This is a genomic window from Mycobacterium tuberculosis complex sp. N0072 (assembly GCF_030323725.1).
Lineage (GTDB): Bacteria > Actinomycetota > Actinomycetes > Mycobacteriales > Mycobacteriaceae > Mycobacterium > Mycobacterium tuberculosis.
Genome location: NZ_CP040689.1, coordinates 1,149,767 through 1,207,215, shown reverse-complemented (window position 1 = coordinate 1,207,215; position 57,449 = coordinate 1,149,767). Strand labels below are relative to the sequence as shown.

Sequence of the window (57,449 nt, the reverse complement as noted above, 5' to 3'; positions counted from 1 at the left end):
TCAGGCCGCGCATGGTCAGGTAGGCGTCGAATGGTCCGGGCACCGCGCCGGCGCCGTTCTGCAAGAAAGCGAACTCCTCGTCCAGCTCTTCGTCGTTGGTGACCAGCGCACCTCCCACCACGTCGGAATGGCCGCCGATGTACTTGGTAGTCGAGTGCAACACCACATCGGCGCCCAGCCGCAACGGCTGCTGCAACGCGGGTGAGGCAAAGGTATTGTCCACCAATACTTTTGCCGATCTGTCTGTGCCCAGCTCGGCAATGGCCGTGATATCGGCGATCGACAGTAGCGGATTGGTGGGCGTCTCCACCCAAATCAGCCGGGTGCGCGGAGTAATCGCGGCACCCACCGCATCCAGATCGGCAAGCCGCACCGGCGTGTACTGGACATCCCACCGGGTGAACACCTTGTCTATCAACCGGAATGTGCCGCCGTAGGCGTCATCGGGAATGACGACGTGGTCTCCGGGCCGTAACATCGCCCGCAGGGCGCAGTCGGTCGCGGCCATCCCGGAACTGAATGCCCGCGCGAAAGCACCCTCCTCGACTGCCGCCAGCGAGGCCTCCAATGCGGCCCGGGTGGGGTTGCCGGTGCGTGCGTATTCGAAACCGCCACGCAGACCGCCGACGCCGTCTTGGGCGAAGGTGCTGCTGGCGTAGATCGGCACGTTCACCGCCCCGGTCGCCGGATCCGGGCGGTAGCCAGCGTGGATGGCGCGGGTGGCCGGTCCGCTGATTCCCTGGTGTCCCGTGCGGTCTTCGCTCATCGGACGGTCGGGTGGGCAGTGCAGTCCCGGATCAGATCGGCACGCACACCGTCGTCATGATCTTGTCCGCCAACGTTTGCCGTTTAGCGTCCCACAGCGGAAACAGGAACCCGACGAAGCAGATGATCGCGTCGATAAAGTGGGCAAGCTGGCGTACCACCGACATCCCGAAGCCGATTGGTTGCCCGGTGGTCTCGCTGACCACCTTGAACTTCAGCACCGACTTGCCGATGCTCGACCCGGTGGTGCCCTGGCGATAGCCGTAGTTCCAGACCAGGTAAGCCAATCCGCCCACCGACAACAACCACTGCACCAACTGGCCGATCATCGACGGCTGGGAAACGCAGAACTGGCCGACGTCGTACTCACTAATGCTGGTGACGCACGACGACGTCTGAGTGACCAGCATGATCACCCAACCGATGCCAACCAGCACTACGTATGGGGCCCAGTCGATGAATGCCGCCAGCACCCGGGTAATCCACGGCGTGTAGGACTCGGTCGGCATCGTACGAATCGCCGGTCCGGGCGGCGGCGGCGCGTAACCGCCGGCCGACGGCGGAGGCGGCGGGTAGGCCCCCCCGCCAGGCGGTGGCGGCGGAGGCGGGTAGCCACTGCCGCTCGAGGGCGGAGGGGGCGGAGCGTAACCACTGCCGCCGGGTGGTGCAGCGGGAGGTGGCTCATGCCCACCGGACGGCCCAGGCGGTGGCGGGGGCGGTGGGTACGACCCGCCGGGGGGCGGCTGTTCGGTCATGGGCACACCTTCCACTGAGGTTCAGCTGAACTAGGGTGAACTAGGCGGGACTACAGTACCTGAGGACCGGATTCACCGGAACGCCCGGCGGTGAGATGAGCCACGGGGCCCAATGGGTCAGTGCCCACGACCTGTGCGGCACTGGCCGCCTGCCGTAATTGTTTGTAGCCGAACTAAATTGCGGCGCGCCTGCCTGCGCGACTACCGCCGTCCCGCCCCCTCCGACAAGAAGCCCAACAAGTCGTACCGGGTAATGACCCCAACCGGCTTGCCTTCCTCCACCACCATCAACGCATCCCAATCACGCAACGCCTTGCCGGCCGCACTGACCAATTCACCGGCGCCTATCATCCGCAGCGGCGGGCTCATGTGTGCCGACACGGCGTCGGCCAACTTGGCGCGGCCCTCGAACACGGCCGAGAGCAGCTCGCGTTCCGAGACGCTACCGGCGACCTCGCCGGCCATCACCGGCGGCTCGGCGCCGACCACCGGCATCTGCGACACCCCGTACTCGCGAAGAATCCCGATGGCGTCGCGCACGGTCTCCGACGGATGGGTGTGCACCAGGGCGGGCAGCGCGCCGGACTTGCGGCGCAACACATCACCGACGGTGGATTGCTCGGTCGACCCGTCAAGGCGGCTGCGCAGGAACCCATAGGACGACATCCACGCGTCGTTGAAGATTTTCGACATGTAGCCCCGGCCGCCGTCGGGCAACAGGACGACGATCAACGCGTCGGGCCCGGCTTCCTCGGCGACCTTGAGCGCGGCAACCACCGCCATCCCGCACGACCCGCCGACCAACATCGCCTCTTCGCGGGCCAGCCGCCTGGTCATGTCGAACGAGTCGGAGTCGGACACCGCGATGATCTCGTCGGGCACGCTCGGGTCATAGGCCGCCGGCCAGAAATCCTCGCCGACCCCCTCGACCAGATACGGTCGGCCGGCACCGCCCGAATAGACCGATCCCTCCGGGTCGGCGCCGACGATGCGTACTCGGCCCCCGGACACCTCTTTGAGGTACCGGCCAGCGCCGGTGATGGTACCGCCGGTGCCGATGCCAGCCACGAAATGGGTGACCTTGCCCTCGGTATCGGCCCAGATTTCCGGGCCGGTGGTCACATAATGGCTTGCCGGTCCCTCCGGGTTGGCGTACTGGTCGGGCTTCCAGGCACCGTCGATATCACGGACCAACCGGTCCGACACACTGTAGTAGCTGGCCGGATCGTGCGGCGGGACCGCCGTCGGGCACACCACGACCTCGGCGCCGTAGGCGATCAACACATTGCGTTTATCCTCACTGACCTTGTCCGGGCAGACGAACACGCACTTGTAGCCGCGGCGCTGAGCGACCAACGCCAGACCAACGCCGGTATTGCCGGACGTGGGTTCGACGATGGTGCCACCCGGCTTCAGCTGACCGCTGGCCTCGGCGGCTTCGATCATCTTCACCGCGATCCGATCCTTGGAGCTGCCGCCAGGGTTGAGATACTCGACCTTTGCGGCCACGGTTCCGGCGCCGTCGGGTACCACGGAGTTCAGCCGAACCAGTGGGGTACCACCAATGAGTTCACTGATATGTTGCGCGATCCGCATGCGTTCATCGTCTCAGGCGCCTGCCGGCCAGGCACACGCGCTCCGTCGGCATCCCGCTACCCGGTGGCCTCGCGGATGTACTCCCCGATCTGACGCAACGAGCGGATCGCCTCGGGCAGCATCGACGCCGCAACCTGAAAGTCGTGGACCTGGCCCGGCCATACCCGGACCTCGGCCGGCACCCCGGCCGCCGCCAGTTTGGCCGCCGCCAACTGAGCGTCGTGCAGCAATACCTCGGAGCCCGACACGTGAATCAGTGTCCGCGGCAGCCCCGGTGTGATGTGCTCCAAGGGCTCATAGAGCTCTTCGGGTTCGCCGTCTACCTGGTTCCTCGCTGCTGCGCTAGCAACCAATGCGTCAAGCGCATCGAACGCCCTTGCCGGGAACATCGCATCGGTTTTGATGTTGGGATGCGCCTGCTTGTGTTCCTTTGCTAGCTGCAGCAGTGGCGAGATCGCGACTAGAGCCGCCGGCTCCTCCCCCACTTCCTGTAGCCGCTGCGCGAGAGCGAGCGCAAGATACCCGCCCGCGGAATCGCCCGCTAGCACGATCTGCTCCGGCTCATAGCCCAACAGCCTCAGCCACCGGTAGCCGTCGTGACAGTCGTCGAGCGCCATCCCGATCGAGTGCTTGGGAATCAACCGATAGTCGACCACCAGAACAGGCGAGTCAGCGAACTTAGAGAGCAACTCGACGAGTCGTCCATGCGAGTTTGCTCCACACGTCAGAAACGCGCCGCCGTGCAGGTACAGGACGGCGCGTCGAGTGCCGTCCGCCGGCAACACACCCGACGCCCGAACCAGTTGGGCGGACGCATTAGGCAGGCTCACCGCGGCCCTTACGGTCGTTGACGCTGGGAGCAGAACCCGGGCAGCCTGGTCGATGACACCCCACGGCCAGGGCGCATGCGGAAGATAGCTACCGACCGCTAGCACCGGCCGGACCGCCACTCGTGACGCCAGCGCAGCTAATCGCGCAACAAGACTTGGACCAGACTCGACGACCTCCACCGGGGCGCCGTCGCTGATCGCAAACTTGCGTGCCTCGAGTCTACGTGCCTTCAACACGTCGCGCGGCGAAATGACAACTCTGGGTGAGCCGGATACCTTACTGGGTGCAGTCATGCCCAACACTTCCTACGCCGTTGTAGTCCGATACAGCATGTGACGAAGCGGCTGAGCCTCTGGCTCAGCCAACCCCGCGAACTTAGCTTGACAGTCTTTTTTAGGTGCCACAGCCAAAGAGTCTGATTCGATACCACATTTGGTCCACACCGTGACGGGTTTGTTCGTCAGCTACCCACGAAATCGGCACAACCGTCCTAAACTGATCCCGTGAGCATGCGCGTGCCACGGCGTTCCACGATCGCTTTGGCCACCGCGGGTGCACTCGCCTCGACGGGCACGGCCTATCTGGGCGCACGCAACCTGCTGGTCGGTCAGGCGACCCACGCGCGCACGGTAATTCCCAAATCCTTCGACGCACCGCCCCGCGCCGACGGCGTATACACCCGCGGCGGTGGGCCCGTGCAACGGTGGCGACGCGAAGTGCCCTTCGACGTGCACCTGATGATCTTTGGTGACTCGACGGCGACGGGATACGGCTGCGCTAGCGCTGAGGAAGTACCGGGCGTGTTGATCGCCCGCGGACTCGCCGAGCAGACCGGCAAGCGGATCCGGCTGAGCACCAAAGCCATCGTCGGCGCCACCTCGAAAGGCGTCTGCGGTCAAGTCGATGCGATGTTCGTGGTCGGTCCGCCGCCGGATGCGGCGGTAATCATGATTGGCGCCAACGACATAACGGCACTCAACGGCATTGGCCCCTCTGCGCAACGGCTGGCCGACTGCGTACGCAGGTTGCGCACCCGCGGAGCGGTAGTGGTGGTCGGCACTTGCCCCGACCTCGGCGTCATTACCGCCATCCCGCAGCCGCTGCGCGCGCTAGCGCACACCCGTGGTGTGCGGCTGGCCCGCGCCCAAACGGCAGCCGTCAAGGCGGCCGGTGGGGTGCCGGTGCCGCTAGGACATCTACTGGCTCCCAAATTCCGGGCAATGCCCGAGCTGATGTTCTCCGCCGACCGCTACCACCCGTCGGCGCCCGCGTACGCCCTGGCGGCCGATCTGTTGTTCCTTGCGCTGCGCGATGCGCTGACCGAAAAGCTCGATATCCCAATTCATGAAACGCCGTCCCGGCCTGGAACGGCCACCCTCGAGCCGGGCCACACGCGACACAGCATGATGTCGCGGCTGCGGCGGCCCCGGCCGGCCCGGGCCGTGCCGACCGGTGGGTAGCGACTACATTTGACCTAAACTTCACCACGTCTTGTCCATGCCGGGAGCCGTCATGCCAGAAGCTGTCATCGTCTCGACTGCCCGCTCGCCGATTGGCCGGGCCATGAAAGGATCGCTGGTCGGCATGCGGCCCGACGACCTGGCCGTCCAGATGGTGCGCGCCGCGCTCGACAAGGTTCCGGCACTGAACCCCCATCAGATCGACGACCTCATGATGGGCTGTGGCCTGCCAGGCGGTGAGTCCGGTTTCAACATCGCCCGTGTCGTCGCCGTCGCGCTCGGCTATGACTTCCTGCCGGGCACCACGGTCAACCGGTACTGTTCGTCGTCGCTGCAGACCACCCGGATGGCCTTCCACGCGATCAAGGCCGGTGAGGGCGACGCGTTCATCTCCGCGGGCGTGGAAGCCGTCTCCCGGTTCGCCAAGGGAAACTCCGACTCCTGGCCGGACACCAAGAACCCGCTGTTCGACGGGGCTCAGGAACGTTCGGCCGCGGCAGCCGCCGGCGCCGACGAATGGCACGATCCCCGCACCGATCAGAAGCTGCCGGACATCTATATTGCGATGGGCCAGACCGCGGAAAACGTCGCCATCATGACCGGCATCAGCCGCGAAGAACAGGACCGCTGGGGCGTGCGCAGCCAGAACCGGGCCGAAGAGGCGATCAAGAACGGGTTCTTCGAACGAGAAATCACGCCGGTCACCCTTCCGGACGGCACCACGGTCAGCACCGACGACGGCCCGCGACCGGGTACCACCTACGAAAAGGTCAGCGAGCTCAAGCCGGCTTTCCGGCCGAATGGCACCGTGACCGCGGGGAATGCCTGTCCGCTCAACGACGGGGCCGCCGCGGTGGTGATCACCAGCGACACCAAGGCCAAGGAATTAGGCTTGACACCGCTGGCGCGCATTGTGTCCACCGGGGTCAGCGGGCTGTCCCCGGAGATCATGGGCTTAGGGCCGATCGAGGCGTCCAAGAAGGCGCTGGAAAGAGCCGGGATGGCGATCACCGACATCGACCTGGTCGAGATCAACGAGGCCTTCGCGGTGCAGGTCCTGGGCTCGGCGCGCGAGCTGGGCATCGACGAGGACAAGCTCAACATCTCAGGTGGCGCGATCGCCCTAGGTCACCCGTTCGGTATGACGGGCGCGCGCATCACCACCACGCTGTTGAACAACCTGCAGACCTACGACAAGACGTTCGGTCTGGAAACCATGTGTGTCGGTGGCGGCCAGGGCATGGCGATGGTGATCGAGCGCCTCGCGTGAGCGAGGCGCTCGAGTGCGTTGACTCTGCGTCCACCACGCAAAAGTGCGAGTAGGACACGTGGTGGGCGCAGAGTCAACGTCGTGATGTCAACGTGTCCCAAGCCTGCCGAACCCGGCGGACGACGTCGGGTCCCTTGTGGTCTGCCAGCACCCTGATGTGAGTCCAGCCGGCGCGCCGGATGTATTCCAGGCGTTCGACGTCTTTGACGAACTGGTCTCGGCTGAGACGGTGTTGCTCGCCGTCGTACTCGACCGCGAGCATGATGTCCTCCCATCCCATGTCGAGGAAATACTTTGGATGCCCGTAGACGCCGAGCAAGGGGATCTGAGTGGACGGCCGTGGAAAGCCGGCGTTTATCAGCAAGAGCCGCAGCCACGTCTCCTTCGGCGACTGCGCACCTGGGTCGACGAGATCCAGCGCCTTGTCTAGTTGACGCAGCCCGCGAGTATGGGGGTGCTTCCTCGCGAGCTCCCTAACATCGTTGATCTTGAAATCGGTGGCATTGGCAAGCGCATCCAGTCTGGTTATCGCCTGACCTAAGGGTGGACGCCTGCCCAAGTCGAAGGCCGTACGTTCAACGGTAGTCACAGTAAGCCCGCACAAGCGCTGGACTTCGCCGTCGAGCAGTAGCTCATCCTTAGTCCGCACCCCGTTCGGCGCCCTGGCGTTGCGCCAGATCAACTCCACCAATGCGTGGTCATCGACCCATTTCGCGCCGTGCAGCGCTGATGCCGAAGCGCCGGCGATCACCCCTTTGCGGCCCGACCACAGCCAGGCCGCGATAACGCGTTGCCGCAGGGAGGGCTTCAGCCGCTTGTCCAGATAGACGTTGGGCATGATCGCGGTGTAGTACTTGCCCAGCTCATGCCAGCTGATGAGTCCCGCCGCCAACGCCTCGCTGCCGATGAACGGCTGCGCCCCCATCTCCCGCATGCGGGCATGGTGTCAGCACCCACCGACACAGCCGTTGATCCTGCGTCTACCACGCAAAAGTGCGAGTGGTCAGCCTGGTGGACGCAGAATCAACGGCCAACGAGCGCTACTCATTCTGTAGATAACTGAGCAGGCGCAGGATCTCGATGTACAACCAGACCAGCGTTACGGTCAGGCCTAACGCGACGCCCCATGCCGCCTTCTCCGGTGCTCCCGCGCGAATCATCTGATCAGCCGCATCGAAGTCGATCAGGAAGCTGAACGCCGCGATGCCGATGCACACCAGCGAGAAGATGATCCCCAGCGGTCCGGGGCTGCGTAAGCCCAAGCCTTCACCGCCGCCGACATTGAACATCGCCAGCACGAGGTTGCCGAGCATCAAGACCAGCACGCCGAACAGCGCAGCGACCACCATTCGGGTGAACTTGGGGGTGACCCGGATGGCCCCTGTCTTGTAGACGACGAGCATGCCGAAGAACACACCCATCGTCCCTAAGATGGCCTCCCCGATCAGCACCCCAGCATTCGCGGACGCCACCGTGAAGTTAGCCAAGACGAACGAGATGGCACCCAGGAACAGGCCCTCGAGCGCCGCGTAGCTGAGCACGATCGCCGGGTTGTCCTGCTTGCGGCCGAAGGTGGCCACCAGCACCAGCGCCAAACCACCCAAAGCCCCCACCAAGGTCAGCGGCATGGCCAGTGCGACGTTCGACGCAACCAGGAAGTAGGAGACGACGGCGGTGCCCGCCAACATAGCCAGCGTCAGGCCCGTCTTGGTCACGACATCGTCGATGGTCAGCGGGCGGGTGGCCTTTGCTTCCCGATAGGGCGCCAGGTAGGGATCGGCTGGGAATCCCTGCTGGGCGGTGCCAGTTCCGAATTGCGCGTATCCGCCCCGCTGCTTAGGCAACGAACGAAATACCGGGTTGCTTGTCTCCCGCACCGTCGGATCCTCTCTTGATGGCTATGGCTACGAGCTGTGCGAACATCCGCTCAACGATCAGTAGTAGGCCCGGGTTCCCGGCCAGCGTTGTCATCCGGGTACACGATAAACCTTAGCCCCCGCGGGCACCGCTGGGCGAGCCACGATCTAGATTGCTGGTCAAACTCTTCAGGGGAGGCGAGGCCCGTGACCGGCGAATCGCATGAGGTCCTGACAAACGTCGAGGGCGGTGTCGGATTCGTGACGCTCAACCGCCCCAAGGCGATCAACTCACTGAACCAAACCATGGTCGACCTGCTGGCCACAGTGCTCATGAGCTGGGAGCATGAGGACGCGGTGCACGCGGTGGTGCTCTCCGGAGCCGGCGAACGCGGACTTTGCGCCGGCGGGGACGTGGTGGCCGTCTACCACAGTGCCCGCAAGGACGGGGTCGAGGCGCGGCGGTTCTGGCGCCACGAGTATCTGCTCAACGCCCTGATCGGCCGGTTCGCCAAGCCCTACGTGGCGTTGATGGACGGCATCGTAATGGGCGGCGGCGTCGGCGTCAGCGCACACGCGAACACCCGGGTGGTTACCGATACCTCCAAGGTCGCGATGCCCGAAGTGGGCATCGGGTTCATCCCCGACGTCGGCGGGGTGTATTTGCTGTCGCGTGCACCCGGCGCGCTGGGTCTGCACGCCGCCCTGACTGGAGCGCCGTTTTCCGGCGCCGACGCCATCGCGCTGGGATTCGCCGACCACTTCGTGCCACACGGCGACCTCGATGCGTTCACGCAGAAGATCGTCACCGGCGGCGTGGAGAGCGCATTGGCCGCCCACGCCGTCGAACCTCCACCGAGCACGCTTGCCGCCCAACGTGATTGGATCGACGAATGCTATGCCGGCGACAGCGTCGCCGACATCGTTGCGGCGCTGCGGAACCAGGGCGGCGAACCAGCCGTAAATGCTTCCGACCTGATTGCCAGCCGCTCCCCCATCGCGCTGTCGGTGACGTTGCAGGCAGTGCGTCGCGCCGCCAAACTCGACACGCTAGAAGACGTGTTGATCCAGGACTATCGGGTGTCATCGGCGTCGCTGCGCTCGCATGACCTGGTGGAGGGCATCCGCGCGCAGTTGATCGACAAGGATCGCAACCCGAACTGGTCGCCGGCAACCCTGGACGCGATCACGGCGGCCGACATCGAAGCCTATTTCGAACCGGTCGACGATGACTTGAGTTTCTAGAGAGGTAGCGCATGACGTACGAAACCATCCTGGTCGAGCGCGATCAGCGAGTTGGCATTATCACGCTGAACCGTCCCCAGGCACTGAACGCGCTCAACAGCCAGGTGATGAACGAGGTCACCAGCGCTGCAACCGAACTGGACGATGACCCGGACATTGGGGCGATCATCATCACCGGTTCGGCCAAAGCGTTTGCCGCCGGAGCCGACATCAAAGAAATGGCCGACCTGACGTTCGCCGACGCGTTCACCGCCGACTTCTTCGCCACCTGGGGCAAGCTGGCCGCCGTGCGCACCCCGACGATCGCCGCGGTGGCGGGATACGCGCTCGGCGGTGGCTGCGAGCTGGCGATGATGTGCGACGTGCTGATCGCCGCCGACACCGCGAAGTTCGGACAGCCCGAGATAAAGCTGGGCGTGCTGCCAGGCATGGGCGGCTCCCAGCGGCTGACCCGGGCTATCGGCAAGGCTAAGGCGATGGACCTCATCCTGACCGGGCGCACCATGGACGCCGCCGAGGCCGAGCGCAGCGGTCTGGTTTCACGGGTGGTGCCGGCCGACGACTTGCTGACCGAAGCCATGGCCACTGCCACGACCATTTCGCAGATGTCGGCCTCGGCGGCCCGGATGGCCAAGGAGGCCGTCAACCGGGCTTTCGAATCCAGTTTGTCCGAGGGGCTGCTCTACGAACGCCGGCTTTTCCATTCGGCTTTCGCGACCGAAGACCAATCCGAAGGTATGGCAGCGTTCATCGAGAAACGCGCTCCCCAGTTCACCCACCGATGACGGAACCGGCTGCAGCGACGACCACCAACGCCAGCGACGAACCAGCTACCGGCGCTGAGCAGGCGGTCGACACCGCAGCAACTCCACAAACCCCTGAACCGCAACCGATCCGCAGCACTTGGTGGATTCGCCACTACACATTCACCGGCACCGCGATGGGCCTCGTTTTCGTGTGGTTCTCGATGACGCCGTCGCTGCTGCCGCGTGGTCCGCTGTTTCAGGGACTGGTCAGCGGAATCTGCGGCGCCTTCGGATACGGCTTGGGAGTCTTCGCCGTCTGGCTGGTCCGCTACATGCGCTCGCACAATTCCAGCCCGCCGCCACCACGCTGGGCGTGGCCGCCGCTGATCGCAGTCGGCGCGGTCGGCATGGTGGGTATGGCAGTGCAGTTTCATGTCTGGCAAGACGATGTGCGCGACCTAATGGGTGTCGAGCACCTGCGGTGGTACGACTACCCGCTGGCCGCCGCATTGTCGCTGGTCGTGCTGTTCACGCTGGTCGAAATCGGCCAGTTCATCCGATGGCTGTTCCGTTTTCTGGTGGGACAGGTCGATCGCATTGCGCCATTCCGAGTTTCGGCGGCCATTGTGGTGGTGCTGCTCGTGGTGCTGACCATCACACTGCTCAACGGTGTGGTGCTCAAGTTCGCGATGAATTCCATGAACAGCACGTTCGCTGCGGTCAACAATGAGATGAATCCGGATTCGGCACCGCCGAAAACCCCGCTGCGATCGGGTGGCCCGGGATCGCTGGTGTCGTGGGAGTCGCTGGGCCATCAGGGCCGAATTTTCGTCCACAGCGGTCCCACCATCGCCGACCTCACCGCGTTCAACGGCACCCCGGCCGTCGAGCCGATCCGAACCTATGCGGGGTTGAACTCGGCGGACGGCATCATGGCCACCGCGGAGCTGGCGGCGCGCGAGCTAGCGCGCACCGGTGGCTTGCGCCGCGCCGTTGTGGCAGTGGCCACGAGCACCGGAACCGGTTGGATCAACGAGGCGGAAGCCTCCGCGCTGGAGTACATGTACAACGGCGATACCGCGATCGTGAGCATGCAGTATTCGTTCTTGCCGAGCTGGCTGTCTTTCCTGGTGGACAAGGAGAATGCCCGGCACGCCGGCGAGGCGCTGTTCGAGGCGGTCGACAAGCTGATCCGTCAACTGCCCGAGTCGCAGCGCCCGAAGCTGGTCGTGTTCGGCGAGAGCCTGGGATCGTTCGGCGGTGAAGCGCCGTTCATGAACCTCAACAACATCCTCGCCCGCACCGACGGCGCGTTGTTCAGCGGACCGACGTTCAACAACACCGTTTGGAACTCCTTGACTGCGAACCGCGATGCCGGATCACCGCAGTGGCTGCCCATCTACGACGACGGCCGCAACGTGCGTTTCGTGGCCCGCGCACGCGACCTGCAACGCCCTGATGCGCCGTGGGGCAGACCGTGGGTGGTGTATCTGCAGCATGCCTCTGATCCGATCGCCTGGTGGACTCCCCGCCTGCTGTTTCGGGAGCCGGACTGGCTGCGGGAGCAACGGGGCTACGACGTCCTTCCCCAGACACGCTGGATCCCGGTGGTGACGTTCGTCCAGGTTTCGGCCGATATGGCGGTGGCTACGCATGTGCCGGACGGGCATGGTCACCGCTACGTCGCCACCGTGGCCGACGGCTGGGCCGCGGTGCTCTCGCCGCCCGGCTGGACACAGCAGAAGACGGAGCGGCTGCAGCCATTGCTGCACGCCAACGCCAAGCCCTTCGGCTCGTAGGGCGGGCAGCGGGTCGGCCGGTTTGGCGTGCGCCGTCGGCGTGGCGGCTAGCCCGAGCCCATATCGATGGACGACAAGACGGTGTTTGTCTAGGTGTTAGACATCATCAGCAAATAAAAACGGGAAATGTAAAGCTATTGGACACAGTCGACGTCATGAAACGGTACGAACATTCCCCTGGAAGACAAATCGGTGCTGCCATACCGCTCGACGACGACGCCCATCGTGCGACCAATAAAAATGTCTTGGGGAAAGATTTGTCGAACACTCTGCATTTCCGTTCCGGGCGTGCTTAGACTCGCGCCATCACGTTGACTCCGGTCCCGATATCCGTCGCCCGGCGATGAGGGAGATGCGCGAAATGTCCTACATGATTGCGGTGCCAGACATGCTCAGCTCGGCGGCTGGGGATTTGGCCAGCATCGGATCGTCGATCAATGCCTCAACGAGGGCGGCCGCGGCCGCGACGACGAGGTTGTTGCCGGCCGCCGCCGACGAAGTGTCGGCCCACATTGCGGCACTGTTTAGCGGACATGGCGAGGGCTATCAGGCGATCGCCCGGCAGATGGCAGCGTTTCATGACCAGTTCACGCTGGCCCTGACGTCAAGTGCGGGCGCGTATGCCAGCGCCGAGGCGACCAACGTCGAACAGCAGGTGCTGGGTTTGATCAACGCGCCCACCCAGGCGCTGTGGGGGCGTCCGCTGATCGGCAACGGCGCCGATGGGACCGCGGCCAATCCCAACGGTGGCGCCGGTGGGTTGTTGTATGGCAACGGCGGCAACGGGTTTTCCCAAACCACCGCCGGGCTCACCGGGGGTACCGGCGGGTCGGCCGGGTTGATCGGCAACGGCGGCAACGGAGGGGCCGGCGGAGCCGGCGCCAACGGCGGCGCGGGCGGCAACGGCGGCTGGCTCTACGGCAGCGGCGGCAATGGCGGCGCCGGCGGCGCCGGCCCCGCCGGAGCCATCGGCGCGCCGGGCGTCGCGGGTGGTGCCGGCGGGGCCGGGGGAACGGCCGGATTGTTCGGCAACGGCGGTGTCGGCGGCGTCGGCGGTGACGGCGGACAAGGCGGCAACGGTGCCGGCGCCGGGGCCAGCGGCACCAAGGGCGGTGACGCCGGCGCCGGCGGGGCGGGCGGTGCCGGCGGCTGGATCCACGGCCACGGCGGCGCCGGCGGTGACGGCGGCGCCGGCGGGGCCGGCGGACAAGCCAGTCCCGGCGCCCCCGGCCCACCCAGCCAACCGGGCGGCGCCGGTGGTGCGGGCGGCGCCGGTGGCCGCGGTGGCGACGGCGGGTCGGCCGGCTGGCTGTCCGGCAACGGCGGTGACGCCGGCAACGGCGGCGGCGGCGGCACCGCCGGCGGTGCCGGCAACGGCGGCCAATTCGGTGGAGACGGCGGCACCGGCGGCACCGGCGGCACCGCCGGCGCCGGCGGCAACGGCGGACGAGGCGCCGTGCTGTTCGGTCACGGAGGTAACGCCGGGCACGGCGGCGAACATGTCGTGGCCACCGCCGGTAAGGGTGGTACGGGTGGTGTCGGCGGCGACGGCGGCGGCGGCGGCGCCGGTGGTGGCGGTGGGCTGCTGTATGGCAACGGCGGGGCCGGCGGCAACGGCGGGGCCGGCGGCGCCGGCAACTCCGGGGGCGACGGCGGCACCGGGCTCAACGCCGCACTAGGTGGTAACGGTGGCGGTGGCGGTGTCGGCGGCAACGCCGGGGCCGGCGGCACCGGCGGGTCGGCCGGCTGGCTGTCGGGCAACGGCGGCGCCGGCGGTAGCGGCGGCAGCGCCGGAGCCGGCGGCGCCGGCGGAAAGGGCGGCGACACCCCCAACGGTCTGGCCATCAATCTCGGTATCGGCGGCAACGGCGGGGACACCGGCAACGCCGGCAACGGCGGCAACGGCGGATCGGCCGCCAGGCTGTTCGGTGGCGGCGGCGCCGGCGGCGCCGGCGGAACGGGCAGCACCGCCGGCAGCGGCGGCAGCGGCGGCACCAACCCGCCGACCGGGCTTCAAGCCGCCGGCGGTAACGGCGGCAGCGGTCACGCGGGCGGTCACGGCGGCAACGGCGGCGGCGCCGGCCTGCTCGGCGGCGGCGGCACCGGCGGCAACGGCGGGGGCGGCGGCCAAGGCGGTCTGGGCGCCGCCGCCGGCGGTGTCGACGGCAACGGCGGCAACGGCGGCAACGGCGGCAAGGGCGGCGACGCCCAGTTGGTCGGTGACGGCGGCAACGGCGGCAACGGCGGCAAGGGTGGCGCCGGCCTGATCGCCGGACTCGACGGCGCCGGCGGCGCCGGCGGAACTCGAGGACTCATCTTCGGCAACGCCGGCACGCCGGGGCAGTAACGACCCAGCCAGCAGCGGCGAGCCAAACTACCCGCCCACGGCACCACCAAGCTCGGCCAGCACGCCGCCGGCCGCCAGCGCACGATAGCCACCGACGACATCGGTGGCCCGGTGCAACCCCAAGTCCAGCAGCGACGCTGCCGCCAGGCTCGAGGTGTAGCCCTCCGAGCACAGGATCACCCACTCGACGTCGTCGTCGACGGCCTGGGGCAGCCGGGCGTCGCTGGTGGGATCGCAGCGCCATTCCAAGACGTTGCGCTCGATCACTAGCGCCCCTGGCACCTCGCCCTCCCGGGCCCGCTGGGCTTGGGGCCGGATGTCGACGAGCACCGCGCCGCGCCGCGCCGCCTCGGGCACCTGGTCGGCCGCAAGGCGCCGATACCGGCGGCGAGCGGCCTCCAGCACCCGGTCGATTCGGCTCATCCCGACCCTTCGGGCTGGTCGGTCAATTCGGTGCGCTGGCGGCGCAGCGTGTTGCGTTCGGTGATCTCGTAGTACGACATCGCCGTCAGCGGCGGCGAGTAGGCGTGCACGCTCAGGGTTGGCGCCACAGCCATCCCGGCCGCATCAGGCCCCCCAATCGGCCGGGGCGCCCACACCACGTCGTGCACCCAACCCAACGGGAACCCTGCCTGATCACCGGCATCGAGGCGGCGCCGTCGCAACCGACGGCCGTCCCAACGATATTCGTTGAGCGACCCGCTCAGCACGGTCAACGCTCCCAGGGACCCGCCATGGTCGTGCAGCTCGGTCGGTTGACCGGGAACCCAGCTAATCAGCCAGATATCCAGCTCCTCGTCACCGTGGATGCGGGTGTACCAGCGCTGCGTCTGCGGGACACCACCGTCGGGTAGCAGGTGGTCGCAGCGCCCGCCAAGCACGTCGTCTGCGGCTTGGTCGGTGGCGCGCAGGAGATCGGCTACACGCAGCCGTGTGGGTCCCGGTGATGGAACCGCGGTGGTTGGCGTGACAAGAGGCATAACCACGGGAGAACTCCAAAGAGTCGAACGGACAGGGCGGACGGCAGGTCAGGGCCGACAACACCCACAAAATCCGTAGCGCTCCATCACGCGGTCAGTCTTGCATAGATTGGGACGGTGCGCCCGAGCCGTTATGCCCCCCTGCTGTGCGCAATGGTTTTGGCGCTGGCGTGGTTGTCGGCCGTTGCCGGCTGCTCTCGCGGCGGCAGCAGCAAAGCCGGACGTTCGTCAAGCGTTGCCGGTACGTTGCCGGCGGGCGTCGTCGGCGTCTCCCCGGCCGGCGTGACCACCAGGGTTGACGCTCCCGCGGAATCGACCGAGGAGGAGTATTACCAGGCCTGTCACGCCGCAAGGCTGTGGATGGATGCCCAGCCCGGCTCCGGCGAGTCGTTAATCGAGCCGTATCTGGCGGTGGTCCAAGCATCGCCATCCGGAGTTGCCGGCAGCTGGCACATCCGCTGGGCGGCGCTGACCCCGGCACGGCAGGCGGCCGTGATCGTCGCGGCGCGCGCCGCCGCCAACGCGGAATGCGGATAACGCTCGGCAATTGAGATCAGGGGTGCAAGAAACTAGTGGCCGGATCCCGATAAGGGCACCTCGCCGAGCAGAATGAAAGCATGCCCGCACCAGCTGCCCTCCGGGTGCGAGGGTCGTCTTCGCCGCGCGTCGCACTGGCGCTCGGCAGCGGCGGCGCCCGGGGTTACGCCCACATCGGAGTGATCCAGGCGCTGCGGGAGCGCGGCTATGACATCGTTGGGATCGCCGGCTCGTCGATGGGCGCGGTGGTCGGTGGGGTGCATGCGGCCGGCCGACTCGACGAGTTCGCCCACTGGGCCAAGTCCCTGACGCAGCGCACCATCTTGCGGCTGCTGGATCCGTCTATTAGCGCGGCCGGCATCCTGCGGGCAGAAAAGATTCTCGACGCGGTGCGCGACATCGTCGGCCCGGTCGCCATCGAGCAGCTGCCGATCCCCTATACCGCGGTGGCCACCGACCTACTGGCCGGCAAGTCGGTGTGGTTTCAGCGCGGCCCCCTCGACGCGGCGATCCGGGCGTCCATCGCCATACCCGGGGTGATCGCCCCACACGAAGTCGACGGACGCCTGCTGGCCGACGGCGGAATCCTGGATCCACTGCCGATGGCGCCGATCGCCGGGGTCAACGCCGACCTGACCATCGCGGTCAGCCTTAACGGCAGTGAGGCCGGCCCCGCTCGCGATGCGGAGCCCAACGTCACCGCCGAGTGGTTGAACCGCATGGTGCGCAGCACTTCCGCGCTGTTTGACGTCAGCGCCGCCCGGTCGCTGCTCGACCGGCCTACGGCGCGGGCGGTGCTGAGTCGCTTCGGCGCGGCGGCCGCGGAATCGGATTCCTGGTCGCAAGCTCCGGAGATCGAGCAGCGTCCAGCCGGCCCACCAGCTGACCGCGAGGAAGCCGCTGACACACCCGGGCTACCCAAAATGGGCAGTTTCGAGGTGATGAATCGGACGATCGATATCGCCCAATCCGCACTGGCGCGCCATACGCTGGCGGGCTATCCGGCCGACCTGCTGATCGAGGTACCGCGTTCAACGTGCCGAAGCCTGGAATTTCACCGCGCGGTGGAGGTGATCGCCGTCGGCCGCGCGCTGGCCACCCAAGCCTTGGAAGCATTCGAGATCGACGACGACGAATCTGCCGCTGCGACCATCGAGGGCTGATCAAACGCCGAGCAGCCTGGCAACGGCTTGCGCTTCGCGGCGGCCCTGCTGACGTCCGGCCATCGCCGAGTTCACACGGCAGAGCGGATCCAGCGGGTTGGGCCCGAAAGCCGCCAACGAGTCGTCGTCGGCGAACACGGCAAACACCATGCCGGTGGCTGCCGCGATCTCCGCGGCCGCCCCGCCGCCAAAGGGCGACGGCGCGTCGGCGCCGGCGGGCACCAAAACCACGGCGGCATCACAATCGTCGGCGACACCAAGGTTGACCGAGCTGGCCACCCCGCCATCCATGTAGCGGCGGCCGGCAATTGTCACCGGAGGCCACGCCCCCGGCACCGAGCAACTGGCCGCCACCGCGTCGACCAGCGCCACATTCGACTCGCGATGGAAAACAACCAATTCGCCGGTGGCGATGTCGATCGCGGTGACCCGCAACACCCGGTCCGGCCAGTCGTGCGACGGCAAGCGCTGGGCGATCACCTGACGGCGGACGGACTCCGGAACGGTGTCGACCGCCAACGCCACGGCACCGATCCGTTGTAGCCGCCGGCGCGTCGAAATGTGCGGCTCGGTCACGGCAGTCAGGAAAAGATCAGTGATGGCATCGATGTCGACACCGGGATCGATCTCGGCCGACGTCTCGGCGAGCTGCCGTTCGTACAGCGTGTCGAGCGGGCAGCCACTGCTGATCTGCGCGGCGACCGTTGCACCGGCCGATGTCCCGACCAACACATCCGAATCCAGTAGCAGCCGGGCCGCCGCCGGCGATTCGTCCGCGATGCCGCGCAAAACACCTGTTTCCCAGGCGATTCCGGCCAGTCCTCCGCCGGCCAATACCAGCGCGCGTCTAGTTGTCACGAGTTCACGCCGACGTGTGTTGCGCATGCAGTACCGGCTCGCTGAGATCTTCCCGGAGAATCGGATGTCTGGGTGGATCAGGTAGCACCAGACTCCTGTTGACCCGCAGGGCGGCGTCCACGTGGACCAGCTCCCCCGCGTCCAGCAGGCGCCAACGCGGGTTGTCATCCATCGGTTCAGTCGCGAACACCACCGACGACCGTTCGCGCAAGTGCGTCGAGTGTGCGCGGATTCGCTTGCTTCGCAAGTGGAACTCGGGCGCACCGTCGCCGCGGCGGTCCAAGATATACAGCTCGTGGGACTCCGGATACCGCAGTGCCCATACATCGGTCGCGGTGCTGAGCAACACGTTGACGGCATAGATCGGCACATTCGCCGCGAGCCACCTCAGCGCGTCAATCAGACCGGCTGATTCGTTGCCGTCCCGGGCGCGGATCGAAGCGGTGATCAAAGCGAATACGCGCTCGGAGTCGGTCTGGCCCAACACCAGGTCATCGGCGCCGACCTCGCGCAGCCGTTCGTCGAGGACATCCAGTCCTTCGACCACCCCATTGTGTGCGAAGATCCGCCCGTCTTGCAGGAATGGGTGGGTATTGCGGATGTCGAGCGACCCGGTCGTCGCGTAGCGAACATGGGCGACGAACGTCGTGCCGGTCAGCTCGTGGGCTTCGGTGGCGAAGTCGGCGTCTTGCCAGGCCGCTATTGGTTGCTTGTGTAGCCGCGGCTGGTGGTGTTCGTCGAATACACCAAGGCCGGTGCCGTCGGGGTTTCGTCGGCTTTGCTCGGCCAGGCTATCCGAGGCGTTCAGCAACCAAAACGTCGCGGTGACAGCATCGGTTCCGGAGTGCAAGCCAAAGAGTCGGCACATGACCCCGACGGTAGACGAAGCCGGCAGCGCCGCTCAGCCCACCAACAAAGCGGAAAGCTTCTCGAGCACCCCGCGCGCGTAGCCCCGCCACATCCTGGCGAACACCGGCAACACCGGCGCGGCCAGCGCCGATCTAGGATGGATGGTCCATTGCCAGGTCACCGTGGTTCCGGTATCCGCGGGAGCGAAGCTCCACTTGCCCTCCACCAACGCGACCAGCGGCGCCAACGGGCCCTTGATGTCGGTGAGCGTGTAGCCGAACGACCGCGGCGGGTCGACACTGGTCAGCTCCTCGCGCACGCGCCCGCCGCCGACCATCGTGATGACACGGGCCTGTCCGACAGAATCCCAAGCACCCGTTTGATCCCGGACCTCCTTGATTGGTGGGATCAGGCCGTACCAGTGCGAACAAATCACCGGCAGCGCTGCCGCCAGCGTGCCACCGAACGCATCCTCGGATTGCACCGGAATCGCTCGCGATTGCTCGACGACGACAGACTTTGCCATTGGATTACCCGTCCGATTCTCGACATCCCGGCCGGGGACGCCGCCAGCAACTCTAGCGTGCCAGCCCGGGAGCGGCCCGGCCGGTGATGAGCGGCAGGTCGAAAAAGCTCTGGATCCCCGCCGGGGCGGCGCAGGTTGCCGGGATCGCGTTGACGCAGTGCGCCGCGGTTGCCACGATCCCGGGGTTGCTCTTCAAGCCGGCCGCCACGGTCTGCGGTTGCCAACCCTTGATGGTGACGCAGGTGTCCGGGCTGCCGCGCACTTCGATCTCGTAGCGTTCTCCGGCCGGCCCGAATGACCAAGGGGGATCCAGATTTTCCGATCCCATCAACCAGTTCACGGCGATCTGGACGACCACTGTGTCCTCGACCAGCGCCTCCCAATGGAAGCGGCGTCCGGCCACCTGTCCGGGCTCAATTACTCCGATCGGCGAGTCGATCGGGGCGGTCGCAACCGCCACCTCCTGCGAAGTGCGGATCTGGGGGTCGGCGGCAAAGCCCAACCGGTCGACACACAGCCGTACCGACTGCAGGAAGCCCCCGTCCAGAATTTTCTGCATCGGTCCGGTCAACGCGCTGTCCGGTGTGCCGCCGAAACCCATCACATAGCGCAGCACGTCCGGCGCTCCATAGCTGCGCAGATCCGAAAACTCTTCGGAGCGAACAAAAGTCACACCGGTGGACATCACCGACAGGAGCAACGGGAACAGCTCGGTGACAGCCCCGGGCCCAATTCCGGCGCCGTGCAGCGTCGCATTGCCGGCCTGCGCGGCGACTTCCAGTGGGGCGGCCTCCTTTTCACTCGGATAGAACCACCCAAGCGGAGTGACCACGTTCTTGCCCGAACGCAACAGCGCGGCGACTTCGTCGACGCTGGGCAGCAATGGCGCGTAGATCACCGCGTCGGCGTCCAGCGCCAAAACGTCGTCGATGCTGTTAGTCGCGATCACGCCCAATGGTGGTGAACCGATGATTTCGCCGACGTCTTTGCCGCTCTTGGCCGCCGAATGCACCCAGCAGCCTACGAGTTCGAGTTCGGGATGCTGCAGCACGCCTTTGATCGCCGCCACACCGACCGATCCCGTCGCCCATTGAATGACCCGCAGGCTCATGGTCACCTTTCTACCCGCGAGCAGACGCAAAAGCCCCCATTTCGACACGAAAATGGGCGATTTTGCGTCTGCTCGCGCGGGTCAAGTGTGCACCTCGGTGATCTGGTAGGCACCTTCGGCGTAGCGAGAACGGATGGCCTTCTTGTCGTACTTGCCCACGCTGGTGCGGGGAATCTCGTCGACAAACGCCCACCGCTCCGGCAACCACCAGCGAACGACCTTGTCCGCCAGGAATGCTCGCAGATCACCAGCACTAACGGTGGCCCCTTCCCGAACTACGACAACCGCCAGCGGCCGTTCCTGCCAGCGCTCGTCGGGAACGCCGACGACCGCGGCCTCGAGCACGTCCGGGTGCGCGATAAGGCAGTTCTCCAACTCAACCGAGGAGATCCATTCACCGCCGGACTTGATGACGTCTTTGGCGCGGTCGGTCAGGGTGATGAAGCCTTGCTCGTCGATGCGGCCGACGTCACCGGTGCGCAACCAGCCGGAATCGAACTTGGACTCGTCACGTCCCCCGTAATACGAGCCAGCAATCCAGGGCCCGCGAACCTCCACCTCGCCAACGGCGTTGCCGTCGTTGGGCAGCACCTGGCCATCGTCGTCGACGATCCGGGTCTCCACCCCGCACACCGGTTGGCCCTGAGTGATGCGGAATGCCCAATGCTGGTCGTCCGGGGTGCCAGGTGGCGGCCAGGCCATGGTGGCCAGCGGCGATGTTTCCGTCATGCCCCACAGCTGCCGAATCTGGACATCGTGCTTGTCCTCGAAGGTGCGCATCAGCGATTCCGGAACCGCCGATCCGCCGCAGGCGACCAGACGCAGCGATGACATGTCGTGATCGGGGTCCTTCTCTAGGTAATGCATGACGTCGTTCCAGATGGTTGGCACCGCGCCGGCCAACGTCGGCTTCAGCGTCTCCACCATGTGGATCAGCGAGCGGGCGTCGAGATGCCGATCGGGTAGCACCAAGTCCGCACCCGCCATCAAGGCCGCATACGGTAGCCCCCACCCGTTGGCATGAAACATCGGCACGATCGGCAGCACCTTGTCACTGGACCCGACCCCGATACCGTTTGTGGTGCAGGCCGCCATCGTGTGCAGAAAGCTCGAACGATGGCTGTATACAACGCCTTTGGGATTGCCGGTAGTACCGCTGGTGTAACACATTGCGGCCGCGGAGTTCTCATCGATCTGCGGCCACCCGAAGTCGGGGGATTCGGCGTCAATTAATTCGGCGAAGCGCAGCACGGTCTTGCCAGCTTCCCGCAGCGGCGTCGTGTCGCCCTCTCCTACCGCGATCACGGTATGCACGGTGTCGAGTTTGGGCAGCACCGGCGCGAGCAGTCTGGCCAATGACAAGTCGACCAGAATGACGCGGTCTTCGGCCTCGTTGGTGACATAGGCGATCTGCTCGGGGAAGAGCCGGATGTTGAGGGTATGCAGCACCGCGCCCATCGACGGGACCGCGAAGTAGGTCACCAAGTGTTCGGTGTTGTTCCACATGAACGTGGCAACCCGCTGGTCCCCGGTAACACCGAGGCGGCGCAACGCATTTGCCAGCTGGCCAGCTCGTTGCCCCACATCGCGATAGCTACTGTGCCGATAGCCCTCACCCGTCGCGGTGGTGACCGTGCGTCGCCCGTGGACACCGCAGCCGTGGCGCATGATCGCGGTGATCGTCAACGGAAAGTCCTGCATCGTGCCGTACATCGATGTACCGCCTTACGGGTCTCGGCGCGCCTCATGTCCTCCTCGGGCGAATGCTATCGCCGCGAGAAGTCATGAGAAACGGGTTCCCCCGAGAAGCGCGTTCGAGCTAGGCGAGCGCCGGCGCGTACTGCTGCAGCTCAGGCGAGAACCACTGCATAGACCCGCGGCGCTGTAGCGCCAGCTGCTCGGTCCCGGACACGATGGTCGAGGCAACCGCTGTCCTGGTGATGGTGCCGGAGTAGTCGGCGATGTACAGGTACTTTCCGTCCGGGCTCTCGACCACGCACGACGGCTGGCCGGTCCTGATCGTGCCGATGACATCGTGCGTACGGGTGCACAGCACGGTCACCCGATCCTCGCTGACCAAGTAGGCGCGATCCGCGTCGCCGCTAACGCTCACCCGGGTGACCAACCCGCCGATCTCGCTGATCGCGCGCGAGCTGGTGATCTGGTGGGTGCGAGTGTCGATGACGTCGACCACTGCCCCGAAGTCGGAGCCGCAGCTGGCGACGTAGGCGATGGCACCGTCGGGGCTGAGCGCGACGTCGCGGACCGATGACCCGATGTCGATGGTCGCCACCACGCGCAAGCCCGCCGCCGCCTGGTTACCCCGGGGTTTGGAGCTCTTCTGCCGCGAACGCGAGCGACTCCCGATGCGTCCCCCGTCGGACTGCGCGCGGGTCGTGATCACGACGAGCAGGCCGCCGGATGGCCCATTGGCGCCGACGTACAGGACACTTCCGTCCGGGCTCATCCGCACGCATTGCGTGGTGGTGCCCGGCGCCTGGGAAACGTCTACGACGTCGATCAGTGCGCCCGTCGTCGTGTCCAGCACCGCAACGTCAGCACCGCGAGTGCCATTTCGGCTGACGTACAGGTACTTGTCGTCCGGGCTGAGTGTCAGGTCGCTCACACTGAGCGCCAGCGGATGGGTGCCGAGAACGGTGTTCGTGGCCACGTCGATGACCGCGATCGCGTCGTACGCCGACGACACCGTGCTGACGTACGCGCGGTTGGCTTCCGCATTGCCCATGGCGATCGCGAACGGTTCGTTGACACTGGTGACGGTCTGGGTGACCCGGCAGGTGTCGGTGCCGACGACCGAGACGGTGTCGGTGCCGTTGTTGGTCACTACCAGCAGACTGCCGTCGCGGCTGATGGCGATGCCACCGATCGGACCGCCCTGCACCGGAATCTTGACCACGGCGGAGCCCGGTGCGGTGCCGAACTCGAAGACCTGGGCATCTCTGCTCTCTCGAGCGACCTCCCGGCCGTTCATAACGCTCATGCGCCGCTCCTCCTCATCACTTCGTTCCGCATCGTCGCCGGCGCGGCTCATACGCGCCGCTCCTCGCTTGCTGTGTCTGCGGGCCTCCAGGCTTGCGACAGCACAGCAACCGTGCTGTGCGACGCCGACTGCCCGGGATTCGCCGCATTTCGGCACCAAAAGCGCTGATTCATACTGGGCTGGAATAAGTCTAGCGACCAAATTCTGATCAAAAATTTCACGAATTAGACGCTGTTACCTAGGTCACGTGACCGACTTATGTTCCGCTCAGGATACCGATCATGACGTATCCCGATACGGGGTATGTGGCAAACCAGTGCTATGAGCAGTAACTGCAGTTTTAGCGTACTTCGCTAACAACCAGCACACGCTCCCCATAACTGGGAAATAAGAAATTCTCATAATTCAAATCAAAATGAGGCTAATATCACATTGCACACGAGTAGGCAGGTCTCAGCATATTTCGTCGGCCCTGCGACGTGAACGCCTCATGGTCAATGTCGACGGCAAGTGGCTGTATCGAATATATTTTCGATGAGACTGGTTAGTGGTCACAGGCGGCGGTGATCGCTGAGGTCGGTGCGGCCTTGCGGATCAGCCAGGGGCCAACGGCCAGCCAGCTGCGGTATGCGCGAGTGCCTAGCCATGGTCGGCCAAGTCTTCACCGCCGGCGACATCGACTACCGGATGTTTCAAACGATCGTGTGTCGCAGCGATCTGACCGTCGACGGTGAGGTGTTGGCGCCGTGGCCGCCGAGCTCGCTCTCAGGGCGGCTCGCTGGCCGTCGATGACCCAGCGCCGGCTGGCCGTCCACGTCGATGCAATCGTGGCCCGCGCCGATGCGCTGCGCCGGCAGAAGAAGACTCAGGCCGATCGGAATCTAGATTGGGCACAGCCAAGACGGTGTCCGCGAGATCGCCGGCAGCCTGCTGCGCCCCGACACCCACGCCCTAGATGAGGTTGACCATGCTGGCGGCCGCCAACCGGCGAACAAACCAAGCACTAGCTGAACTGAGTGTGCGGCCGCGGCAGGGCGACGCCGTCGACGGTGAGGTCGACCTTCTCGTTGTAAAACGCCACCAGGCCGGCGATCGGGGCAACGGCGGGCAGTGGATAGTGATACGTCCAGGCCAGGTCGCGGTGCACGGCGTCGCCGACGCGCACAGACCAATAGCCCGACGTCGTCCCCTTGTACGGACACAACGTCTGCGTCGAGGTGGGCTCCAGATGCTCGAAAGCGATGTCGGCCGGATCGATGTAATACCTTGTGGGTATCCCGGTTTCGAATAGCAGAACGGGCGATCGGGTGTCAGCGAGCACAATGCCGTCCAGCTCGACACGGACGTGTCGGTGCGAGCGCAGCGCATCGGCCCGCTGATAGGGATTGCGCGGATGGCCGTAGATCGGCTCGTCCTCCTCGAACCACCGCAGCGGATCCCAGTTGAAACGCACGGTGCCCGCCACCGGGCTGTCGCCGTCGACATCGAATACCCGCGCCGCCGATCGGTGGGTCTGACCGGCGCTTACCAAGGAGTGCAGCCGCGACGGACCCAGCTGCACTCGCTGCGGGTGGTTCTCGTCGCGCAGGAACTCCATGCGGACATCCGCCAGCGGGATGTAGTACTGCGGGTAGTAGGGAACCTCCCAGACATAGCGCGCCGCACTGGTGTCGAAGACGAGCACATGTCCGAGATAGCCGCGAACTCGCCGCGGGGCCGGTTCTATTCTTCCCCGGGTAGCAGCCATTTGGGGGTAATCCACGCTCATCGCGATGCTCCTTGTCCGGCCATAGCAACAGGCGGGGCGTAGGTGGCCCGACGGGAGTCGCCCCGCTCAAACCAACGTATCGCCAGGTTGGGTTGCTGGCTTGAGCGGCGAGCAGCAGCAGTGCCCAACGCCATGACTTGCCAACAACGATTTCCCCGTGCCCCCAGTCGGACTCGAACCGACACTTGACGGATTTTAAGTCCGCTGCCTCTGCCAATTGGGCTATGGGGGCGTTGCAGTTCAGACGCGCTATCTCATGCCCGGAGCCCGACTCTGTTCCGTCTCCGCATACCGCAGTGATACCGCAGTGTTCTCGATGACTTTGCACAGCGCATCGGCCACACCGCTAGATCGTCGTTGAGCAGATGGCCGTGCCGGTCGAGCGTCATCGCCGCTGCTGCGTGTCCAAGGAGCCGTTGCACGACCTTGACGTTAGCGCCTGCGCTGATCGCCAGCGAGGCCGTGGTGTGCCCCAGACCGTGCGGTACCAGCCTTCGATCCCGACCTGGTCGCCGGCGTTGTCGAATGCCCAGCGGTATTCACCGAGAGGCAGGAATCCGCCCTTACGGCCGGGGAACACCAAGGCGTTCGGGTCGGTGGGCAACTCGGCATGGAGCCTGCGCCAAACAGGCTCAGGCACTGGTACGTGACGATCCCGCTTCGTCTTGGTCGTCGACTCAACGATGCCCTTGCCGGTCACCGCCGTAGGGGACGATCGGACGGTCAGCACGCGATCCCCCACATGCTTGCGCCGCAGGGCAACAGCCTCACCGAACCGTAAACCGCCGTAAGCCGCAGTAGCCGAGCACCAAGGTGAGCGTTTCGAACCGGCCCGTGGCCCTGGCGAGCCTCAACAGTTCGGCATGGGTCAGGTACCTGCGCGTCAGGTTTGCGCTGGAAGCTCTTGCTGTGCTCCTCTCCGCCGCCGTCAACCCACCTGACGCGCCAGCGCGAAACCCTGCCGCAGACAGCAGACCGCACGGTTCGCCTGTTCCCGTCCGGCCCTTTGACCCGCTTATGCCAGCGGTCGTCAATCCCCGCCCGTTGATGCCTGGTTGCCACCGCGTCGACGGTACCGCAGTGATCCGCGGTACCTCCTCCGCTTGGGTCGCCCGGTCGCCGGCTTCAACAAGACAGCCTGCCTATGTCTCGATGGGCCGCACACCGATGAAGGCGGCGAGCGCCGCAATGTCCCGGTCTCGGTCGTAGCCGCGAAGTAGTTCGACGTAAGCGCAGTTTATCGAGCTCCCAGTCATACTGCAGCTCGGTGGGATTCTGAACCGTCGCGTACACCAAATCAGCGAGAAGCCTTGTGGTGCGCCCATTTCCATCGGTGAACGGATGGATTCGCACAAGGTCTGCATGAACAACAATACCCAGTTGCCGACCGGTCCAATCATCGGTGTGCACCCAGCGGTACGCGATGGTGTCGAGCGCGTTGCGTACCTCGACGGCGACCTGCTCCGGTGCAACACCGATGTTGAGTTCACGTCGTCACCACCGCCCGGCCCAGTCCTATACCGGACCAAACATACGCGCGTGGAGATCGCGGACGAAATGGTCACTGAGAAGCTCATCAAGCGACAACGAGCCTTCAACAGCCGTCGGCATCAATAGATCGAAAACCTGGTCCTGAAGGCCCTGTTCGAGGTCATAAACATCAGCGCGCGTGATCGGCTTGTCCAACACCTCGACAACCTCGGGGAGCAACGCGGCCAGTTCGTCGTGCGGAAGCGGGGTCTCACCGTAGCCGGGCGTCAGCGGCATCTGGACTGCGGTGACCGCTGCTTCTCGATATGCGCTGCAACGGCAGCTGACCGCTTGTGACCAACGGGGACAACCCGGCGTTCCAACTTGGCTGAGGCCCTTGTGGCGCGCGACCCCGCGTTCTTCACAGCAGTCCATGAGACGACCACCTTCTTAGGCGTCTCACCGCCCACGGTTGCTCCTTCACCAAGCATCGACAAATCCCCATGCTACCGGCGCCAACCGACGGTGGCCTCGCAATGTCAGTGCCCCGCCGTACTCCCAATAGCCATGCGCCCGCGGGGCCTGTTCCCGATTTCCTCAGGCATCGATACGAAACGTCTGCACATAGAGTTATCTGCCTACGTTCCGTACCAAAGACGAGTGGGATAGGCGCCGTGGAAGCCCTGACACCGAGCACTGCGGGGCGGGCCGGCCTCGCGCAGCGCGCTTTACCGCGGCGCGCAGGCAGGCCGCTGGGACCGCATCGCCCGCGGCATCTACCTACCCGTAGACGCGTCGACCGCCGACTGGGATCGGATCGAGGCCGCCACGCGCCGCCCCGACGCTACGATCTGCCTGGCCTCCGCACTCACGCACCACGACCTGACCGACGCGATCCCCGCCGCGCTGGACATCGCCATCCCCCGCTGGTCGAGGACACCGGCCAGCACAGGCGCGATTGCGTGGCACCACTTCGACCGGGCCACATTTTAGATCGGACGCGACGAGATCACGATCCCGGGATCGGATCAGACAATCGGAATCTAACTCACCCGAGCGCTCGATCGCCGATACATTCCGGCTCCGCTACGAAGTCGGTTACGAACTGGCGCGTGACGCGCTGCGAGAGTGGCTGCGCCGAGGCGGCAAACCCGCCCGGCTGATCGAGATCGCCACCCGCCTACCGCGGGAGAAGTCCCCGGTCTTACAAACATTGGCGATGCTGGCGTGAGCTCCGGCGACACGGTGTCCCGCCGGATCCAATCCTCGCTCGTTCTACTGCCTCGAAGTGCGGGACCGGCGCACCGACGCAGGAGTACCTGACTCGACACACCCTCGAATCGTTCCTGGATCGGCTCACCCGCACCTCGCATGCCGCAGACTTCGTCCTCAAAGGCCGGATCCTGCTGGCCGCCTACGGCGTTCGGCACCCGACGAAGGACACCGACTCCAACGCCATGCGCGCCGACGTCACCGCCGAGCATCTCACCCAGGTGGTTCGCGACATCGCCGTGATCGACATCGACGACGGGGTGGCGTTCAACCTCGACACGAGCAGCGTGCAGGAAATTCGCGAGCGGGCCGACTACCCGGGCCTGCGCGTGCGAGTCGCTATGTCGGTCGGACCGTGGCAGGGCATCGCGGCCTGGGATGTGTCCACCGGCGAACCGATCGCGCCGTGGCCCACACGGGTGACCATCGACCGGATCCTCGGCGAGCCGATCACACTCCTGGGCTACGCGCCCGAGACCATCATCGCCGAGAAGGGAGTGACCATCCTCGAACGCGGCATCACCAGCACCCGCTGGCGGGACTACGTCGACATCGTCCAACTCGACCGCCGGGGCATCGACGACGACGAGCTGCTCCGCTCGGCCAGGGCAGTCGCACAATACCGCGGCGCCACTCTCGAACCCGTCGCGCCTCACCTGGCCGGTTATGGCGCAGTCGCGCAAGCGAAATGGGCGACCGAACACGGACGCTGCCAGCACTGTTGGAGACATTGGAAACCAGCCCATGTCGGGAGGAGAAACATGGATCTGCTGGACGCAAAACAAGTTTCGGAGATGATCGGCGTTCCCGTCGGCACTCTACGGCACTGGCGGCACTCGGACATCGGACCGGCGAGCTTCACCTTGGGACGGCGCGTCGTGTACCGGCGCGACGAGGTGTCGCGCTGGATCTCAAAGCGGGAGAGCGCAACTCGACGTTGAGCTGGCGCCCGACGACGAACTGCGTGATCGGCTTGCCCGGGTGATCGCCAGCACGTCGCGATTCAGCGCCAAGGAGACCATCGACACCGTGCCGACGAGCCGCTACGCGCTGCGCACGCCGCTCGCCTCAGCGACGTGGAGCCTGGCTCCAACCAACCTCACCGGGCCGACGAGTACCCGCGCTCGGGCTGGGCCGCCTGTGCCTTCGCTGATTCGGTCGGCTGATGGCGGTATACCGAACCCCGATAGGAACCGATCAGGCGACCGAATATCTTGCTCTCGAGCAAGCGGACCACCCGGTCGCCGTACCGCGGCGAGAACGCGTCACCCACCATGAGCAGCCGCGGCTGAAATGGAACGACTACGCGGGCGCGCCGCCGCGCCACACCGTCAAGCACCGCTGCCGCGACCCAGTGAACGGGAATGGGCGTGAGGCTGCGAAACGGCGGCGGCATGTCGGCGGGGTCGACGTTGGCCAACAGCGGTGTCTGGGTCAGCGCCGGGTGGATCACCGAGACGGCGATTCCGCTACCCCGCAGCTCTTGGCGCAACGCATCGGAGAAACCGGCGATCGCGTGCATGGCGGAGGAGTAGCCGGCGAATCGCGCAAAGGCCTTGCGACCCACCACCGACGACATGTTCATGATCCGTCCCGATCGTTGCTGCTTCATGATCGGCAAGACCTCCCGCACCACGCGCACCGTGCCGAGGTAGTCGATCTCCAGCATCTCGCGAGTGTCGTCAAGGAAGGTCTCTGCGTCGACCGGGCCTACCAGCGAGACGCCGGCGTTGTTGAACACGACGTCAATGCGACCAAACTCGCCGACCACGTCGGCAACCATGGCGCGCACGCTCTCCGACGACGAGACGTCGAGCGGGGCGACCATCGCCCGCCCACCCGCGGCCTCGATCTCCCGGGCAACCCGGCGCAACGCACCCTCGCGGCGCGCCGCCAAGGCGACCACGGCGCCCTCACGGGCGAATGCCTTCGCGGTCGCCTCCCCGATGCCGCTGGAGGCACCGGTGATCAACACCACCTGGTCACGAAATCTCTGCCTAGCCATCATTTGCTCCTCAGTTGGGTGTAACTACACATATATGCGCAAAAAAGATCACCGACACGCCTCCGCCGCCTGACCCAGATTCGCGATGTCGCGTCGCACCCGTGGCCAGTCACCGACGCTTGCGGTCACCTCCGCCTGCACCCCGCGCCATAGGGGCACCGCCTTTTGCAGTGCCGCGCGGCCCTTCGCGGTCAGCTCGATGCGCTTGCACCGCGCGTCGGCACCCGCCATGACCCGCACCAGTCCGTCGCGCCTCATCACCTCGAGGTTGCGGGTTAGCGTCGTGCGTTCAACGCCGATGCGGGCGGCAAGCTCGCTCATCGTGAGGTCGATCCCGGCGCTGCCTTCCGACAGCGAGATCACGGCCAGCGTGCTGAATTGGGTGTTCGTCAACCCGCTCGGCCGCAGCGCGCGATCATAGGCCTGGCCGAGCTGTCGGGCCGCCCGCCGGGTGGTGTAGCAAGCGCATTCGTCGAACGCCGCCCCTTTGCCCATTACTCCAGACTCGTGTAGCTACACGTATTTGTCAAGACCCGTCAAAGCCCTGCCCCCTAGAGCTAGCCCGAAGTGTGGGTTCCGCCCGCCACCATGCTCCGCGACCTGGTGTTGCTTGACCCCGACGGTGAGCGACTGGTGTTTGGCATGCGCGCCCACCCGGACAGCGCCGCCTTGCTGACCCGTGCCGACGACCTGGAGGAGCTGATCGGGTTCGCGGCCCGCCAGCGAAGTGCAAGCGTCGGATCGCACGTGGCAATCGAACTTCATCCGTAGATGGTACTTCACTGAAACAGTAGAGTATCGTCCCTTAGTGAAGTATGATGCCTCCATGTCTTGGGACGAACGCACCGTGAGTGCGCTGGAAGGCGCGTTTCGCAGCGAAGTGCGCGCACGACGCGTAAACGGCCCTCATCGCGACGTGATTGTGTCGCTCGACGGCGCAGAGTTCCTGGTTCGCTGGCTCACGACTGGTTGGCCCCGTCAGGTAGCCGAGGCACTCCACGCCACATCCCGGCCCGACATTTTGGCTGCACCCACGATGTCTCCTGGTGCCCGGAAGGCGGCACATGACGCCGGTGTTGGGTGGGTGGACGAGTCGGGCGCTGCCGATATCCACTACCGAAACACATCAACTGGAACCACTCTGGTGATCGAGACGAAAGGCGCGCCACCTGCCCCACTCGACGCGCGCATAGGCTGGCGCCGCGCCACACTTGCCGTATGTGAAGCGCTGCTGGCGAACATCGCCGGTCCAACTGTCGCCTCGGTTGTAGAGGCCACCGGTCTCTCGATGGGAAGCAGCGCTCAGGCGTTGAAGTTTCTCGAAAAAAACGGCCATCTGGCCAGTGCCACTGCCCGCGGCCCGAAATCGGCGCGCCTGATCGTTGATCGCGATGCGCTGTTGGATGCATACGCTGAGGCAGCAGACAAGCTTCGGTCGCCGATTTCTATTTCGACTGGTGTGCTGTGGCGCGATCCGACTGCCGGCGTGGTCAAGGCCGGCCAGTTGTGGGATGCCGCAGGCATTGAGTGGGCAGCCACAAGCGCGTTGTCGGCGAGCCTGCTCGCGCCAATGCAGACGGAAATAGCTCCGATGGAAATCTACGTGCCCGGGCGATCATGGAGCGATCTTCGCCGTGCAGCAATGGCTGCGGGATTGCAGGAAATCGCCGGCGGTCGGTTGATATTGCGCTTCTTCCCGACCCCAGCGTGCGCCCGGCTGACCGAACAGAACCTGCAGGGGTTTAGGTCGATGTTATGGCCGAGGGTATACGCCGACCTACGCACGGCCGGCGTCCGCGGCGAAGACGCGGCGGAACATCTACGCGAGGCGATGACCAAATGAACGACGAAGAGCCACCGCGCTCTGCTGCGGCGCGACGGGCGGCCGAATTGGCTCTCGTGCGAGTGGTGCATCACTACGGGAGGGAGACCCTCCACAGTGACAAAGCCATCGCTAACTGGGCCCCCGGTCACTACTGCGACGGCTCGACTTCGGGCAGCTGCTGCGGGCCCACAAGGGCGAAGGTCGATACGTCGAACTCAAGATCGCGCCCTTCGACTGTGACGACGATACGAGCGTGTGCTCCGGCCGCACTCACGTAACTCGCAAGAGTTGACAACAGCAAGTCGTGCTGGCGTTCTACCTTCGGCCAAGGCCAGGGACGTGGTGTACGAGTGAAGGTTCCTCGCGTGATCCTTCGGGTGGCAGTCTAGGTGGTCAGTGCTGGGGTGTTGGTGGTTTGCTGCTTGGCGGGTTCTTCGGTGCTGGTCAGTGCTGCTCGGGCTCGGGTGAGGACCTCGAGGCCCAGGTAGCGCCGTCCTTCGATCCATTCGTCGTGTTGTTCGGCGAGGACGGCTCCGACGAGGCGGATGATCGAGGCGCGGTCGGGGAAGATGCCCACGACGTCGGTTCGGCGTCGTACCTCTCGGTTGAGGCGTTCCTGGGGGTTGTTGGACCAGATTTGGCGCCAGATCTGCTTGGGGAAGGCGGTGAACGCCAGCAGGTCGGTGCGGGCGGTGTCGAGGTGCTCGGCCACCGCGGGGAGTTTGTCGGTCAGAGCGTCGAGTACCCGATCATATTGGGCAACAACTGATTCGGCGTCGGGCTGGTCGTAGATGGAGTGCAGCAGGGTGCGCACCCACGGCCAGGAGGGCTTCGGGGTGGCTGCCATCAGATTGGCTGCGTAGTGGGTTCTGCAGCGCTGCCAGGCCGCTGCGGGCAGGGTGGCGCCGATCGCGGCCACCAGGCCGGCGTGGGCGTCGCTGGTGACCAGCGCGACCCCGGACAGGCCGCGGGCGACCAGGTCGCGGAAGAACGCCAGCCAGCCGGCCCCGTCCTCGGCGGAGGTGACCTGGATGCCCAGGATCTCTCGGTAGCCCTCGGCGTTGACGCCGGTGGCGATCAAGGTGTGCACTCCGACGACGCGGCCTGCCTCGCGCACCTTGAGCACCAGGGCGTCGGCGGCGAGGAAGGTATACGGGCCGGCATCGAGCGGGCGGGTCCGAAACGCCTCTACGGCTTCGTCGAGCTCTTTGGCCATGATCGACACTTGCGACTTGGAAAGCTTTGTCACACCAAGTGTTTCGACCAGGCGCTCCATCCGGCGAGTGGATACTCCCAGCAGGTAGCAGGTCGCCACCACGCTGGTCAGTGCGCGTTCAGCTCGCTTGCGGCGCTGCAGCAGCCAGTCCGGGAAATAGCTGCCCTGGCGCAGCTTGGGGATCGCGACGTCGATGGTTGCGGCACGGGTGTCGAAATCACGGTGGCGGTAGCCGTTGCGCTGATTGGACCGCTCATCGCTGCGTTCGCGGTAGCCCGCCCCGCACAGGGCGTCGGCTTCAGCCCCCATCAAGGCGGCGATGAACGTCGAGAGCAGCCCGCGCAGCAGATCCGGGCTCGCCTGTGCGAGTTGGTCAGCCAGAAGCTGCTCGGCGTCGATAAGATGAGAAGAGGTCATTGCGTCATTTCCTTCGATTGACTTTTGCTGGTCGTTTCGAAGGATCACGCGATGACCGCCCACTACTGGGCTACGACACGCCCACCGGCCTTACCTGCCCGTACACCACACCCCTGGACGTAACTGCTGATATTATCGAGGCTCGGCGCCACGTTCCGGCCAAACACCAGGTTTCCCCATCGGCGCCGGACAGTTTGAAAGTCCAAGCACGGGTGGGATGGAATCGACGACAGTTGAGCGCCGTCGGTGGCCGTGGTCAGCAGCTGTTCGCGAACGCACCAGGTCACATCCCTTCGACATCTCACCGACGTGGCACGGGCGACATCAACAGGAAGATTGACGAATCCCTCGCAGGCGCGGCACGTCCGCAGGCCAACGCCAACTACGGGGCCACCAGCGATCCTCCGCTCACGCACCAGCCCAAGCCAGGCTCACCCACCCAAGTCGGCCCGCGCTCTCCCTCGCCCCCTGGTCTCCGGGGCCTTGTTAAACAACTACCGGAAGTCCACCAATCCTCGCTGCATCTCGACACCGTCGCCTCACTCCCTTCCTCCCGCCCCTCTCCACACCACACACCTCTTGCATTAAGGTCACGGAGCGGTCACTTTTCGCCGGACGAAATTCGCAATCGGCGCTCGCGCAAGAGATCACAGAGCCACATGCCGCCGCGCACACCGCCACGAGGCCGATGTCTGAGAGCCCCGGAAAGCGCTCGCCTAGGCCGCAGGAGCGCGGCTCATAGGCACTCGATCGCGAGGAATGCGAGGGCGATTCCATTCGTCGTCTGATCGACACCCGCACCGCTGACGTTGACTATGGAACCGGGGTGGTCCCTGTGTTCTCCCGTGCGCCGCAGGCCGCGCCAGCACTCATCTTTTCGTCGCCCGATCAATCCGCGCAACGAATCGCTGCACTGCCTGGGCCGCCGCGTCGACCGTCCTGGCGAGTTCAAGGTGGTCAAGCCCCTCCAGCGCACCTGCATAGATCAGCGGCCAGTGCGGCAGCGTGGCGACTCTCGGTGGCCAAGGATGCTGGGCGCGCGCTTCGAATATCGCGATGCACGCGCTGCGCGTCGGCATGAGGTCGGCATCGAGCAACAGTCCTTCAAGAAGCTGCAAGTCCACCAGGTCGTGAGCGCGGTCGTTGACCTTCGGTTCTTCGAGCACGGCAGTTACTGCGTGCAGCTTCTGCGCGATTTGCCAGGGAATGGTCATGCAGGGTACGGCGACTGCTGCGGGTACGCCCACGAGGCCGAGCGCGTCTGAGGTGAGGGTGTCGAATTGGTCGGCATTGCCGGCTTCGACGGAGGAGACCTCGATCGGAACAGTTGCGAAAGCCCGGCCTCGGTAGCTCAGCTTGGCGGTGAATCGGCGCGGCTTGACCGGCATACCAGGAACATCGATTTCTTCGGGGGCGGTGAAGATTGCAGTGAATCCTTCCCACCCCGTCTCGCCCGCGTCAGCGAGCTGTTCATGGATTAATTCGATATCGCGACGTGCGACCGTGTCGAAGTCTTTGGAGGTCCGCGAATCGGGAATTCCCCGGCGCAGTTCCAGCGACGATCCGCCTTTGACCAACAGCAGCGGAGCGCCGGTGTCGTCGGTGAGCGTGGCCGCGAACTGTGCGACAACAATCATCGCGACATGCCGCTGCAGTCGACCGAACACGACACCTTGCCGTTCCGCTACTTGGGTGAGCCGATCTCGTAGTGAGCGCAGGTTCGTTGGCGGCGACGAATAGGGCTTGGTCACGCCGATGCTCGCTTCGGCCGAGCGCGTAATCCGGCAGTGGTCTCATCGAGCGCAGCGCGTAGCTCAGCTGCTGACCCACGACGAAGCGTGCCCTCGGCTTCGGCTCGCTCGATCGCGGCCCGAAGCTGATAAGGATCCGTGCCCGTCTTCACGCAGTCTTTGATGGTGCGCGCAACCGTCGTGACGGGTATTCCGTCGACCGAAGTGACGTGGGCTGCCTGGAGGTCGCGGCGGTGAACTCGGTACAGCTCGCCCCCGGCCGCACGCGGATGGTTGTTGCGCGGGACGGTGAGATGGATGCGCGACGGGTTCACGTCAGCGAGGGCATGAAGCGCCAAGGCCGACTCATGCGAGATAACGCCACGCCCCAAAGTCCACGACACTGCGGCTGCGAGATCGTCGTGCTCACCACGCGGCAGCACGGGCACCCGGTACACACCTCGGCCGACACGCTCAAGACGTCCGCGCCCCGCTAGGAGGCGGAGCTGCACAGGGTCGACGCCGATGTCTCGCGCATCGCGAGTCGTGACGTAGCCATGTTGCTCGGCGGCAACCTCGACGAGGCGATCCCAGATAGCCATGTGCGCAATCGTATCAATTAGATACGGTTTTGCACACAATTAGGTGATGGAGGCCAAGGCCTCGGGCGAATGTCGGCCCGGGGACTCGTCCAGGCTAGGCGCGCCTAGTTCGCGTGAAGCGAACACCGACTCTGCATGTCGAGGCATCGACGCTGCCCTTGTCGCAGATACCGTAGATGGACCATGGCAGAGGTGACGGCGGATGGCGCGGAAAGCACCTGACCGCGACAGCTCACGGCGGCCGACCTGAAGCCCGGGACTCCTGCGTGGCGTGTGAACGTGGCGATGTGCGCCCATCAATTCTTCGGGCTGGTCCACAACCCGGTGGTTGCGGCGGCGATCGGCAAACCCGAACCACCACCGGTTGACTCGGATATCGGTCTGCCGACGACGGTGCCCTTCGAACCGTGGTCGGTCGCAGATTTCTCCCGATACCTGAGCACCCTCGGCCTGCCCGCCGCGGGCGACGCGGTGACCCTCCACCGCATCCTCAGCTCGATGGAACGCGCGGGACTTCTGCTGCCGCTCGGTTGGGACCCGCGATTGCCAGTCATGGGGCAGAAGTACATCTCGCAGGGGGCGATATCGAAGGGACAGCGTGGCGGCAACCTCTGGTTGTCCGAGGTGTTCGGTGCCGAGCTCATCATCCCGAGCTACAACGCGGTGACCGTTCAACTCGCCGGTCACGACGACGCTGGCAATCCGGTGGATAGTTGGGGAACCGGCCTCGTCGTCGACCACAATCACGTCATCACCAACAAACATGTCGTGACCGGGCTCGCGGGCACGAGCGCAGGTCTGTCCGTCTATCCGTCAAGCAACCACGCCGAAGCCGAGTTGGTGAACTTCTCGGGCACCGCTCACCCGCACCCCACGCTCGACGTCGCAGTAATCAAATTCGAGATGCCCGAAGGCAAGTACATCCCGCGGCTTGGCGGCATGGCGTTCCGTGATCCCGACTGGGCGGATGAGGTCTACGTGTTCGGTTACCCGCGGGTGCCGATGACTGCGGAGATGGCGATCACGGTGCAGCGTGGCGAGGTGGTCAACCCGGCCGCGACGACTATCCCCGGCCGGCAGAAGATTTTCCTCTACTCGGCAATCGCGCGGCCGGGCAACAGCGGCGGTCCGATCGTTGCGCAAGACGGCCGTGTGATCGGCCTCGTGGTCGAGGACTCTGCGGAAGCACCGTCGACGGGCACCGGACCGAACGCGGCACCCTTCTATCGCGGCATCCCGTCGAGCGAAGTGATCCGAGCACTCGACGAACTCGACTTCGGCGGCATCGTGGAGATGGACACCCTCCCATAGGCACAACCCGGGACGTATCAACACGCACCAAACCCTTCAATCCGGTGGTAGTGGGTCAGTTTGATTTTCGCCGAACTCGACGCGGCGTAGGCTCGCTGTGTCTAGGCAGGGCATGGTGTGGCTAGGCAAGGCTAGGAATGGCTTGGCGTGGCAAGGCAAGGTTTGAGCCAGCGGGCCGCAGCCATAGGAGATGCGCCGAACAGGCCAAAGTACTACCGCTGCAGCCCGCGCCTAGGGCGTGTCTCCCAAATTTTTAGGTTACTGGCCAGCGAGGATTGGCCGGTGACGCGAGTGGGTGTGATTTCGGACGAGTTCTGGGCCGTGGTCGAGCCGTTGATGCCGTCGCATGAGGGCAAGCCCGGCAGACGGTTTAGCGATCACCGGCTTATCCTGGAAGGGATCGCGTGGCGGTTCCGTACGGGAAGTCCGTGGCGGGACCTGCCCGCTGAGTTCGGGCCGTGGCAAACGGTGTGGAAGCGCCATCACCGTTGGTCGCTGGATGGTACCTGCGACGAGGTGTTCGCCCACGTTGCCGCGGTGTTCGGGGTGGACGCTGAGGTGGCCGAGGATATCGAGAAGCTGCTGTCGGTGGATTCCACGAACGTGCGGGCACACCAGCATTCGGCGGGCGCCTGCTCGGACACGCTCGCCACAGGGGGCACTGTCGAATTACAAGAAATCCGCCGATGAACCCGACGATCATGCGATCGGCCGCTCGCGCGGCGGGCTGACCACCAAGATCCATGCCCTGACCGATCAGCGCGAAGCCCCGGTGCGGATCCGGTTGACCGCAGGCCAGGCCGGCGACAACCCGCAACTGCTGCCCCTGCTCGACGACTATCGCCATGCCAGCACCGAATACGCCCTGGGCAGCACGGATTTCCGCTTACTCGCCGACAAGGCCTACTCACACCCAAGTACCCGTGCCGCATTACGGTCTAAGAAGATCAAGCACACCATCCCCGAACGCCAAGATCAGATCGACCGGCGCAAGGCCAAGGGGTCTGCCGGCGGGCGGCCACCAGCATTCGACGCCGCGCTCTACGGGCTACGCAACACCGTCGAACGCGGCTTCCATCGACTCAAGCAGTGGCGCGGCATCGCAACCCGCTACGACAAATACGCCCTGACCTACCTCGGCGGCGTCCTGCTGGCCTGCGCCGTCATCCACGCCCGAGTGGGAACTCCGAAATTGGGAGACACGCCCTAGTCGGGATACCTGCGGCACCGGTCCAGCTGGCTGTCCGTGACGGCGTGCGCGGTGCGCTGGTCAAGGACGTGCGGTTGCCGCAAGCATTGATGCCCGAGGTTGTGCTCAACTGCGACCGGGACGATCCCGGGCAACGTGGGCACAACGTCGAGGCGATCCAGCAGGCGCTTGCTCGGTTCGCAGCACCTGCCGACCAAGCGCTCCTACCCACGTTCCGCGCTTTCGACCTACCTCGTGTTCGACGCATTGATCGCCCACGGTGATCGTCACGACCGCAACTGGGCGGTCCATGTGCCGCCGCTGGAGACAAAGTATGTGGAGGCGCTGTGCCCATCGTTCGACCACGCGGCCAGCCTCGGGTTCACGCTGACCGACCAGACCCCCGCTCAGCATTTGCACGACGGGTGAGCTTCCCCTCTTGTTGTGGAGACATCGCGTAGCCGCGCCAACTCGCTGGCGAGCTTTTCTGCCACGTCTTCGCCGAGTAAACGATCGCGCTCCGGTCGCGCCGGCTTGAAGAGCCACGTCCGCTTCTGCGAAGAATGTTTGAGCCAATCGTGCGGGTGTTGCCCCTGGGTCTCCAGGCCGGCAACAGACCAGTCGTCAACGCAAACGACCGGCCAGGAATCGGGCACGAACTCATTGTGCCGGGAGCCGCGCAGACGGCGTATCGATCAGCGCGCCAACGCCCCCATCTGGATGCCGACAGTGCTGGACAGTGGCTTCGACCCGGCATATTGGCAGTTAGAAGCGACTCTTTCGAAGATTACCGGCACTAGCAAACGCCAGCACCCGTGAGCGCGGATTGTCCGCTGCCTCTGCCAATCGGGCTGTGGAGGCTTGACGGCGAATGTAGCGCTTGGACCCGATCCAGTGCACCAACCCTACCGCGACACGCCAGGTGCGAAAGAGCCGTCATTCGCCTAGAATCCGCGCGCCGCGCGTCTCATTTGTGTGCCGAAGTGTGCTAGCCCGGGCACCAGATCACACCGCCATGTCAGCCGCCAAGACCTTGTTAAGGATGCTGACGTAAACGTTAAAAAACCGTAAACGTCGGGCGTCCCATGCCTTTCGGTCGCGACTGTGGAGGCTTGGCCGGTTAGCGTTACGCCAATCCACAGGCAGCCGTACGCAAACACACAGGGTCGGCCCGGGGTGCTAGCGGCCGGCAGGTTTCACACACAAGGAGCAATGGATGTCATTCCTCAAGACAGTGCCTGAAGAGTTGACGGCTGCGGCCGCGCAACTCGGGACCATCGGTGCTGCGATGGCAGCCCAAAACGCTGCCGCCGCGGCGCCCACCACAGCCATCGCTCCGGCGGCCCTCGATGAGGTTTCGGCGCTGCAGGCGGCGCTCTTCACTGCGTACGGCACCTTCTACCAGCAGGTCAGCGCCGAAGCTCAGGCTATGCATGACATGTTTGTCAACACTCTGGGGATCAGCGCCGGTACCTACGGCGTCACCGAGTCGCTCAACTCATCGGCTGCCGCCTCGCCACTCTCGGGGATCACAGGGGAAGCGTCGGCCATCATCCAAGCGACGACGGGGTTGTTCCCGCCCGAACTCTCGGGTGGCATTGGCAACATCCTCAACATCGGGGCCGGGAACTGGGCCTCCGCCACGTCTACGCTGATCGGCCTTGCCGGCGGCGGCCTCCTGCCTGCAGAGGAGGCGGCCGAGGCCGCCTCGGCTCTCGGTGGGGAAGCCGCCTTGGGCGAATTGGGTGCATTGGGCGCGGCCGAAGCCGCCCTCGGCGAGGCCGGAATTGCGGCCGGCCTGGGCAGCGCATCCGCGATCGGCATGTTGTCGGTGCCGCCCGCCTGGGCCGGACAGGCGACCCTGGTATCCACCACCAGCACACTGCCGGGCGCGGGCTGGACCGCCGCCGCGCCGCAGGCCGCCGCGGGGACGTTCATCCCCGGGATGCCAGGGGTGGCCTCGGCCGCACGCAACAGCGCCGGCTTCGGTGCACCGCGCTACGGCGTCAAACCCATCGTCATGCCCAAGCCAGCAACCGTCTAGGCGGCAGACGTACGGGCGGCCACGCTCAACCAACAACGAAATTCAGCCAAATAACTCCACGGAAACGGAATACCCCATGGATTTCGGAGCTTTACCCCCTGAGATCAACTCCGCACGCATGTACGCCGGCGCGGGTGCAGGACCGATGATGGCCGCCGGGGCCGCATGGAACGGCCTGGCCGCCGAGTTGGGTACGACGGCCGCGTCGTATGAGTCGGTGATCACCCGGCTGACCACCGAGTCGTGGATGGGTCCGGCCTCGATGGCGATGGTCGCCGCAGCCCAGCCCTATCTGGCTTGGTTGACCTACACCGCCGAAGCCGCTGCGCATGCCGGCTCGCAGGCCATGGCGTCGGCGGCCGCCTACGAGGCGGCCTATGCGATGACAGTGCCGCCGGAGGTGGTCGCGGCCAACCGGGCGCTGCTGGCGGCCCTGGTCGCGACGAACGTCCTGGGGATCAACACACCGGCAATCATGGCGACCGAAGCCCTCTATGCCGAGATGTGGGCTCAGGACGCTCTGGCTATGTACGGCTACGCGGCCGCTTCGGGAGCCGCCGGGATGCTGCAACCGTTAAGCCCGCCGTCGCAGACCACCAACCCGGGCGGGCTGGCCGCCCAGTCCGCCGCGGTCGGCTCGGCTGCCGCCACCGCCGCCGTCAACCAGGTGAGCGTAGCGGACCTGATCAGTAGCCTGCCCAACGCGGTGAGTGGGCTCGCCTCCCCAGTCACATCGGTTCTCGACTCGACGGGGCTGAGCGGAATCATTGCCGACATCGACGCCCTGCTCGCGACCCCGTTCGTGGCAAACATCATCAACAGCGCAGTCAACACCGCCGCTTGGTATGTCAACGCCGCCATCCCCACCGCGATATTCCTAGCAAATGCCCTGAACAGTGGGGCGCCGGTAGCGATCGCCGAAGGCGCCATCGAGGCTGCCGAGGGTGCCGCCAGTGCGGCCGCCGCGGGGTTGGCGGACTCGGTGACGCCAGCGGGGCTCGGCGCAAGTTTAGGCGAGGCCACCCTGGTCGGCCGGCTGTCAGTGCCGGCGGCCTGGTCTACGGCCGCACCGGCGACAACCGCCGGCGCCACAGCGCTCGAAGGCAGCGGCTGGACCGTCGCCGCCGAAGAAGCCGGCCCAGTTACCGGGATGATGCCGGGAATGGCCTCGGCCGCCAAGGGCACCGGTGCCTATGCCGGGCCGCGGTACGGATTCAAGCCCACTGTCATGCCCAAACAGGTCGTCGTGTGATGCGGACAAAGGGGGACATCTCACTCGTTTGAGGCCAGCAATTAACCGTTGAGTCATAACCTGTCCGCCACGCGGCCACCACCGCGCCGATCACAGCCGCTAGAACTTCAACAACGTGACGACTTCGAGACAAGGAGACAGCAGCATGGCCTCGCGTTTTATGACGGATCCGCACGCGATGCGGGACATGGCGGGCCGTTTTGAGGTGCACGCCCAGACGGTGGAGGACGAGGCTCGCCGGATGTGGGCGTCCGCGCAAAACATCTCGGGCGCGGGCTGGAGTGGCATGGCCGAGGCGACCTCGCTAGACACCATGACCCAGATGAATCAGGCGTTTCGCAACATCGTGAACATGCTGCACGGGGTGCGTGACGGGCTGGTTCGCGACGCCAACAACTACGAACAGCAAGAGCAGGCCTCCCAGCAGATCCTCAGCAGCTGACCCGGCCCGACGACTCAGGAGGACACATGACCATCAACTATCAATTCGGGGACGTCGACGCTCACGGCGCCATGATCCGCGCTCTGGCCGGGTCGCTGGAGGCCGAGCATCAGGCCATCATTTCTGATGTGTTGACCGCGAGTGACTTTTGGGGCGGCGCCGGTTCGGCGGCCTGCCAGGGGTTCATTACCCAGCTGGGCCGTAACTTCCAGGTGATCTACGAGCAGGCCAACGCCCACGGGCAGAAGGTGCAGGCTGCCGGCAACAACATGGCACAAACCGACAGCGCCGTCGGCTCCAGCTGGGCCTAAAGCTGGCTTAAGGCCCGCGCCGTCAATTACAACGTGGCCGCACACCGGTTGGTGTGTGGCCACGTTGTTATCTGAACGACTAACTACTTCGACCTGCTAAAGTCGGCGCGTTGATCCCCGGTCGGATGGTGCTGAACTGGGAAGATGGCCTCAATGCCCTTGTTGCGGAAGGGATTGAGGCCATCGTGTTTCGTACTTTAGGCGATCAGTGCTGGTTGTGGGAGTCGCTGCTGCCCGACGAGGTGCGCCGACTGCCCGAGGAACTGGCCCGGGTGGACGCATTGTTGGACGATCCGGCGTTCTTCGCCCCGTTCGTGCCGTTCTTCGACCCGCGCAGGGGCCGGCCGTCGACGCCGATGGAGGTCTATCTGCAGTTGATGTTTGTGAAGTTCCGCTACCGGCTGGGCTATGAGTCGCTGTGCCGGGAGGTGGCTGATTCGATCACCTGACGGCGGTTTTGCCGCATTGCGCTGGACGGGTCGGTGCCGCATCCGACCACATTGATGAAGCTCACCACGCGTTGCGGATCGGCGGCGATCGACGGGCTCAACGAGGCATTGTTGGCCAAGGCGGCCGAGGCCAAGCTGCTGGGCACCAATCGGATCCGGGCCGATACCACGGTGGCGCGGGCGAACGTGTCTTATCCGACCGACTTGGGTCTGTTGGCCAAGGCAATGCGCCGGATCGCCGCAACCGGCAAACGGATTCAGGCCGCTGGCGGCGCGGTGCGCACCCGGGTTGGCGACCGCTCCCGCGCGGCCGGTCGGCGCGCGCACGCGGTCGCAGCGAAACTGCGCTCGCGTGCGGAGCTGGGGCGTGACGAAGCGCGGGCCGCGGTACTGAGGTTCACCGGCGAGCTGGCCGAGCTGGCCCAAGCCGCTGCTCAGGAGGCCCAGCAGCTGCTGGACAACGCCAAGCAGGCGGTGCTCCGGGCCAAGGCCAAGGCCGCCGCGCTGGCCGCCCGCGGTGAGCGTGATGCGGTCGCGGGTCGCCGCTGTGGTGGGCTGGTGCGCGCGGTCAACGACCTAACCGAGCTGCTCAACGCGACGCGTCAGATTGTGGCGCAGACCCGCCAGCGGGTCGCGGGCATCACTTCGGACGGGGCGAGTCGACGGGTCAGCCTGCACGACGGTGATGCCCGCCCCGATCACCAAGGGTCGGCTCGGTAAGCCGGTCGAGTTTGAGCACAAGGCCCAGGTCGTCGACAACGATGACGGGATTGTGCTGGATCACACTGTGCAGCAGGGCAACCCACCCGATGCGCCGCAGCTGGCGCCAGCGGTGGCGTGGGTGAAAAAGCGCGCCGGACGCACGCCGCGCACCGTCACCGCCGACCGCGGCTATGGCGAAGCCGCCGTCGACCAGCAGCTCACCGAGGTGGGCGTCAAGAATGTGCTGATCCCGCGCAAAGGCAAACCTTCGCAGGATCGACGCGCCGAAGAACACCGAAAAGCGTTCCGCCGCACCATCAAATGGCGGACCGGATGCGAAGGCCGGATCAGCCACCTCAAACGCGGCTACGGCTGGGACCGCGGCCGGATCGGCGGTCTCGAAGGCACCCGGACCTGGGTCGGACACGGCGTGTTCGCCCACAACCTGGTCACGATCAGCGCCCTCCCCGCATAACCGGTCCACCGGGGGCTCCGTATACCCGGAAACCGAGATCCGCTTTCTCACCGCCGAAGCCCGACATCCCGCCCGGTCACCTTTTCAGGCCGAAGTAACTACATAAGCGACATTTGAAAAATTTATGAATCCCGTGACAACTGCATGTGCGCTTGCACAGGACTTGAGAGGATACGGGAGCATGACGACGATGTCGGGGTACACGCGCAGTCAACGTCCGCGGCAAGCCATCCTGGGGCAGCTGCCACGGATTCATCGCGCGGATGGATCACCGATCCGGGTGTTGTTGGTCGATGACGAACCAGCGCTGACCAATCTGGTCAAGATGGCGCTGCACTACGAAGGCTGGGATGTCGAAGTCGCCCACGACGGGCAAGAGGCCATAGCCAAGTTCGACAAGGTCGGCCCCGATGTGCTGGTCCTCGACATCATGCTTCCCGATGTGGACGGGTTGGAAATCCTGCGACGGGTCCGAGAATCCGACGTCTACACACCCACGCTGTTCCTCACCGCGCGCGATTCCGTGATGGACCGGGTCACCGGTCTGACCTCGGGCGCCGACGACTACATGACAAAGCCGTTCAGCCTCGAGGAGCTGGTCGCCCGGTTGCGCGGGTTGCTGCGCCGCTCCAGCCATCTGGAAAGGCCCGCCGATGAGGCACTCCGGGTCGGAGACCTTACGCTCGACGGGGCCAGCCGGGAGGTAACCCGCGACGGTACGCCGATCTCGCTCTCCTCGACCGAGTTCGAACTGCTTCGATTCCTGATGCGCAATCCCCGACGAGCACTGAGCCGTACCGAGATCCTGGATCGGGTTTGGAACTACGACTTCGCAGGCCGCACCAGCATTGTCGACCTGTATATCTCCTATCTGAGGAAGAAGATCGACTCCGACCGGGAGCCAATGATCCATACGGTCCGCGGCATTGGATACATGCTGCGTCCGCCGGAATGAGCCTGGCATGATCCCGGACCGAAACACTCGGTCCAGAAAAGCCCCCTGCTGGCGACCCCGCTCGTTACGCCAGCAATTGCTGCTCGGCGTGTTGGCGGTCGTTACCGTTGTGCTGGTGGCCGTCGGTGTCGTCTCCGTGCTGAGCCTAAGCGGCTATGTCACCGCGATGAACGACGCCGAGCTAGTCGAATGCCTGCACGCGTTGAACCACTCTTACACCAGATACCGCGACAGTGCGCAAACATCCACGCCCACCGGCAACCTCCCGATGTCACAAGCGGTGCTGGAGTTCACCGGCCAGACGCCCGGAAACCTCATTGCCGTGCTGCACGACGGCGTGGTGATCGGATCGGCCGTTTTCTCCGAAGACGGAGCACGACCCGCTCCGCCCGACGTCATCCGCGCGATCGAAGCGCAAGTGTGGGACGGCGGCCCGCCGCGTGTCGAAAGCCTGGGCAGCCTGGGCGCCTACCAGGTTGACAGCAGCGCCGCTGGCGCCGATCGACTGTTCGTCGGCGTATCGCTAAGCCTGGCCAACCAGATCATCGCCCGCAAGAAAGTCACCACCGTCGCGCTTGTTGGGGCCGCACTGGTGGTTACCGCAGCACTGACGGTGTGGGTGGTGGGATATGCGCTACGCCCGCTGCGCCGGGTCGCCGCGACCGCCGCCGAGGTCGCCACCATGCCACTTACCGATGACGACCACCAGATCAGCGTGCGAGTCCGTCCGGGGGATACCGACCCGGATAACGAGGTCGGAATCGTCGGGCACACGCTGAATCGCTTGTTGGACAACGTCGATGGTGCGCTGGCGCATCGCGTCGATTCCGATCTGCGGATGCGGCAGTTCATCACCGACGCCAGCCACGAGCTGCGTACTCCCCTGGCGGCGATCCAGGGCTATGCCGAACTGACACGTCAGGATAGCTCGGACCTACCGCCCACCACCGAATACGCGCTGGCCCGCATCGAATCCGAGGCGCGGCGGATGACGCTGCTGGTCGACGAGCTGCTGCTGCTCTCCCGTCTCAGCGAGGGCGAAGATCTAGAAACCGAGGACCTCGACCTGACCGACCTGGTCATCAACGCGGTGAATGACGCGGCGGTTGCGGCGCCCACCCACCGTTGGGTGAAGAATCTGCCCGACGAGCCGGTCTGGGTCAACGGGGATCATGCCCGCTTGCATCAACTCGTCAGCAATCTACTCACCAATGCCTGGGTGCATACCCAGCCCGGCGTCACAGTGACCATCGGGATCACCTGCCACCGCACTGGTCCCAACGCGCCGTGTGTTGAATTGTCGGTGACCGACGACGGCCCCGACATCGACCCGGAGATCCTGCCCCACCTCTTCGACCGGTTCGTGCGGGCCAGCAAGTCTCGGTCCAATGGGTCCGGCCACGGCTTGGGCCTGGCCATCGTCAGCTCGATCGTCAAGGCGCATCGCGGCTCGGTCACGGCCGAGTCGGGCAACGGCCAGACGGTGTTTCGGGTGCGGCTCCCGATGATCGAGCAGCAGATCGCCACTACCGCCTGAGAGTCAGAGGCGATCCAATGCGAGGTTCAGCCTGAGCACGTTCACCGCGCGCTCGCCCAGGAAGCCGAGACCACGCGCGTCGGTGTGGTCCTCGATCAGACGCTCGACCTGCCTTATCGAGATATTGCGCGCCTGCGCCACCCGCGGTGCCTGCAGCTTGGCATTGACCACCGATATGGCCGGGTCCAGCCCGGAACCCGAGCCGGTAACCGCGTCGACCGGAACCAGCGTATCGGCCGGCAGATTGTTTTCCTTGCGGTAGGCGGTGACCCGTTCAGCGACGGCCGCCAGCAGCTTCTCGTTCGTCGGTCCCAGGTTGGAGCCCGAGCTCGCCGCAGCGTCGTAACCGTCGCCTGCCGACGAGGGGCGCGGGTGGAAGTACTTCGCGGCGGTGAACTGCTGGCCGATGTGGGCGGAGCCGATGACCTGCCCGTCCCGCTCGAGCAGCGCGCCGTTCGCCTGGTCACCGAAGAACAGTTGCCCGACGCCGGTCACGGCAAGCGGGTAGACGATGCCGGTGATGACGGTGAACACCAACAGCATGGTGAGCGCGGGCAGTAATTGACGACGCATCAGGACACCCCGAGGGCGACGATGACGAGATCGACCAGTTTAATGCCGATAAACGGGACGACGAGACCGCCCAGCCCATAGATCAGCAGGTTGCGCCGCAGCATCGCCGACGCGCTTTCCGCCCTAAACCGCACGCCCCGCAACGCCAATGGAATCAAGGCGACGATCACCAGCGCATTGAAGATGACCGCCGACAGAATCGCCGACCTTGGTGAGTGCAGCGCCATGACGTTCAGCTTGTCGAGCACCGGATACAGGCCGACGAACATGGCAGGGATGATGGCGAAGTACTTCGCGACGTCGTTGGCGATCGAAAACGTCGTCAGCGCGCCCCGCGTGATCAGCAGCTGCTTGCCGATCTCCACGACCTCGATGAGCTTGGTGGGGTCGGAGTCGAGATCGACCATGTTGCCGGCTTCCCGGGCCGCCTGGGTGCCGGTATTCATCGCCACCCCGACATCGGCTTGCGCGAGCGCGGGTGCGTCATTGGTCCCGTCACCCGTCATGGCGACCAGCCGACCGCCCTGCTGTTCGCGCTTGATGAGCGCAAGCTTGTCCTCGGGCGTGGCCTCGGCCAAGAAATCGTCGACGCCGGCCTCCTGTGCAATCGCCTTGGCGGTCGCCGGGTTGTCACCGGTGATCATCACGGTGCGGATGCTCATTCGGCGCATTTCGTCGAAGCGTTCCCGTATGCCCACCTTGACGATGTCCTTCAGATGGACGACGCCGATGGCCCGCGCGCTGCTGTTATCGGTCCATTCCGCAACGACTAGGGGTGTCCCCCCGCCGGAGCTGATGCCGTCGACAATGGCACCCACCTCCTCGGTGGGGTGGCCACCGTGATCGCGAACCCACTTCATCACCGCAGCCGCGGCACCCTTGCGGATCCGACGGATGCCGCTAACCTCGGCGAGATCGACCCCGGACATCCGGGTTTCGGCGGTGAACGGCACGAACCTGGCGTGTGACATCACGCCCTCGTCGCGGGCGCGCAGCCCGAACTCGTCCTTCGCCAGCACGACGATCGAGCGGCCCTCCGGAGTTTCGTCGGCCAAGCTCGACAGCTGGGCGGCGTCGGCGACCGCCTCGGCACTCACACCGTTGATCGGCACGAACTCGGTGGCCTGCCGGTTACCGAGGGTGATGGTGCCGGTCTTGTCCAGCAGCAGCGTGTTCACGTCGCCGGCCGCCTCCACCGCCCGCCCAGATGTGGCGAGCACGTTGTGTTGCACCAGCCGGTCCATCCCCGCGATGCCGATCGCGGACAGCAGCGCACCGATCGTGGTCGGAATGAGACACACCAGCAACGCCACCAGCACGACCACCCGCTGTCCCCCGCCGGAATAGATGGCGAACGGCTGCAGCGTCACCACCGCGAGCAAAAAGATGATCGTCAGCCCAGCCAGCAGGATGTTCAGCGCGATCTCGTTCGGTGTCTGCTGCCGTGCGGCGCCCTCCACCAGCGCGATCATCCGGTCGATGAATGTTTGTCCCTGCTTGGCGGTGATCCGCACGACGATCCGATCCGACAGCACCACGGTGCCACCCGTCACCGCGGAACGGTCGCCGCCCGACTCGCGGATCACCGGTGCCGATTCGCCGGTGATCGCAGACTCGTCGACGGAGGCAATGCCTTCGATGATCTCGCCGTCCGACGGGATCGTTTCGCCAGCCGAAACCTCCACCACGTCGTCGAGGTCCAGCCGCGACGAAGGGACCGATTCGATGTTGCCCGCAGCCGTGCGCCGGTTGGCCATCGTTTCGGACCGGACTTTGCGCAGCGCCGCCGCCTGAGCCTTGCCGCGTCCTTCGGCCATGGCCTCGGCAAAGTTGGCAAACAGGACGGTGAACCAGAGGAACGCGGCGACCAGACCGTTGAAGACGTTCTCTTGGGCTGTCGAGGATGCGAGGTCGCGCAGGAACGCCAGTGTGGTGATCACGGCACCGACCAGCACGACCAACATGACCGGGTTACGGGCCTGTACCCGCGGAGCCAGCTTGCGCAGGCTCTGGGGCAGCGCCGAGCGCACAATCATCGGATCGAACAGCGAGCGCTTGGCCAGCCGGAGCCGGGGTGCCGACGTCGCTGCCGCGGCGGTTGCGGAGGTCTCCATGCGTGCGATCATCACTGGGTCGATAACTGCTCGACGATCGGCCCCAGCGCCAGGGCGGGGAAGAACGTCAGGCCGCCGACGATCAGTACGACCCCAATGACCAGGCCAACAAAGAGCGGCTTGTGCGTCGGGAAGGTGGCGGCGGTAACCGGCGTCGTGCCTTTACGTGCCAGGGAGCCGGCGATCGCCAGCACCGGAATGATCAGGAAGAACCTACCGATCAACATCGCCACTCCGATCGTGGTGTCATATGACCAGGTAGACGCGGTCAGACCGGCAAAGGCCGACCCGTTGTTGTTCGCGCCCGACGTGTAGGCGTATAGAATCTCCGAAAGACCATGCGGCCCAGGGTTGTTCCGCGACGCCAGCGCGGAGGAGATCAGCACCGACGCGGCGGCGAAACTCAGCAGGGCGATGGGCATCGCCAGGATGTAGAGCGTCACCAGCTTCATCTCGGTGGCCTGGATCTTCTTGCCGAGATACTCCGGTGTCCGGCCTACCATGAGGCCGGCGATGAAAACCGCCAGGATCGCCATGACCAGTAGGCCGTTCAATCCGACGCCGGTGCCGCCCGGGCTGACTTCGCCGAGCATCATGTGCGCCAGCGGGACCATGCCGCCCAGTGGTGTGTAGCTGTCGTGCATCGAGTTGACCGAGCCGTTGGAGGTGCCGGTCGTCGACGCCGCCCATAACCCAGACGCACCGACGCCAAAGCGCACCTCCTTGCCCTCCAGGTTGCCGCCGGACTGGTCGACCGTCGTCTGCTGTGTCACCCCCAGCGCATCCAGCCGCGGGTTGCCCTTGGCCTCGAATGACATTGCCGCGACTGACATTCCGATCCAAATGATGCCCATGATGGCCAGCACCGCCCAGCCTTGACGACGGTCGTGCACCATCTTGCCGAAGGCGAAGCACAGCGCGAACGGGATGATCAGGATCGCCCAGTTTTCGACGAAATTGCCTATCGGCGTGTAGTTTTCGAACGGATGCGCGGAGTTCACGTTGAAGAACCCGCCGCCGTTGGTGCCGAGCTGCTTGATCGCGACCTGGCTGGCCACCGGCCCGCCTGGAATGAGCTGGGGGGCGCCCTCCAGCGTGTTGGCGACGATGAAACCATGCAGGTTCTGGATCACGCCCTGGCTGACCAACAGGATCGCCACCACGAACGACAGCGGAAACATGATGCGCAACACGGTGCGGGCGAGGTCTACCCAGAAGTTGCCGAGCGTGCTCGCCCGTTTGCGGGCCAGACCTCTGATCAGGGCCGCCAGCACGCACATGCCGGCGGACGCGGAGACGAAGTTCTGCACGGCCAGCCCGGTCATCTGGGTGAAGTGGCTCATCGTGGCTTCGCCGCTGTAGGACTGCCAGTTGGTATTGGTCATGAAGCTGACCGCGGCGTTGAAGGCGACATGGTCGGTCACCGCCGGCTTGTCCGTCGGATTGAACGGCAGCACGCCCTGAAACCGCGCGATCCCATACAGCAGCAGGAAGGACATAACACTGAACGCAAGCACGGACAGGGCATAGGTGCTCCACCGTTGCTCGCTGCCGGGATCGACTCGGCATACCTGGTAGATCACGCGCTCGATCGGCCCAAACACCCGATCGCCGGGCTTTTTGGCCTCGTCGCCGTAGATCTTGGCCAGGTAGCCGCCCAGCGCTGGCGCGGTGAGCAACAGCACCGCGATCAACGCCGCGAACTGCAACCAACTCGTCCCGGACATCAGAACTTCTCCGGAAACAGCAGCGCCGCGAATAGGAACGCCATTAGCGCCACCGCGATCACCAACCCGACGATGTTGTCGACCGTAGTCATCGCCATTCGGCCGGCGCTCGCGTGAGTTCGACTGTTGTTTCCCCGATTTCGTCGCGGCGAATGATCCGTTCACAGCCACGGACGTAGAGCAGGCAAAGCCCGGCAAAGGCCATCACGGTCAGCACCAACACCAAGTCGGCCATGTGAGTCCTCTCGATTCTTGTGCACCGGCATCGCAGCGCATCAGATAGCCCAGCAGGATGGTAGTTGCCGGGCCCCCCAGGAACACGACCGTGACGTTGCTCTTCGCCGATCTTTGCGCGATCTTTACGCCCTACCGGTGGATGATTGAGCATGTGACCACCAAGCGCGGGCAGCTGCGGATCTATCTGGGCGCGGCCCCCGGCGTGGGCAAAACCTACGCCATGCTCGGCGAGGCGCACCGCAGGCTGGAGCGCGGCACCGACGTGGTCGCCGCGGTCGTCGAGACACGGACGCAACAAGACCGCGAAACTGCTCGAGGGCATCGAGATGATCCCGCCGCGCTACGTCGAATATCGGGGTGCCAGGTTTCCCGAACTCGATGTGGAGGCAGTACTGCGACGTCATCCTCAGGTGGTGCTGGTGGACGAACTCGCCCACACCAACACACCTGGCAGCAAGAACCCCAAGCGCTGGCAGGACGTTCAGGAAATCCTCGACGCCGGCATCACGGTGATCTCGACGGTCAACATCCAGCACTTGGAGGGCCTAAACGATGTCGTGGAGCAAATCACCGGCATCGAGCAGAAGGAGAAGATCCCCGACGAGATCGTCCGCGCGGCCGATCAGGTCGAGCTGGTCGACATCACACCGGAAGCGTTGCGGCGCAGGCTTGCTCACGGCAACGTCTATGCAGCCGAACGGGTCGATGCCGCGCTGTCGAACTACTTCCGCACGGGCAATCTGACCGCGCTGCGCGAGATCGCGTTGCTGTGGCTGGCCGACCAAGTTGATGCGGCCCTGGAGAAGTACCGCGCAGACAAAAAGATCACCGCCACGTGGGAGGCGCGGGAACGCGTCGTCGTCGCCGTGACCGGCGGCCCGGAGTCGGAGACGTTGGTGCGACGGGCATCGCGGATCGCGTCGAAGTCCAGCGCCGAGCTGATGGTGGTTCACGTTATCCGTGGCGACGGCCTGGCGGGGGTGTCCGCGCCGCAGCTGGGCAGGGTCCGCGAGCTGGCGACAAGCCTCGGTGCGACCATGCACACCGTGGTCGGCGACGACGTGCCCACCGCGCTGCTGGACTTCGCCCGCGAGATGAACGCCACGCAGCTCGTCGTCGGCACATCGCGGCGATCGCGATGGGCACGCCTGTTTGACGAGGGGATCGGCGCCCGCACCGTCCAGGAGTCCGGCGGCATCGACGTTCACATGGTCACCCATCCCGCGGCCAGCCGGGCCTCCGGGTGGTCGCGGGTCTCCCCGCGCGAGCGGCATATCGCGTCGTGGCTGGCCGCGCTGGTGGTGCCCTCGGTGATCTGCGCCATCACGGTGGCCTGGCTCGACCGATTCATGGGCATCGGCGGCGAGAGCGCGTTGTTCTTCATCGGCGTGCTGATCGTGGCGTTGCTGGGCGGCGTCGCCCCCGCCGCATTGTCGGCCTTGCTGTCGGGCATGCTGCTGAACTACTTTCTGACCGAGCCCCGCTACACCTGGACCATCGCCGAACCGGACGCCGCAGTAACCGAATTCGTGTTGTTGGCGATGGCCGTTGCGGTGGCGGTGTTGGTGGACGGCGCGGCTAGCCGAACCCGTGAGGCTCGGCGCGCATCCCAGGAGGCTGAGTTGCTGGCCCTGTTTGCCGGTTCGGTGTTGCGCGGCGCAGACCTTGCCACGCTGCTGCAGCGGGTCCGCGAAACGTATTCCCAACGGGCCGTGACCATGCTGCGTGTCCGGCAGGGCGCATCGACAGGCGAAACCGTCGCGTGCGTCGGGACAAACCCGTGTCGGGACGTCGACTCCGCCGACACCGCAATCGAAGTCGGCGACGACGAGTTTTGGATGCTGATGGCAGGCCGCAAGTTGGCCGCCCGCGACCGCCGAGTGCTGACCGCGGTCGCGACACAGGCCGCGGGTCTGGTGAAGCAGCGCGAGCTGGCGGAAGAGGCCGGCCAGGCCGAGGCCATCGCTAGGGCCGATGAGCTGCGCCGGTCGCTGCTGTCGGCGGTCAGCCACGACCTGCGCACCCCGCTGGCGGCGGCCAAGGTTGCGGTGTCCAGCTTGCGCACCGAAGACGTCGCTTTCTCCCCCGAGGATACCGCCGAGCTGTTGGCCACCATCGAGGAGTCCATCGACCAACTCACCGCCCTGGTCGCAAACCTGCTCGATTCGTCGCGGTTGGCTGCCGGCGTGATTCGCCCCCAGCTGCGCCGGGCATACCTGGAAGAAGCGGTGCAACGGGCCTTGGTCAGCATCGGCAAGGGCGCCACCGGTTTTTACCGATCCGGCATCGACCGGGTCAAGGTCGACGTGGGAGACGCCGTGGCGATGGCCGACGCCGGGTTGCTGGAGCGGGTGCTAGCCAACCTGATCGACAACGCGCTGCGATATGCGCCCGACTGCGTGGTCCGGGTCAACGCGGGACGGGTGCGTGAGCGGGTCCTGATTAATGTCATCGACGAGGGCCCAGGGGTCCCGCGCGGGACCGAGGAGCAACTCTTTGCCCCGTTCCAGCGGCCGGGGGATCACGACAACACCACCGGTGTCGGTCTGGGGATGTCGGTGGCACGCGGCTTCGTCGAGGCTATGGGCGGCACGATTTCGGCTACCGATACCCCGGGCGGCGGGCTCACAGTGGTGATCGATCTGGCGGCTCCCGAGGACCGCCCATGACCCTCGTCTTGGTGATTGACGACGAACCCCAGATCCTGCGCGCGCTGCGTATCAACCTGACCGTGCGTGGCTACCAGGTCATCACCGCCTCGACGGGTGCGGGTGCGCTGCGCGCCGCCGCTGAGCATCCGCCCGATGTGGTGATCCTCGACCTCGGCCTGCCGGACATGTCGGGTATCGACGTGCTCGGCGGGCTGCGTGGCTGGTTGACGGCACCGGTGATCGTGTTGTCGGCGCGTACCGATTCGTCGGACAAGGTCCAGGCCCTCGATGCGGGCGCCGACGATTACGTGACGAAACCGTTTGGAATGGACGAGTTTCTGGCTCGGCTGCGCGCAGCGGTACGGCGTAACACCGCGGCCGCCGAGTTGGAGCAGCCGGTGATCGAAACCGATTCATTCACCGTCGATCTGGCCGGCAAGAAGGTCATCAAAGACGGTGCCGAAGTGCATCTCACGCCGACCGAGTGGGGCATGCTGGAAATGCTGGCCCGCAACCGCGGCAAGTTGGTCGGCCGCGGGGAGCTTCTCAAAGAAGTGTGGGGACCGGCATATGCGACTGAAACCCATTACCTGCGGGTGTATCTGGCGCAGCTGCGGCGCAAATTGGAGGATGACCCGTCGCACCCCAAACATCTGCTGACCGAATCAGGGATGGGCTACCGCTTCGAAGCCTAAATCACATCTGCCACAGGCGTTTCCGCTGGGAGCGGATGTACACTTTGCCCGCCTCGCAGCGACACGTTGGCGGATGCCCGCAACGCCAACACGCGTTGGTGAATCCGGTATTCGGTGGAGCGCGGGATGTACCCCGGCCCGTAGCGTCCGCGCCCGAGCCGGTATACCCGGCCCCGTCCGATTTCCCAGCGCAGTGCCTCCGACACCACCTTGGATGCCCTGCCCCGGACTCCAAAGCCGTGCCAGCCCAGGCCTTAGATCATTTCGGTAATGGCCGCCGGTCCATGGACGGCCAGGTGCAGGGTGAGCACGTATCGAAGCTCAATTCCATGCAGTTGTCTGGTCATGGCCGAACATTCCCATGCGGGTCTGACATCGGCCAAGGTTGTCGCTACGAGGCGGGCAGAAGAGTGTCCCCCCGCGCAGATACGCGTGTGGCAGATGTGACTTATCCGGCCAGTGACAACGCGATGCCGTCCAAGATGTCGTGTTCGCTGACGGTCAGCTGGTCGATGCCGGCCCGCTCGCGCAGCTCGCGCGCCAACTCTTCGACCACGATCGCGCCACCGCCGATCACGTCGGCCCGGCCCGGGTGCATCGGCGCCAGCGCGGCCCGCTGCTTGCGAGTCATGCCGATCAGCCGCTGGCAAACCTCGAGCAGATCAGCACCGGGCACCCGCGAAAGATGAATGGCCGCAGCGTCATACGCCGTCATGGACTGCGCCAGCGCGGACAGTGTGGTCATCGTTCCAGCCAGCCCGACCCAGGTCCGGGCCAGCTCCAGCGGCACGGTGCGCAGTGCGGGCTCGAGCCGCTCGCGAACCAGCCGGCGGGCCGTGGACACCTCCTGCAACGTCGGCGGGTCGGAGTGCAAACAGCGTTCGGTCAGCCGGACGCATCCGATGTCCGCCGAGTAGCTGGCAACCACTTCGTGCTCGCCCAGCACGATCTCGGTGGAACCGCCACCGAGGTCCACGACGACGAAAGGCGCACCGGCGCTGCCTAATTCGCCCACCGCTCCACGGAAGGAGAGCTCGGCCTCCTCGGCGCCGGTAATCACCTCCGCGGCCGAGCCGGGCAGCGCGGCGCCCAACACGTCGGCCGTCATCGCAAAGAAAACGTCGCGATTGACCACATCGCGGGCGGCCGACGTGGCGACCATCCGCACCCGCTCGGCATGGTGAAACGTCAGCAGTTCGGCGTAGTCGGTCAGGGCGGTCCGGGTCCGCGCAATCGCCTCCGGCGCGAACCGACCGGTGGCGTCGACTCCCTGGCCCAGGCGCACTATCCGGGTCTCACGATGCACATCGTGCAGCTCTCCGCGCGCCAACCCGGCTCCCACGTCGGCGATCAGCAAGCGAATCGAGTTGGTACCGCAGTCGATCGCGGCGACCCGGGTTAGCGCCACTGCCCAGCCACCAGGGTCGCGGCCGTCCGTGGCTCGGCGGCCAGTAACGCCAGCGCCTCGTCACCGAATGGGTTCAACCCCGGGCCCTTGGCCAGCGAATGCGCGATCAGCACATGCAGGCACTTGACCCGGTCGGGCATGCCCCCCGCGGAGACCGTTGTCCCGAGCGGCTCGAGAGCGTCACGCTCGGACAGATACGACTCGTGTGCCCGTCGATAGGCGGCGGCCAACTCCGCATCCTGGCCCAGCCGCCGGTTCATCTCGCGCATGAGTCCCGTGGTCTCCAACCTGCTGGCCGCCGCCGTGAGCACCGGATGCGTCAGGTAGTACAGGGTCGGAAACGGCGTGCCGTCGGGCAGTCTCGGCGCAGTTTTCACGACGCCGGGTTCACCGTTGGGGCAACGATAGGCGATCGCGAGCACACCCCGGGGTGCACGGCCGAGTTGCCGCGTGACCACCTCCAGATCGGCACGATCAACCACCGGGCTGCTCGGGGTTTGGCGAGGCCGGCGGCAGCGGGCCCGGACGTCCGGGCTCCGGTGCCGGTGGCGCGGCAGGCGGCAGGTGCGGGTCGTCGGCGATCGTGTGCCACAGCGCGGTGTACCAGGGTTCGTTGTTGGTCGCAGTAGCCGCGTCTGACCCCGGTTGCGGCGGCGCCAACGGCGTCGACGGAAGCTGGACCTGAAACGGGATGTCTCCAGGCATCACAAAGCCGAGCCGTTCGCGGGCCTGAGCCGCAATATACGCCGGATCGGCGAGCTTAACCTGCTGTTCCTCCAGGTCAGCGATCTGGCGGCGCAACATGGCCTCGGTCGCAGCCAGTTGTTCCATCTCGGCGCGCTGCGCGAAGTAGGTGCGTACCGGCCTCGCAATGGTCAGCGTCAGCACGCATACAACCGCGGCGAGGATCGCTGCGCGCCGCGCGGTGAACCCCAGCCGCTGTTCGGAGCGCTTCTCGACCGATTCGGTGATCGCCCGTTTGATGGGTTCGACAATGTGCTCATGCGGCGTGCGAGTGGTCTTGCGGCTGGCGTGCGGTGCGGGCGTGGAGGGTTTTGCGGAAGGCTTGGTGGCGCGACCGCCCCGAACCGAGTCGCCGGCCTTCCCCGGGCGCGATGCCGGCGACCGGCGCTTCGATTCGGGCCGTTTCGCTTCGGGCATGTACCTATTTCGTCTCGCACGCGAACCGAGGAAATGCCAGGTCGCCCGCGTAGCGGGCCGCGTCGCCAAGCGCCTCTTCGATCCGCAGCAGCTGGTTGTATTTTGCGACGCGCTCACTGCGAGCAGGCGCGCCCGTCTTGATCTGCCCGCTGCCGATGGCCACCGCGAGGTCGGCGATCATGGTGTCCTCCGTCTCGCCACTGCGGTGACTGATCA

Annotated in this window: 55 protein-coding genes, 1 tRNA gene and 4 pseudogenes (2 of these 60 running past the window's edge); 26 read left to right on the top strand and 34 right to left on the bottom strand. The window is 65.5% G+C overall.

Annotated elements, in window-relative coordinates:
• The 4 genes from FF952_RS05755 to lipU form a co-directional block, all read right to left on the bottom strand.
• On the bottom strand, nt 1-766 hold the 5' portion of the coding sequence (locus tag FF952_RS05755) for a cystathionine gamma-synthase (RefSeq protein WP_003405736.1). 401 nt of this gene lie to the left of the window's left edge; only the first 766 of its 1,167 coding nucleotides appear in the window; it begins with the start codon at nt 764-766; the stop codon falls past the left edge of the window.
• 31 nt (nt 767-797) lie between these two features.
• On the bottom strand, nt 798-1,520 hold the full coding sequence (locus FF952_RS05750; RefSeq protein WP_003405732.1) for an RDD family protein: 723 nt from the start codon (nt 1,518-1,520) through the stop codon (nt 798-800).
• A 201-nt stretch (nt 1,521-1,721) separates the two neighbouring features.
• Nucleotides 1,722-3,116, bottom strand: coding sequence for a cystathionine beta-synthase (locus tag FF952_RS05745; protein ID WP_003405730.1), 1,395 nt, complete (start codon nt 3,114-3,116; stop codon nt 1,722-1,724).
• Nucleotides 3,117-3,172: 56 nt separating this feature from the next.
• The gene (gene lipU, locus FF952_RS05740; protein ID WP_003405728.1) at nt 3,173-4,240 is read right to left on the bottom strand and encodes a lipase LipU; all 1,068 of its coding nucleotides are present in this window, start codon (nt 4,238-4,240) and stop codon (nt 3,173-3,175) included.
• A gap of 222 nt (nt 4,241-4,462) precedes the next feature.
• Here lipU and FF952_RS05735 point away from each other — a divergent pair, with 222 nt between their 5' ends.
• Nucleotides 4,463-5,407, top strand: coding sequence for an SGNH/GDSL hydrolase family protein (locus tag FF952_RS05735; protein WP_003405726.1), 945 nt, complete (start codon nt 4,463-4,465; stop codon nt 5,405-5,407).
• Between the two features lie 52 nt (nt 5,408-5,459).
• Nucleotides 5,460-6,677: an acetyl-CoA C-acetyltransferase gene (locus FF952_RS05730; RefSeq protein ID WP_003903303.1), complete on the top strand. Its 1,218-nt coding sequence runs from the start codon at nt 5,460-5,462 to the stop codon at nt 6,675-6,677.
• Nucleotides 6,678-6,750: 73 nt separating this feature from the next.
• On the opposite strand, the gene FF952_RS05725 is transcribed toward FF952_RS05730, so the two are convergent.
• Together FF952_RS05725 and FF952_RS05720 are read right to left on the bottom strand one after the other, a co-directional pair.
• Entirely contained in the window at nt 6,751-7,602 is an 852-nt protein-coding gene (locus FF952_RS05725; RefSeq protein ID WP_003405722.1) for a hypothetical protein, read from the bottom strand.
• A gap of 115 nt (nt 7,603-7,717) precedes the next feature.
• A complete protein-coding gene (locus FF952_RS05720) occupies nt 7,718-8,554 on the bottom strand; it encodes a Bax inhibitor-1/YccA family protein (protein WP_003405719.1) in 837 nt (278 codons plus the stop codon).
• Nucleotides 8,555-8,740: 186 nt separating this feature from the next.
• Between FF952_RS05720 and FF952_RS05715 the strand changes: the two genes are divergently transcribed.
• The 4 genes from FF952_RS05715 to FF952_RS05700 all read left to right on the top strand — a co-directional run bounded on the left by FF952_RS05715 (nt 8,741) and on the right by FF952_RS05700 (nt 14,670).
• Entirely contained in the window at nt 8,741-9,778 is a 1,038-nt protein-coding gene (locus tag FF952_RS05715; RefSeq protein ID WP_003904544.1) for an enoyl-CoA hydratase/isomerase family protein, read from the top strand.
• Nucleotides 9,779-9,789: 11 nt separating this feature from the next.
• Nucleotides 9,790-10,563, top strand: a complete 774-nt coding sequence (locus FF952_RS05710) for an enoyl-CoA hydratase (RefSeq protein ID WP_003904543.1) — start codon at nt 9,790-9,792, stop codon at nt 10,561-10,563.
• Nucleotides 10,560-12,323 (top strand): alpha/beta hydrolase, encoded by a 1,764-nt coding sequence (locus tag FF952_RS05705; protein ID WP_003903300.1) that lies wholly within the window; start codon nt 10,560-10,562, stop codon nt 12,321-12,323. Before FF952_RS05710 ends, FF952_RS05705 begins: the two co-directional genes overlap by 4 nt.
• Before the next feature lie 361 nt (nt 12,324-12,684).
• A complete protein-coding gene (locus tag FF952_RS05700) occupies nt 12,685-14,670 on the top strand; it encodes a PE family protein (protein ID WP_031656320.1) in 1,986 nt (661 codons plus the stop codon).
• A gap of 27 nt (nt 14,671-14,697) precedes the next feature.
• On the opposite strand, the gene FF952_RS05695 is transcribed toward FF952_RS05700, so the two are convergent.
• A complete protein-coding gene (locus FF952_RS05695) occupies nt 14,698-15,093 on the bottom strand; it encodes a rhodanese-like domain-containing protein (RefSeq protein WP_003405651.1) in 396 nt (131 codons plus the stop codon).
• On the bottom strand, nt 15,090-15,656 hold the full coding sequence (locus tag FF952_RS05690; RefSeq protein ID WP_003405649.1) for a cysteine dioxygenase: 567 nt from the start codon (nt 15,654-15,656) through the stop codon (nt 15,090-15,092). Before FF952_RS05690 ends, FF952_RS05695 begins: the two co-directional genes overlap by 4 nt.
• Nucleotides 15,657-15,767: 111 nt before the next feature.
• Here FF952_RS05690 and FF952_RS05685 point away from each other — a divergent pair, with 111 nt between their 5' ends.
• Together FF952_RS05685 and FF952_RS05680 are read left to right on the top strand one after the other, a co-directional pair.
• Nucleotides 15,768-16,187: a lipoprotein LpqV gene (locus FF952_RS05685; protein ID WP_003405645.1), complete on the top strand. Its 420-nt coding sequence runs from the start codon at nt 15,768-15,770 to the stop codon at nt 16,185-16,187.
• 80 nt (nt 16,188-16,267) lie between these two features.
• On the top strand, nt 16,268-17,350 hold the full coding sequence (locus FF952_RS05680) for a patatin family protein (protein ID WP_003405642.1): 1,083 nt from the start codon (nt 16,268-16,270) through the stop codon (nt 17,348-17,350).
• Here FF952_RS05680 and FF952_RS05675 read toward each other — a convergent pair whose 3' ends face one another.
• From FF952_RS05675 to FF952_RS05650, 6 genes are all read right to left on the bottom strand, one after another.
• Nucleotides 17,351-18,208, bottom strand: coding sequence for a patatin-like phospholipase family protein (locus FF952_RS05675; RefSeq protein ID WP_003405640.1), 858 nt, complete (start codon nt 18,206-18,208; stop codon nt 17,351-17,353).
• A 4-nt stretch (nt 18,209-18,212) separates the two neighbouring features.
• The gene (locus FF952_RS05670) at nt 18,213-19,076 is read right to left on the bottom strand and encodes a class II glutamine amidotransferase (RefSeq protein WP_003903297.1); all 864 of its coding nucleotides are present in this window, start codon (nt 19,074-19,076) and stop codon (nt 18,213-18,215) included.
• 33 nt (nt 19,077-19,109) lie between these two features.
• Entirely contained in the window at nt 19,110-19,583 is a 474-nt protein-coding gene (locus FF952_RS05665; protein ID WP_003405633.1) for an SRPBCC family protein, read from the bottom strand.
• 52 nt (nt 19,584-19,635) lie between these two features.
• Nucleotides 19,636-20,700, bottom strand: a complete 1,065-nt coding sequence (locus FF952_RS05660; RefSeq protein ID WP_003405629.1) for an NAD(P)H-dependent amine dehydrogenase family protein — start codon at nt 20,698-20,700, stop codon at nt 19,636-19,638.
• 75 nt (nt 20,701-20,775) lie between these two features.
• A complete protein-coding gene (locus tag FF952_RS05655; RefSeq protein ID WP_003405625.1) occupies nt 20,776-22,407 on the bottom strand; it encodes a long-chain fatty acid--CoA ligase in 1,632 nt (543 codons plus the stop codon).
• Between the two features lie 106 nt (nt 22,408-22,513).
• Complete coding sequence (locus FF952_RS05650; RefSeq protein ID WP_003405622.1) at nt 22,514-23,695, bottom strand: YncE family protein; 1,182 nt, start codon at nt 23,693-23,695, stop codon at nt 22,514-22,516.
• 627 nt (nt 23,696-24,322) lie between these two features.
• Between FF952_RS05650 and FF952_RS05645 the strand changes: the two genes are divergently transcribed.
• Nucleotides 24,323-24,487: a DUF222 domain-containing protein gene (locus tag FF952_RS05645; protein WP_003898712.1), complete on the top strand. Its 165-nt coding sequence runs from the start codon at nt 24,323-24,325 to the stop codon at nt 24,485-24,487.
• Between the two features lie 211 nt (nt 24,488-24,698).
• Here FF952_RS05645 and FF952_RS05640 read toward each other — a convergent pair whose 3' ends face one another.
• The 6 genes from FF952_RS05640 to FF952_RS05615 form a co-directional block, all read right to left on the bottom strand.
• Nucleotides 24,699-25,463: a DUF427 domain-containing protein gene (locus FF952_RS05640; RefSeq protein ID WP_003900263.1), complete on the bottom strand. Its 765-nt coding sequence runs from the start codon at nt 25,461-25,463 to the stop codon at nt 24,699-24,701.
• Nucleotides 25,464-25,621: 158 nt separating this feature from the next.
• Nucleotides 25,622-25,695 (bottom strand) — tRNA-Leu (locus tag FF952_RS05635).
• A 22-nt stretch (nt 25,696-25,717) separates the two neighbouring features.
• Nucleotides 25,718-25,918 carry a site-specific integrase gene (locus FF952_RS05630; RefSeq protein ID WP_223695525.1) on the bottom strand — a complete coding sequence of 67 codons (201 nt, stop codon included), beginning with the start codon at nt 25,916-25,918 and terminating at the stop codon, nt 25,718-25,720.
• Nucleotides 25,849-26,163 carry an integrase gene (locus FF952_RS05625; protein WP_003907556.1) on the bottom strand — a complete coding sequence of 105 codons (315 nt, stop codon included), beginning with the start codon at nt 26,161-26,163 and terminating at the stop codon, nt 25,849-25,851. The genes FF952_RS05630 and FF952_RS05625 overlap by 70 nt, the downstream gene beginning before the upstream one ends.
• Before the next feature lie 425 nt (nt 26,164-26,588).
• Nucleotides 26,589-26,816, bottom strand: a complete 228-nt coding sequence (locus FF952_RS05620) for a Fic family protein (RefSeq protein ID WP_234827446.1) — start codon at nt 26,814-26,816, stop codon at nt 26,589-26,591.
• Nucleotides 26,817-26,978: 162 nt separating this feature from the next.
• Nucleotides 26,979-27,230 (bottom strand): hypothetical protein, encoded by a 252-nt coding sequence (locus FF952_RS05615; protein WP_003898708.1) that lies wholly within the window; start codon nt 27,228-27,230, stop codon nt 26,979-26,981.
• A 965-nt stretch (nt 27,231-28,195) separates the two neighbouring features.
• Here FF952_RS05615 and FF952_RS20920 point away from each other — a divergent pair.
• Both FF952_RS20920 and FF952_RS20915 read left to right on the top strand, forming a co-directional pair.
• Nucleotides 28,196-29,146, top strand: coding sequence for a nucleotidyl transferase AbiEii/AbiGii toxin family protein (locus FF952_RS20920; RefSeq protein ID WP_369810505.1), 951 nt, complete (start codon nt 28,196-28,198; stop codon nt 29,144-29,146).
• Nucleotides 29,147-29,150: 4 nt separating this feature from the next.
• Nucleotides 29,151-29,267 (top strand): annotated as a pseudogene (locus FF952_RS20915) (EthD domain-containing protein); the annotation flags it as partial.
• A gap of 37 nt (nt 29,268-29,304) precedes the next feature.
• Here the strand turns inward: FF952_RS20915 and FF952_RS05600 are convergent.
• Together FF952_RS05600 and FF952_RS05595 are read right to left on the bottom strand one after the other, a co-directional pair.
• On the bottom strand, nt 29,305-30,210 hold the full coding sequence (locus tag FF952_RS05600) for an SDR family oxidoreductase (protein ID WP_003405600.1): 906 nt from the start codon (nt 30,208-30,210) through the stop codon (nt 29,305-29,307).
• A gap of 48 nt (nt 30,211-30,258) precedes the next feature.
• Nucleotides 30,259-30,705 (bottom strand): oxidation-sensing regulator MosR, encoded by a 447-nt coding sequence (locus tag FF952_RS05595; RefSeq protein WP_003405595.1) that lies wholly within the window; start codon nt 30,703-30,705, stop codon nt 30,259-30,261.
• A gap of 72 nt (nt 30,706-30,777) precedes the next feature.
• On the opposite strand from FF952_RS05595, the gene FF952_RS05590 reads away from it, so the two are divergent.
• On the top strand, nt 30,778-30,981 hold the full coding sequence (locus FF952_RS05590) for a hypothetical protein (protein ID WP_003405585.1): 204 nt from the start codon (nt 30,778-30,780) through the stop codon (nt 30,979-30,981).
• A complete protein-coding gene (locus tag FF952_RS05585) occupies nt 30,938-32,053 on the top strand; it encodes a hypothetical protein (protein ID WP_003405582.1) in 1,116 nt (371 codons plus the stop codon). Before FF952_RS05590 ends, FF952_RS05585 begins: the two co-directional genes overlap by 44 nt.
• Nucleotides 32,054-32,420: 367 nt before the next feature.
• Here the strand turns inward: FF952_RS05585 and FF952_RS05580 are convergent, their stop codons facing one another.
• From FF952_RS05580 to FF952_RS05570, 3 genes are all read right to left on the bottom strand, one after another.
• Nucleotides 32,421-33,668 carry an IS256-like element IS1081 family transposase gene (locus FF952_RS05580; protein WP_003901078.1) on the bottom strand — a complete coding sequence of 416 codons (1,248 nt, stop codon included), beginning with the start codon at nt 33,666-33,668 and terminating at the stop codon, nt 32,421-32,423.
• 869 nt (nt 33,669-34,537) lie between these two features.
• Nucleotides 34,538-35,419, bottom strand: coding sequence for a nucleotidyl transferase AbiEii/AbiGii toxin family protein (locus FF952_RS05575; RefSeq protein ID WP_003898703.1), 882 nt, complete (start codon nt 35,417-35,419; stop codon nt 34,538-34,540).
• Nucleotides 35,416-36,039, bottom strand: a complete 624-nt coding sequence (locus FF952_RS05570) for a type IV toxin-antitoxin system AbiEi family antitoxin domain-containing protein (protein WP_003405517.1) — start codon at nt 36,037-36,039, stop codon at nt 35,416-35,418. Before FF952_RS05570 ends, FF952_RS05575 begins: the two co-directional genes overlap by 4 nt.
• A gap of 246 nt (nt 36,040-36,285) precedes the next feature.
• Here FF952_RS05570 and FF952_RS05565 point away from each other — a divergent pair, with 246 nt between their 5' ends.
• The 10 genes and pseudogenes from FF952_RS05565 to trcS all read left to right on the top strand — a co-directional run bounded on the left by FF952_RS05565 (nt 36,286) and on the right by trcS (nt 46,667).
• Nucleotides 36,286-37,311 (top strand): S1 family peptidase, encoded by a 1,026-nt coding sequence (locus tag FF952_RS05565; RefSeq protein WP_003405514.1) that lies wholly within the window; start codon nt 36,286-36,288, stop codon nt 37,309-37,311.
• Between the two features lie 282 nt (nt 37,312-37,593).
• Nucleotides 37,594-38,521, top strand: a pseudogene (locus tag FF952_RS05560) (IS5-like element ISMt1 family transposase).
• Nucleotides 38,522-38,689: 168 nt separating this feature from the next.
• Entirely contained in the window at nt 38,690-38,929 is a 240-nt protein-coding gene (locus tag FF952_RS05555) for a hypothetical protein (RefSeq protein ID WP_003405375.1), read from the top strand.
• Nucleotides 38,930-39,716: 787 nt separating this feature from the next.
• Nucleotides 39,717-40,544, top strand: coding sequence for a PE family protein PE8 (locus FF952_RS05550; protein WP_003405370.1), 828 nt, complete (start codon nt 39,717-39,719; stop codon nt 40,542-40,544).
• 76 nt (nt 40,545-40,620) lie between these two features.
• Nucleotides 40,621-41,796: a PPE family protein gene (locus FF952_RS05545; RefSeq protein ID WP_003405368.1), complete on the top strand. Its 1,176-nt coding sequence runs from the start codon at nt 40,621-40,623 to the stop codon at nt 41,794-41,796.
• Nucleotides 41,797-41,941: 145 nt separating this feature from the next.
• The gene (gene esxJ / locus FF952_RS05540; protein WP_003405345.1) at nt 41,942-42,238 is read left to right on the top strand and encodes a type VII secretion system ESX-5 protein EsxJ; all 297 of its coding nucleotides are present in this window, start codon (nt 41,942-41,944) and stop codon (nt 42,236-42,238) included.
• 26 nt (nt 42,239-42,264) lie between these two features.
• Nucleotides 42,265-42,549 (top strand): type VII secretion system protein EsxV, encoded by a 285-nt coding sequence (esxV, locus tag FF952_RS05535; RefSeq protein ID WP_003405333.1) that lies wholly within the window; start codon nt 42,265-42,267, stop codon nt 42,547-42,549.
• Nucleotides 42,550-42,734: 185 nt separating this feature from the next.
• Nucleotides 42,735-44,175, top strand: a pseudogene (locus FF952_RS05530) (ISNCY family transposase).
• Between the two features lie 181 nt (nt 44,176-44,356).
• Nucleotides 44,357-45,130 (top strand): two-component system response regulator TrcR, encoded by a 774-nt coding sequence (trcR, locus tag FF952_RS05525; protein WP_003405328.1) that lies wholly within the window; start codon nt 44,357-44,359, stop codon nt 45,128-45,130.
• Nucleotides 45,131-45,137: 7 nt separating this feature from the next.
• The gene (gene trcS, locus FF952_RS05520; RefSeq protein ID WP_003903290.1) at nt 45,138-46,667 is read left to right on the top strand and encodes a two component system sensor histidine kinase TrcS; all 1,530 of its coding nucleotides are present in this window, start codon (nt 45,138-45,140) and stop codon (nt 46,665-46,667) included.
• A gap of 3 nt (nt 46,668-46,670) precedes the next feature.
• Here trcS and FF952_RS05515 read toward each other — a convergent pair whose 3' ends face one another.
• From FF952_RS05515 to FF952_RS05495, 5 genes are read right to left on the bottom strand one after another with little or no spacing between them, the layout of a single operon-like run.
• Nucleotides 46,671-47,240 (bottom strand): K(+)-transporting ATPase subunit C, encoded by a 570-nt coding sequence (locus tag FF952_RS05515; protein WP_003405322.1) that lies wholly within the window; start codon nt 47,238-47,240, stop codon nt 46,671-46,673.
• Nucleotides 47,240-49,369 (bottom strand): potassium-transporting ATPase subunit KdpB, encoded by a 2,130-nt coding sequence (gene kdpB / locus FF952_RS05510; RefSeq protein ID WP_003405320.1) that lies wholly within the window; start codon nt 49,367-49,369, stop codon nt 47,240-47,242. Before kdpB ends, FF952_RS05515 begins: the two co-directional genes overlap by 1 nt.
• Nucleotides 49,366-51,081 carry a potassium-transporting ATPase subunit KdpA gene (gene kdpA / locus FF952_RS05505; RefSeq protein ID WP_003405318.1) on the bottom strand — a complete coding sequence of 572 codons (1,716 nt, stop codon included), beginning with the start codon at nt 51,079-51,081 and terminating at the stop codon, nt 49,366-49,368. Before kdpA ends, kdpB begins: the two co-directional genes overlap by 4 nt.
• Nucleotides 51,081-51,173: a K(+)-transporting ATPase subunit F gene (gene kdpF / locus FF952_RS05500; RefSeq protein WP_003405316.1), complete on the bottom strand. Its 93-nt coding sequence runs from the start codon at nt 51,171-51,173 to the stop codon at nt 51,081-51,083. The genes kdpA and kdpF overlap by 1 nt, the downstream gene beginning before the upstream one ends.
• Nucleotides 51,170-51,316 (bottom strand): hypothetical protein, encoded by a 147-nt coding sequence (locus FF952_RS05495; protein ID WP_003405313.1) that lies wholly within the window; start codon nt 51,314-51,316, stop codon nt 51,170-51,172. Before FF952_RS05495 ends, kdpF begins: the two co-directional genes overlap by 4 nt.
• 57 nt (nt 51,317-51,373) lie before the next feature.
• Here FF952_RS05495 and kdpD point away from each other — a divergent pair.
• The 3 genes and pseudogenes from kdpD to kdpE all read left to right on the top strand — a co-directional run.
• Nucleotides 51,374-52,421: pseudogene (gene kdpD, locus FF952_RS20710) on the top strand (sensor histidine kinase KdpD); the annotation flags it as partial.
• Nucleotides 52,413-53,987, top strand: a complete 1,575-nt coding sequence (locus tag FF952_RS20705; protein ID WP_349875720.1) for a DUF4118 domain-containing protein — start codon at nt 52,413-52,415, stop codon at nt 53,985-53,987. The pseudogene kdpD and the gene FF952_RS20705, both read left to right, overlap by 9 nt.
• Nucleotides 53,984-54,664 (top strand): two-component system response regulator KdpE, encoded by a 681-nt coding sequence (gene kdpE, locus FF952_RS05485; RefSeq protein WP_003405305.1) that lies wholly within the window; start codon nt 53,984-53,986, stop codon nt 54,662-54,664. Before FF952_RS20705 ends, kdpE begins: the two co-directional genes overlap by 4 nt.
• 448 nt (nt 54,665-55,112) lie before the next feature.
• Here the strand turns inward: kdpE and ppx2 are convergent, their stop codons facing one another.
• The 4 genes in view from ppx2 to eno are tightly spaced (at most 4 nt apart) and all read right to left on the bottom strand, a layout consistent with a single transcriptional unit that may run on beyond the window.
• On the bottom strand, nt 55,113-56,072 hold the full coding sequence (ppx2, locus tag FF952_RS05475) for an exopolyphosphatase Ppx2 (protein WP_003405299.1): 960 nt from the start codon (nt 56,070-56,072) through the stop codon (nt 55,113-55,115).
• Nucleotides 56,063-56,554: a DUF501 domain-containing protein gene (locus FF952_RS05470; protein WP_003405296.1), complete on the bottom strand. Its 492-nt coding sequence runs from the start codon at nt 56,552-56,554 to the stop codon at nt 56,063-56,065. Before FF952_RS05470 ends, ppx2 begins: the two co-directional genes overlap by 10 nt.
• Entirely contained in the window at nt 56,547-57,233 is a 687-nt protein-coding gene (locus FF952_RS05465) for an FtsB family cell division protein (RefSeq protein WP_003405293.1), read from the bottom strand. The genes FF952_RS05470 and FF952_RS05465 overlap by 8 nt, the downstream gene beginning before the upstream one ends.
• Before the next feature lie 4 nt (nt 57,234-57,237).
• Nucleotides 57,238-57,449 carry the 3' end of a phosphopyruvate hydratase gene (eno, locus tag FF952_RS05460; protein WP_003405290.1) on the bottom strand. It continues 1,078 nt past the right edge of the window, so only the last 212 of its 1,290 coding nucleotides appear in the window; the start codon falls outside the window, past its right edge; its stop codon occupies nt 57,238-57,240.

Coding starts and splice junctions, on each gene's coding strand:
- FF952_RS05600 (WP_003405600.1), bottom strand. CDS start 30,210: ATGGCTAGGCAGAGATTTCGTGACCAGGTGGTGTTGATCACCGGTGCC.
- esxV (WP_003405333.1), top strand. CDS start 42,265: ATGACCATCAACTATCAATTCGGGGACGTCGACGCTCACGGCGCCATG.
- FF952_RS05650 (WP_003405622.1), bottom strand. CDS start 23,695: ATGAGCGTTATGAACGGCCGGGAGGTCGCTCGAGAGAGCAGAGATGCC.
- FF952_RS05695 (WP_003405651.1), bottom strand. CDS start 15,093: ATGAGCCGAATCGACCGGGTGCTGGAGGCCGCTCGCCGCCGGTATCGG.
- FF952_RS05710 (WP_003904543.1), top strand. CDS start 9,790: ATGACGTACGAAACCATCCTGGTCGAGCGCGATCAGCGAGTTGGCATT.
- FF952_RS05545 (WP_003405368.1), top strand. CDS start 40,621: ATGGATTTCGGAGCTTTACCCCCTGAGATCAACTCCGCACGCATGTAC.
- FF952_RS05730 (WP_003903303.1), top strand. CDS start 5,460: ATGCCAGAAGCTGTCATCGTCTCGACTGCCCGCTCGCCGATTGGCCGG.
- FF952_RS20705 (WP_349875720.1), top strand. CDS start 52,413: ATGAACGCCACGCAGCTCGTCGTCGGCACATCGCGGCGATCGCGATGG.
- kdpE (WP_003405305.1), top strand. CDS start 53,984: ATGACCCTCGTCTTGGTGATTGACGACGAACCCCAGATCCTGCGCGCG.
- FF952_RS05700 (WP_031656320.1), top strand. CDS start 12,685: ATGTCCTACATGATTGCGGTGCCAGACATGCTCAGCTCGGCGGCTGGG.
- FF952_RS05550 (WP_003405370.1), top strand. CDS start 39,717: ATGTCATTCCTCAAGACAGTGCCTGAAGAGTTGACGGCTGCGGCCGCG.
- trcR (WP_003405328.1), top strand. CDS start 44,357: ATGACGACGATGTCGGGGTACACGCGCAGTCAACGTCCGCGGCAAGCC.
- FF952_RS05465 (WP_003405293.1), bottom strand. CDS start 57,233: ATGCCCGAAGCGAAACGGCCCGAATCGAAGCGCCGGTCGCCGGCATCG.
- FF952_RS05750 (WP_003405732.1), bottom strand. CDS start 1,520: ATGACCGAACAGCCGCCCCCCGGCGGGTCGTACCCACCGCCCCCGCCA.
- FF952_RS05565 (WP_003405514.1), top strand. CDS start 36,286: ATGTGCGCCCATCAATTCTTCGGGCTGGTCCACAACCCGGTGGTTGCG.
- kdpF (WP_003405316.1), bottom strand. CDS start 51,173: ATGACTACGGTCGACAACATCGTCGGGTTGGTGATCGCGGTGGCGCTA.
- FF952_RS05615 (WP_003898708.1), bottom strand. CDS start 27,230: ATGCCGCTGACGCCCGGCTACGGTGAGACCCCGCTTCCGCACGACGAA.
- FF952_RS05580 (WP_003901078.1), bottom strand. CDS start 33,668: ATGACCTCTTCTCATCTTATCGACGCCGAGCAGCTTCTGGCTGACCAA.
- FF952_RS05640 (WP_003900263.1), bottom strand. CDS start 25,463: ATGAGCGTGGATTACCCCCAAATGGCTGCTACCCGGGGAAGAATAGAA.
- FF952_RS05745 (WP_003405730.1), bottom strand. CDS start 3,116: ATGCGGATCGCGCAACATATCAGTGAACTCATTGGTGGTACCCCACTG.
- FF952_RS05655 (WP_003405625.1), bottom strand. CDS start 22,407: ATGTACGGCACGATGCAGGACTTTCCGTTGACGATCACCGCGATCATG.
- FF952_RS05515 (WP_003405322.1), bottom strand. CDS start 47,240: ATGCGTCGTCAATTACTGCCCGCGCTCACCATGCTGTTGGTGTTCACC.
- FF952_RS05670 (WP_003903297.1), bottom strand. CDS start 19,076: ATGTGCCGACTCTTTGGCTTGCACTCCGGAACCGATGCTGTCACCGCG.
- FF952_RS05705 (WP_003903300.1), top strand. CDS start 10,560: ATGACGGAACCGGCTGCAGCGACGACCACCAACGCCAGCGACGAACCA.
- FF952_RS05595 (WP_003405595.1), bottom strand. CDS start 30,705: ATGGGCAAAGGGGCGGCGTTCGACGAATGCGCTTGCTACACCACCCGG.
- kdpA (WP_003405318.1), bottom strand. CDS start 51,081: ATGTCCGGGACGAGTTGGTTGCAGTTCGCGGCGTTGATCGCGGTGCTG.
- lipU (WP_003405728.1), bottom strand. CDS start 4,240: ATGACTGCACCCAGTAAGGTATCCGGCTCACCCAGAGTTGTCATTTCG.
- esxJ (WP_003405345.1), top strand. CDS start 41,942: ATGGCCTCGCGTTTTATGACGGATCCGCACGCGATGCGGGACATGGCG.
- FF952_RS05665 (WP_003405633.1), bottom strand. CDS start 19,583: ATGGCAAAGTCTGTCGTCGTCGAGCAATCGCGAGCGATTCCGGTGCAA.
- FF952_RS05725 (WP_003405722.1), bottom strand. CDS start 7,602: ATGGGGGCGCAGCCGTTCATCGGCAGCGAGGCGTTGGCGGCGGGACTC.
- FF952_RS05495 (WP_003405313.1), bottom strand. CDS start 51,316: ATGGCCGACTTGGTGTTGGTGCTGACCGTGATGGCCTTTGCCGGGCTT.
- FF952_RS05645 (WP_003898712.1), top strand. CDS start 24,323: ATGCGCGAGTGCCTAGCCATGGTCGGCCAAGTCTTCACCGCCGGCGAC.
- FF952_RS05680 (WP_003405642.1), top strand. CDS start 16,268: ATGCCCGCACCAGCTGCCCTCCGGGTGCGAGGGTCGTCTTCGCCGCGC.
- trcS (WP_003903290.1), top strand. CDS start 45,138: ATGATCCCGGACCGAAACACTCGGTCCAGAAAAGCCCCCTGCTGGCGA.